This window comes from Pseudoalteromonas rubra, assembly GCF_000238295.3.
Lineage (GTDB): Bacteria > Pseudomonadota > Gammaproteobacteria > Enterobacterales > Alteromonadaceae > Pseudoalteromonas > Pseudoalteromonas rubra.
Genome location: NZ_AHCD03000020.1, coordinates 57,672 through 115,342 on the forward strand (window position 1 = coordinate 57,672; position 57,671 = coordinate 115,342).

Annotated in this window: 53 protein-coding genes, 1 other RNA gene and 1 pseudogene (2 of these 55 cut by a window edge); 30 read left to right on the top strand and 25 right to left on the bottom strand. The window is 48.1% G+C overall.

Annotated elements, in window-relative coordinates:
* A protein-coding gene (gene tldD, locus PRUB_RS00380; RefSeq protein ID WP_010386647.1) for a metalloprotease TldD crosses the window boundary here: on the top strand, positions 1-896 show its 3' portion. It extends 559 nt beyond the left edge of the window; 896 of the gene's 1,455 nt are visible here — the last part of the coding sequence; the start codon falls outside the window, past its left edge; it ends in the stop codon at positions 894-896.
* A 59-nt stretch (positions 897-955) separates the two neighbouring features.
* Here tldD and yjgA read toward each other — a convergent pair whose 3' ends face one another.
* Positions 956-1,477, bottom strand: a complete 522-nt coding sequence (gene yjgA, locus PRUB_RS00385; protein ID WP_010386646.1) for a ribosome biogenesis factor YjgA — start codon at positions 1,475-1,477, stop codon at positions 956-958.
* Between the two features lie 180 nt (positions 1,478-1,657).
* Here yjgA and pmbA point away from each other — a divergent pair, with 180 nt between their 5' ends.
* A complete protein-coding gene (pmbA, locus tag PRUB_RS00390; RefSeq protein ID WP_010386638.1) occupies positions 1,658-3,004 on the top strand; it encodes a metalloprotease PmbA in 1,347 nt (448 codons plus the stop codon).
* A 25-nt stretch (positions 3,005-3,029) separates the two neighbouring features.
* On the opposite strand, the gene mgtE is transcribed toward pmbA, so the two are convergent.
* The 12 genes from mgtE to PRUB_RS00450 all read right to left on the bottom strand — a co-directional run bounded on the left by mgtE (position 3,030) and on the right by PRUB_RS00450 (position 12,318).
* Positions 3,030-4,388: a magnesium transporter gene (gene mgtE / locus PRUB_RS00395; RefSeq protein WP_010386636.1), complete on the bottom strand. Its 1,359-nt coding sequence runs from the start codon at positions 4,386-4,388 to the stop codon at positions 3,030-3,032.
* Between the two features lie 178 nt (positions 4,389-4,566).
* Positions 4,567-4,845 (bottom strand): HPr family phosphocarrier protein, encoded by a 279-nt coding sequence (locus PRUB_RS00400; RefSeq protein ID WP_010386635.1) that lies wholly within the window; start codon positions 4,843-4,845, stop codon positions 4,567-4,569.
* Complete coding sequence (rapZ, locus tag PRUB_RS00405; protein WP_010386634.1) at positions 4,842-5,687, bottom strand: RNase adapter RapZ; 846 nt, start codon at positions 5,685-5,687, stop codon at positions 4,842-4,844. Before rapZ ends, PRUB_RS00400 begins: the two co-directional genes overlap by 4 nt.
* A 12-nt stretch (positions 5,688-5,699) precedes the next feature.
* A complete protein-coding gene (locus tag PRUB_RS00410; RefSeq protein ID WP_010386631.1) occupies positions 5,700-6,155 on the bottom strand; it encodes a PTS sugar transporter subunit IIA in 456 nt (151 codons plus the stop codon).
* Positions 6,156-6,157: 2 nt separating this feature from the next.
* Positions 6,158-6,445: a ribosome hibernation promoting factor gene (gene hpf / locus PRUB_RS00415; RefSeq protein ID WP_010386630.1), complete on the bottom strand. Its 288-nt coding sequence runs from the start codon at positions 6,443-6,445 to the stop codon at positions 6,158-6,160.
* Positions 6,446-6,470: 25 nt separating this feature from the next.
* A complete protein-coding gene (locus PRUB_RS00420) occupies positions 6,471-7,979 on the bottom strand; it encodes an RNA polymerase factor sigma-54 (RefSeq protein WP_010386629.1) in 1,509 nt (502 codons plus the stop codon).
* A gap of 44 nt (positions 7,980-8,023) precedes the next feature.
* The gene (gene lptB / locus PRUB_RS00425; RefSeq protein WP_010386628.1) at positions 8,024-8,749 is read right to left on the bottom strand and encodes an LPS export ABC transporter ATP-binding protein; all 726 of its coding nucleotides are present in this window, start codon (positions 8,747-8,749) and stop codon (positions 8,024-8,026) included.
* Positions 8,746-9,285: a lipopolysaccharide transport periplasmic protein LptA gene (gene lptA / locus PRUB_RS00430; protein ID WP_010386627.1), complete on the bottom strand. Its 540-nt coding sequence runs from the start codon at positions 9,283-9,285 to the stop codon at positions 8,746-8,748. The genes lptB and lptA overlap by 4 nt, the downstream gene beginning before the upstream one ends.
* Complete coding sequence (gene lptC / locus PRUB_RS00435; RefSeq protein WP_010386626.1) at positions 9,275-9,829, bottom strand: LPS export ABC transporter periplasmic protein LptC; 555 nt, start codon at positions 9,827-9,829, stop codon at positions 9,275-9,277. Before lptC ends, lptA begins: the two co-directional genes overlap by 11 nt.
* A complete protein-coding gene (gene kdsC / locus PRUB_RS00440; RefSeq protein ID WP_010386625.1) occupies positions 9,826-10,377 on the bottom strand; it encodes a 3-deoxy-manno-octulosonate-8-phosphatase KdsC in 552 nt (183 codons plus the stop codon). Before kdsC ends, lptC begins: the two co-directional genes overlap by 4 nt.
* Positions 10,378-11,349, bottom strand: coding sequence for a KpsF/GutQ family sugar-phosphate isomerase (locus PRUB_RS00445; protein ID WP_010386624.1), 972 nt, complete (start codon positions 11,347-11,349; stop codon positions 10,378-10,380). It abuts the gene before it with no gap.
* Positions 11,350-11,358: 9 nt separating this feature from the next.
* Complete coding sequence (locus tag PRUB_RS00450) at positions 11,359-12,318, bottom strand: calcium/sodium antiporter (RefSeq protein WP_010386623.1); 960 nt, start codon at positions 12,316-12,318, stop codon at positions 11,359-11,361.
* A 229-nt stretch (positions 12,319-12,547) separates the two neighbouring features.
* On the opposite strand from PRUB_RS00450, the gene PRUB_RS00455 reads away from it, so the two are divergent.
* Genes PRUB_RS00455 through murA form a run of 7 tightly spaced genes read left to right on the top strand, consistent with a single transcriptional unit; the run spans position 12,548 to position 17,206 of the window.
* Positions 12,548-13,354, top strand: coding sequence for an ATP-binding cassette domain-containing protein (locus PRUB_RS00455; RefSeq protein ID WP_081694300.1), 807 nt, complete (start codon positions 12,548-12,550; stop codon positions 13,352-13,354).
* Positions 13,354-14,130 (top strand): lipid asymmetry maintenance ABC transporter permease subunit MlaE, encoded by a 777-nt coding sequence (gene mlaE / locus PRUB_RS00460; protein ID WP_010386614.1) that lies wholly within the window; start codon positions 13,354-13,356, stop codon positions 14,128-14,130. The genes PRUB_RS00455 and mlaE overlap by 1 nt, the downstream gene beginning before the upstream one ends.
* Before the next feature lie 14 nt (positions 14,131-14,144).
* On the top strand, positions 14,145-14,690 hold the full coding sequence (mlaD, locus tag PRUB_RS00465) for an outer membrane lipid asymmetry maintenance protein MlaD (RefSeq protein ID WP_010386613.1): 546 nt from the start codon (positions 14,145-14,147) through the stop codon (positions 14,688-14,690).
* Positions 14,691-14,695: 5 nt separating this feature from the next.
* Entirely contained in the window at positions 14,696-15,379 is a 684-nt protein-coding gene (locus tag PRUB_RS00470) for an MlaC/ttg2D family ABC transporter substrate-binding protein (protein ID WP_010386612.1), read from the top strand.
* Positions 15,372-15,665, top strand: coding sequence for an STAS domain-containing protein (locus PRUB_RS00475; RefSeq protein WP_010386611.1), 294 nt, complete (start codon positions 15,372-15,374; stop codon positions 15,663-15,665). The genes PRUB_RS00470 and PRUB_RS00475 overlap by 8 nt, the downstream gene beginning before the upstream one ends.
* 5 nt (positions 15,666-15,670) lie before the next feature.
* Positions 15,671-15,928 carry a BolA family protein gene (locus PRUB_RS00480; RefSeq protein ID WP_010386610.1) on the top strand — a complete coding sequence of 86 codons (258 nt, stop codon included), beginning with the start codon at positions 15,671-15,673 and terminating at the stop codon, positions 15,926-15,928.
* Positions 15,929-15,940: 12 nt separating this feature from the next.
* A complete protein-coding gene (murA, locus tag PRUB_RS00485; protein ID WP_010386609.1) occupies positions 15,941-17,206 on the top strand; it encodes a UDP-N-acetylglucosamine 1-carboxyvinyltransferase in 1,266 nt (421 codons plus the stop codon).
* Positions 17,207-17,274: 68 nt separating this feature from the next.
* On the opposite strand, the gene PRUB_RS00490 is transcribed toward murA, so the two are convergent.
* The 3 genes from PRUB_RS00490 to PRUB_RS00500 all read right to left on the bottom strand — a co-directional run bounded on the left by PRUB_RS00490 (position 17,275) and on the right by PRUB_RS00500 (position 20,545).
* A complete protein-coding gene (locus PRUB_RS00490; RefSeq protein ID WP_021032766.1) occupies positions 17,275-18,357 on the bottom strand; it encodes a trypsin-like peptidase domain-containing protein in 1,083 nt (360 codons plus the stop codon).
* A gap of 271 nt (positions 18,358-18,628) precedes the next feature.
* Complete coding sequence (locus PRUB_RS00495) at positions 18,629-19,981, bottom strand: DegQ family serine endoprotease (RefSeq protein WP_010386607.1); 1,353 nt, start codon at positions 19,979-19,981, stop codon at positions 18,629-18,631.
* Between the two features lie 111 nt (positions 19,982-20,092).
* Positions 20,093-20,545, bottom strand: a complete 453-nt coding sequence (locus PRUB_RS00500; protein ID WP_010386606.1) for a Z-ring associated ZapG family protein — start codon at positions 20,543-20,545, stop codon at positions 20,093-20,095.
* Between the two features lie 143 nt (positions 20,546-20,688).
* Here PRUB_RS00500 and zapE point away from each other — a divergent pair, with 143 nt between their 5' ends.
* From zapE to PRUB_RS00540, 8 genes are all read left to right on the top strand, one after another.
* Positions 20,689-21,783: a cell division protein ZapE gene (gene zapE, locus PRUB_RS00505; RefSeq protein WP_010386605.1), complete on the top strand. Its 1,095-nt coding sequence runs from the start codon at positions 20,689-20,691 to the stop codon at positions 21,781-21,783.
* A 261-nt stretch (positions 21,784-22,044) separates the two neighbouring features.
* Positions 22,045-22,473 carry a 50S ribosomal protein L13 gene (rplM, locus tag PRUB_RS00510; RefSeq protein WP_010386604.1) on the top strand — a complete coding sequence of 143 codons (429 nt, stop codon included), beginning with the start codon at positions 22,045-22,047 and terminating at the stop codon, positions 22,471-22,473.
* A 12-nt stretch (positions 22,474-22,485) separates the two neighbouring features.
* Complete coding sequence (rpsI, locus tag PRUB_RS00515) at positions 22,486-22,875, top strand: 30S ribosomal protein S9 (protein ID WP_010386602.1); 390 nt, start codon at positions 22,486-22,488, stop codon at positions 22,873-22,875.
* Positions 22,876-23,379: 504 nt separating this feature from the next.
* The gene (gene petA / locus PRUB_RS00520) at positions 23,380-23,970 is read left to right on the top strand and encodes a ubiquinol-cytochrome c reductase iron-sulfur subunit (protein ID WP_010386601.1); all 591 of its coding nucleotides are present in this window, start codon (positions 23,380-23,382) and stop codon (positions 23,968-23,970) included.
* Complete coding sequence (locus tag PRUB_RS00525; RefSeq protein WP_010386600.1) at positions 23,970-25,262, top strand: cytochrome b; 1,293 nt, start codon at positions 23,970-23,972, stop codon at positions 25,260-25,262. Before petA ends, PRUB_RS00525 begins: the two co-directional genes overlap by 1 nt.
* A complete protein-coding gene (locus tag PRUB_RS00530; RefSeq protein ID WP_040644677.1) occupies positions 25,259-25,996 on the top strand; it encodes a cytochrome c1 in 738 nt (245 codons plus the stop codon). The genes PRUB_RS00525 and PRUB_RS00530 overlap by 4 nt, the downstream gene beginning before the upstream one ends.
* A gap of 127 nt (positions 25,997-26,123) precedes the next feature.
* A complete protein-coding gene (gene sspA, locus PRUB_RS00535) occupies positions 26,124-26,750 on the top strand; it encodes a stringent starvation protein SspA (RefSeq protein WP_010386598.1) in 627 nt (208 codons plus the stop codon).
* The gene (locus tag PRUB_RS00540) at positions 26,750-27,199 is read left to right on the top strand and encodes a ClpXP protease specificity-enhancing factor (RefSeq protein ID WP_010386596.1); all 450 of its coding nucleotides are present in this window, start codon (positions 26,750-26,752) and stop codon (positions 27,197-27,199) included. The genes sspA and PRUB_RS00540 overlap by 1 nt, the downstream gene beginning before the upstream one ends.
* Before the next feature lie 54 nt (positions 27,200-27,253).
* On the opposite strand, the gene dolP is transcribed toward PRUB_RS00540, so the two are convergent.
* Genes dolP through PRUB_RS00560 form a run of 4 tightly spaced genes read right to left on the bottom strand, consistent with a single transcriptional unit; the run spans position 27,254 to position 30,671 of the window.
* Positions 27,254-27,820 (bottom strand): division/outer membrane stress-associated lipid-binding lipoprotein, encoded by a 567-nt coding sequence (gene dolP, locus PRUB_RS00545; RefSeq protein ID WP_010386594.1) that lies wholly within the window; start codon positions 27,818-27,820, stop codon positions 27,254-27,256.
* Between the two features lie 3 nt (positions 27,821-27,823).
* Complete coding sequence (locus PRUB_RS00550; RefSeq protein WP_010386593.1) at positions 27,824-28,408, bottom strand: SIS domain-containing protein; 585 nt, start codon at positions 28,406-28,408, stop codon at positions 27,824-27,826.
* Between the two features lies 1 nt (position 28,409).
* Positions 28,410-28,775: a YraN family protein gene (locus PRUB_RS00555; RefSeq protein ID WP_010386592.1), complete on the bottom strand. Its 366-nt coding sequence runs from the start codon at positions 28,773-28,775 to the stop codon at positions 28,410-28,412.
* Between the two features lie 3 nt (positions 28,776-28,778).
* On the bottom strand, positions 28,779-30,671 hold the full coding sequence (locus tag PRUB_RS00560; RefSeq protein WP_010386591.1) for a penicillin-binding protein activator: 1,893 nt from the start codon (positions 30,669-30,671) through the stop codon (positions 28,779-28,781).
* A gap of 63 nt (positions 30,672-30,734) precedes the next feature.
* Between PRUB_RS00560 and rsmI the strand changes: the two genes are divergently transcribed.
* From rsmI to secF, 6 genes and pseudogenes are all read left to right on the top strand, one after another.
* The gene (rsmI, locus tag PRUB_RS00565; RefSeq protein WP_010386590.1) at positions 30,735-31,598 is read left to right on the top strand and encodes a 16S rRNA (cytidine(1402)-2'-O)-methyltransferase; all 864 of its coding nucleotides are present in this window, start codon (positions 30,735-30,737) and stop codon (positions 31,596-31,598) included.
* A gap of 59 nt (positions 31,599-31,657) precedes the next feature.
* Positions 31,658-32,028: RNase P RNA component class A (rnpB, locus tag PRUB_RS00570), an RNA gene on the top strand.
* 277 nt (positions 32,029-32,305) lie between these two features.
* A complete protein-coding gene (locus PRUB_RS00575; RefSeq protein ID WP_021032765.1) occupies positions 32,306-39,481 on the top strand; it encodes a LamG-like jellyroll fold domain-containing protein in 7,176 nt (2,391 codons plus the stop codon).
* A gap of 264 nt (positions 39,482-39,745) precedes the next feature.
* Entirely contained in the window at positions 39,746-40,306 is a 561-nt protein-coding gene (locus PRUB_RS00580) for a hypothetical protein (RefSeq protein WP_155946255.1), read from the top strand.
* 112 nt (positions 40,307-40,418) lie between these two features.
* Positions 40,419-42,231: pseudogene (gene secD, locus PRUB_RS00585) on the top strand (protein translocase subunit SecD).
* 1 nt (position 42,232) lies between these two features.
* Positions 42,233-43,135 carry a protein translocase subunit SecF gene (gene secF / locus PRUB_RS00590; RefSeq protein ID WP_010383407.1) on the top strand — a complete coding sequence of 301 codons (903 nt, stop codon included), beginning with the start codon at positions 42,233-42,235 and terminating at the stop codon, positions 43,133-43,135.
* Between the two features lie 56 nt (positions 43,136-43,191).
* Here the strand turns inward: secF and PRUB_RS00595 are convergent, their stop codons facing one another.
* Positions 43,192-45,300: a winged helix-turn-helix domain-containing protein gene (locus PRUB_RS00595; protein WP_010383406.1), complete on the bottom strand. Its 2,109-nt coding sequence runs from the start codon at positions 45,298-45,300 to the stop codon at positions 43,192-43,194.
* A 204-nt stretch (positions 45,301-45,504) separates the two neighbouring features.
* Complete coding sequence (locus PRUB_RS00600) at positions 45,505-46,527, bottom strand: dTDP-glucose 4,6-dehydratase (protein ID WP_010383405.1); 1,023 nt, start codon at positions 46,525-46,527, stop codon at positions 45,505-45,507.
* A gap of 184 nt (positions 46,528-46,711) precedes the next feature.
* On the opposite strand from PRUB_RS00600, the gene PRUB_RS00605 reads away from it, so the two are divergent.
* Positions 46,712-47,149 (top strand): hypothetical protein, encoded by a 438-nt coding sequence (locus PRUB_RS00605; RefSeq protein ID WP_040644676.1) that lies wholly within the window; start codon positions 46,712-46,714, stop codon positions 47,147-47,149.
* A gap of 44 nt (positions 47,150-47,193) precedes the next feature.
* Here the strand turns inward: PRUB_RS00605 and PRUB_RS00610 are convergent, their stop codons facing one another.
* Positions 47,194-49,992 carry a PqqD family peptide modification chaperone gene (locus PRUB_RS00610; protein WP_010383404.1) on the bottom strand — a complete coding sequence of 933 codons (2,799 nt, stop codon included), beginning with the start codon at positions 49,990-49,992 and terminating at the stop codon, positions 47,194-47,196.
* A gap of 9 nt (positions 49,993-50,001) precedes the next feature.
* Positions 50,002-50,940 (bottom strand): GlcNAc-transferase family protein, encoded by a 939-nt coding sequence (locus PRUB_RS00615; RefSeq protein WP_010383401.1) that lies wholly within the window; start codon positions 50,938-50,940, stop codon positions 50,002-50,004.
* A 293-nt stretch (positions 50,941-51,233) separates the two neighbouring features.
* On the opposite strand from PRUB_RS00615, the gene PRUB_RS00620 reads away from it, so the two are divergent.
* The 4 genes from PRUB_RS00620 (at position 51,234) to PRUB_RS00635 (ending at position 53,624) form a co-directional block, all read left to right on the top strand.
* Complete coding sequence (locus tag PRUB_RS00620; RefSeq protein ID WP_010383400.1) at positions 51,234-52,124, top strand: TolB-like translocation protein; 891 nt, start codon at positions 51,234-51,236, stop codon at positions 52,122-52,124.
* A gap of 160 nt (positions 52,125-52,284) precedes the next feature.
* Complete coding sequence (locus tag PRUB_RS00625; RefSeq protein ID WP_010383399.1) at positions 52,285-52,794, top strand: hypothetical protein; 510 nt, start codon at positions 52,285-52,287, stop codon at positions 52,792-52,794.
* Complete coding sequence (locus PRUB_RS00630) at positions 52,787-53,011, top strand: helix-turn-helix transcriptional regulator (protein WP_010383398.1); 225 nt, start codon at positions 52,787-52,789, stop codon at positions 53,009-53,011. Before PRUB_RS00625 ends, PRUB_RS00630 begins: the two co-directional genes overlap by 8 nt.
* A 151-nt stretch (positions 53,012-53,162) precedes the next feature.
* Positions 53,163-53,624, top strand: coding sequence for a hypothetical protein (locus tag PRUB_RS00635; RefSeq protein ID WP_010383397.1), 462 nt, complete (start codon positions 53,163-53,165; stop codon positions 53,622-53,624).
* Between the two features lie 44 nt (positions 53,625-53,668).
* On the opposite strand, the gene PRUB_RS00640 is transcribed toward PRUB_RS00635, so the two are convergent.
* Positions 53,669-54,238, bottom strand: a complete 570-nt coding sequence (locus tag PRUB_RS00640; RefSeq protein WP_010383396.1) for a DUF4879 domain-containing protein — start codon at positions 54,236-54,238, stop codon at positions 53,669-53,671.
* Positions 54,239-54,512: 274 nt separating this feature from the next.
* Between PRUB_RS00640 and PRUB_RS00645 the strand changes: the two genes are divergently transcribed.
* Both PRUB_RS00645 and PRUB_RS00650 read left to right on the top strand, forming a co-directional pair.
* Positions 54,513-57,383, top strand: coding sequence for a WD40/YVTN/BNR-like repeat-containing protein (locus PRUB_RS00645; RefSeq protein ID WP_010383395.1), 2,871 nt, complete (start codon positions 54,513-54,515; stop codon positions 57,381-57,383).
* Positions 57,384-57,598: 215 nt separating this feature from the next.
* Positions 57,599-57,671, top strand: partial view of a TolB-like translocation protein gene (locus PRUB_RS00650; protein WP_010383394.1) — the 5' portion only. Its footprint extends 788 nt past the window's final position; the window shows 73 of its 861 coding nt (coding positions 1-73); the start codon lies at positions 57,599-57,601; the stop codon falls past the right edge of the window.

Here is a 57,671-nt window from a genome sequence, read left to right on the forward strand (position 1 = left end):
GCTTAAATTGCTCGGTATTGCTGGCAAAAAATGGTCGCCGTGAGCGTGGCAGTGCCGGTGGGGGAGCCCGTCTTGATTACAATTACTTCAGAGAGCTAGTCGACGGCAAGCCGCGTTGGCAGCATTATGTCACCAAAGCGGTTCACCAGGCCCGCGTAAATCTGGAAGCGGTTGATGCACCGGCTGGGGCGATGCCTGTTGTACTGGGGGCTGGCTGGCCAGGCGTATTACTCCACGAAGCGGTGGGACATGGTCTTGAAGGGGACTTTAACCGCAAAGGCGCATCTGCATTTAGCGGGCGAGTCGGCGAACAAGTGGCTTCCAGCCTGTGTACTGTGGTGGATGACGGCACCATGGATAACCGTCGTGGTTCACTGAATATTGACGATGAAGGCACCCCGGCAGGCTACAACGTGCTAATCGAAAAAGGGGTGCTAAAAGGCTATATGCAGGACAAGCTCAATGCCCGATTGATGGGCGTTGCACCCACTGGCAATGCCAGACGTGAATCTTATGCACATCTGCCGATGCCAAGAATGACCAATACATATATGCTGCCGGGTGAGCATAGTCAGAGTGAGATCATTGCCTCGGTAAAGAAAGGGATCTTTGCGCCTAACTTTGGCGGCGGTCAGGTTGATATTACGTCGGGTAAATTTGTATTTTCAGCTTCAGAAGCTTACCTGATAGAAGATGGTAAAGTAACGCAGCCTATCAAAGGTGCCACCTTGATCGGTAATGGCCCAGACGTTATGCAGAAAGTGTCTATGGTTGGTAATGACCTGGAGCTGGATACCGGTGTCGGGGTATGTGGTAAAAATGGCCAGAGTGTGCCTGTTGGTGTTGGTCAGCCCAGTCTTAAAATCGATGAACTCACCGTAGGCGGTACCGCCTAATACATCATCCCGCAGTATCACAGCCAAATTGCGTGATACTGTGGGGCGCTTCACGCTGCTTATGGCAGGATCAGCTCTTTGAGTAATTGAAATAGCTCTTTAGAACCTTTTCCGGGCTTTTCTGCCTGATGCTCTTTTTTCGCCTGACGAACCAGTTGTCTGAGCTTCTGGCGTTCCAGCGTCGGGTGTGCTTCAAGCAGGGTATTGATCTTTTCATCCCCCTTGGCTATCAGTTCATCTCTGAGCTGTTCTACCTGATTAAGCAGGACATCTGCCTGGTTGTTTCTGTTAAGTAACAGATCCAGACCTTGCTGTAAGTCTTCTACATTGCTTGTGGTACGCAGTTGTTTGGCAATAAAGTTCAGATGACGGCGGTAGGCGTCGTGCTTGCCGCGTAGCTTGTCTGCCAGCTCCATCGCTGCGACCAGCTCTGGAGAGAGTGGCAGTTTCTCTCTTTGTTTTTTACCTAATTGCGCGATATCAACGCCAAGTTGATGGTATTGCTGTGCATCACGCTTTAATTCGCTCTTTGAGACGTAAATGATCTCTTCTTCTGGCTCTTGGGTAGGTTTTTTGGCCATTTTACCGCACTTACTTCAGTTATTGATGATCAGATTATATCAGAAGTCAGAAAAAGCAGTAATGCATACATGAATGCGCAACTTGCCCTGGGTGTCATACAGAATCTTTGCGTGAGTCACAGCGCATCGGCGCAGGCTGTGTTAGGATTATAGCAGTACTATGATTTGTGGAATAAAAACATGAGCCAGCAACACGATCCCATTTGGACGCAAATTGATGAAGTAAAACAAGCCGTGTCAGATGTTTTGGACTATGCAAAGCAACTGGGGGCGACGTCTGCTGAGGCATCGATGAGTCGTACCTCAGGTTTGTCAGTCAGCACCCGTATGGGAGAAGTTGAAACGATTGAATTTAATCAGGATGGTGGCCTGGGGCTGAGTGTGTACGTTGGTCAGCACAAAGGTTCTGCATCGACGGCCGATCTTGGTCCGGAAGCGTTACGTTCGGTGGTGGAAAAAGCGGTCGAAATTGCCAAATTTACATCTGATGATCCCTGTAATGGTGTGGCTGATGCTGAATTAATGCCTGAGGTGGTGCCCGATTTAGATCTCTTCCATCCCTGGTCACTGACGCCTGAGGAAGGTGTGAAACGCTGTCTTGAAGCAGAGCAGGCGGCGTTGAATTACGACGAGCGCATTGTTAACTCCGATGGGGCGAGCGTCGCCAGCCATCAGGGCTTGCGCGTTTACGGCAACAGCCATGGTTTTCTGGCCGGGTTTCCGCGTACCCGACACACCTTAAGTACTATGGTGATTGGCGAAGAAAATGGGGTGATGCAACGAGATAATGCTTACTCTATCACACGCGTGCATTCGCAGTTGAGAGATGCCAAAGCGGTGGGCATAGAGGCAGCAGAATCGACGCTGGCTAAATTAAACAGTCGTAAGCTGGAAACCATGCGGGTACCGGTCGTATTCCGTGCTGACATTGCCAATAGCCTGTTTGGGCACCTGGTATCCGCCATTGGTGGCGGTGCTTTGTATCGCAAGTCGAGTTTCTTGCTGGATAGCTTAGGCACTGATGTTTTTTCGTCTTGCGTATCAATCAAAGAACAGCCACATTTGTTGCAGGCACTGGCATCGAGCCCGTTTGACGCTGAAGGCGTGCAGACCACTGAGCGCGATATCATCAAAGGAGGCGTACTTGAGACCTATCTGTTGCCAAGCTACGCAGCCAGACGCCTGGGGATGCGCAGTACGGGCCATGCCGGTGGGATCCACAACTGGCTGGTACAGGCTACCGAGCCGGACCTGGCCGCGTTGCTGCGGACCATGGGGCGTGGTTTATTAGTGACTGAGCTCATGGGGCAGGGGGTTAATACGGTAACCGGTGACTACTCACGCGGCGCCGCTGGTTTCTGGGTAGAAAATGGAGAGATCCAATATCCGGTCAGTGAGATTACCATTGCAGGTAATCTTAAGGATATGTTTAAGTCAATTCAGGCGATTGGGGGAGACATTGAAACCCGCGGTGCTGTTCAAACTGGCTCGGTACTGATAGAGAATATGCAAATTGCAGGTCAGTAACACATAGTTGTATGCATTTGGCTGCTTAGACAAGCAGCCACGTTGCCGTGCCGAGGAAGGCAAAAATGCCTACGATGTCGGTGACTGTGGTTAGTACAACACTGCCCGCCAGTGCTGGGTCGATATTCATTCTCTTGAGTATGAGAGGGATACTGGCGCCAGCAATACCCGCAGCAACCAGGTTCATAAACATCGCAAAGGCAATCACGCCCCCGAGCACAAAGTCCCATTGCCACAGGGCAATTACACCCGCAATTAATAACGACCAGAGCAACCCATTCAAGGCGCCAATGGCCAGTTCTTTACCCAGTAAGAAGCGTTGGTTAGTTGCGTTCACGTGTCCCAGAGCAATACCACGGATCACCAAAGTCAGGGTTTGACTGCCGGCCACCCCACCCATGCTGGGAACTATGCCATTTAGTACAGCAAGGATAGGTAAAATATCTAAGGTGCCTTCGAAAAAGCTGGCAACGAAAGCGGCCATCAGCGCTGTAAGCAGGTTGATCCCCAACCAGATTGAACGGCGACGACTACTTTTCCAGACCGGCGCAAAAGTATCTTCTTCATCATCGAGACCGGCCATGCTCATGAGACTGTGTTCGGCATCCTCACGAATAACGTCAACGATGTCATCGATGGTGATACGCCCCAGCAAATGTGCGTTGTCATCTACGACCGGTGCCGAGATCCAATTATGACGCTCAAACAACTGAGCGACATCGCTTTCGTCCATTGAGATGGGAATGGTTTCACGTTCTTCATTCATCAACTCGTTAACCAGTTTGTCTGGCTGACTGGTTAAGAGCACACTGATCGGCAGGGAGCCTAAAAAGCAATTGTCTTTGTCCACCACGTACAGGTCATCGGTCCCGTCCGGCAGCTCCCCTTTGAGGCGCAGATAACGTAATACGACATCCAGTGACACATCCGGGCGGATCGTCACTGTATCTGTGTTCATCAATGCGCCCGCGGAATGCTCGACATAGGAAAGCGCCTGGGTTGCACGGGCTCTGTCTTGCGAGTCCATGGCACCGATAACGTCCTGATAGACGGGGTCTGGCAAGCTTCTCAGGACTTCACCGAGATCATCATCATCCATGTCTTCCGTTGCTGCAGCGATCAGCTCAGGCTCCATTTTGGCGATGATGCTGAGTCTCACATCTTCAGATAGTTCTTCGAGTACGTCACCCTGTATATCCGGGTCGACTAATTGCCACAGCAGGGTTCTGATTTTATGTGGGGAAGACTCCAGCAATAAAGCGGTGTCGCAGGGCGGAATTTCGGCTAAGGTGCGCCTGACTTGAACAAACTGACCACTGTTAAGGGCATTCGTAACTTGCTGCAATAGCTCCAGTGTGTAGTCTTGTTCAAAAGCTTCAGGCATAGGCATCCCAGGTTGGATAGTCGACAAGCAGGCTTGTCATGAGTATATGGCGCATTGATTATAGGCTTATGATAATTATAGCTGTTTTAATATCAATTGGTATATCTAAAAAAAGCGCAGACAGCCGTCATGAAGCGGCGGTGTTGTGTCTCGAAAATAGGGGAAAAGTGAAGGGGTTTTACTCTGACTCGTTAAACTTATCTGCAATAAGGTTGCCAATGGCATGCAACGCGCGCTCTGCATCTGGCCCTTCGCAGACGACTTTGACCTCTTTACCCTGGCTGCTTTCTAGCAGTAATAAAGCCAGTACACTGTCACCCTCTGCCTCTTTATTGCCCTGAAACAGGGTAATGTTGGCATCGAACTGTGCGGAGAGTTCTGCCAGCACACTGGCTGCACGAGCATGGAGACCCAGTTTATTCTGGATCAGAAAGGTATCTTCAAAGCGTTGTGTCATTTTTCTTGTTCGCGGTGATGGATCTTCACATTGCTGTGGGTACGGGCAAAACGCTCACCTAACGTTTGAGCAAGATACACGGAGCGGTGTTGTCCACCAGTACAGCCAATCGAAATGGTCAGGTAGCTGCGGTTATTGCGCTCCAGGTGTGGCAACCAGGTTTGCACAAAGGTCTGGATCTGCCAGGTAAACTTTTGCACTAAGCTGTGACTAGACAGGTAATCAATAACAGGTTTATCTAAACCGGTTAACGGCTTAAGCTCTGGTTCCCAGTGTGGGTTTGGCAAAAAGCGCGCATCAAACACGTAATCCGCTTCTTTTGGAATACCATGTTTAAAACCAAAGGACTCAAAGGTGATGATTAATTGTTTGTCTTTTTTACCGAGGATCTTTTCCCGGATCCGCTCTGCCAGCTGGTGGATACTCATGTCCGTGGTATCAATGGTGATATTAGCGCGGCGGATAAGCGGGTCAAGTAGCTCTTTTTCTTTTTTAATTGCTTTGTCTAATGACAGATCGGCCAGTGACAGCGGGTGTAGGCGGCGTGTTTCTGAAAAACGACGGATCAGGATCTGATCTTCACTGTCCAGATAAAATATATTAGGTTCTGCAAATCCGGGTAGGTATTCTAAAATATCGTCGAGTTCTTGCTGATCTTTTGGCAGGTTACGTACGTCAACGCTCACAGCAATTTTATCATAGCTGTCTGACACACTGCGCACTAATGCGGGCAGCAAGTTGACCGGAATATTATCGGCGCAGTAATAACCCAAGTCTTCCAGCACGCGCAGAGCGACCGATTTTCCTGAGCCAGAACGACCACTGACAATAATTAACTGCACAGAAACTCTCCGTTAGTTGTCAAACTCTTCAATTATCGAGAATAACTCCTGATCATTGTGAGCTTGTCTGATACGTTTACAAAACACCTTGTTTTTAAGTTTATCAGCGATCGTTGCCAAGGTCTGCAAATGTTGTTGATTTTCTCCCTCGGGTACGATGAGTGCCACAAAAATGTCGACGGGTTGATTGTCAATGGCATCAAAGGCAATGCCTTGCTGATTGACAAGTAGCATTGCAACCACTTTATCTATGCCTGGCATGCGGCCATGGGGCAGTGCAATGCCTTTTCCGATCCCTGTACTCCCGAGTTTTTCGCGGCTCAATAGCGCATCAAGGATATCATGGGCATTACTGTCTGGAAGCTGGCTTTGAGCCAACTCACTGATGTACTCTAAAATACGTTTCTTACTATTAAAAAGGACCGCAGCTTTGCTGCAGTCCTGTGAAATCAATGAGCTTAGTTTCATGATTAGTGTCGAGTTAGCTTCTCTTTGTGCTTGATCACCTGGCGGTCAAGCTTATCGATAAGTCCGTCTATTGCGGCATACATATCCCGGTGTTCGGTTGAGGCAAAAATCTCTCCCCCGTTCACATGTAATGTGGCTTCTGCTTTTTGGATGAGCTTTTCGACATCTAGGATAACATGCACATTATTGATGTGATCAAAGTGCCTTTCTAGCTTCGCAAACTTGTTTGTTACATAGTCTCTTAACGAATCGGTGATTTCTACATGTCGACCAGTTAAATTTAGTTGCATAAGCATTTTCCTTCTGTAGTTACGTCTAAATCAGGCTTTTGCGCTGATTGGACGGTGGGATAGCCAAAGACTCTCGGTATTTGGCAATTGTACGTCTAGCCACTTTGATCCCTTGATCTGCCAATACATCCGCAATCTTGCTGTCACTCAATGGTTTAGCTGTGTTTTCTGCGGCAATTAGCTTTTTGATCAATGCTCTGATTGCAGTCGAAGAGCATTCTCCTCCGTTTTCAGTGCTGACATGGCTTGAGAAGAAATACTTCAACTCATAGATACCGCGTGGCGTGTGCATATACTTTTGTGTTGTTACACGTGAAATCGTGGACTCATGCATGTCGACCATTTCGGCCACATCATTCAGTACCATCGGCTTCATTGCCTCGGGGCCATGTTCAAAGAATGCCTGTTGTTGCTGCACAATGCAATTAGTAACTTTTAATAAAGTTTCATTGCGGCTTTCCAGGCTCTTGATGAACCATTTAGCCTCTTGCAGGTGTGAACGAATAAACTGGCTATCTGTGCTCGACTTGACTGAACGGGACATAGCAGCGTAGTGGTCATTCACTCTAATTTTTGGCATTGAGTCGGGATTGAGTTCAACAACCCAGCGGCCTTTCACTTTTTTAACCGACACATCCGGGATCACATAGTCTGCTTCTTCTTGTACTATGCTGGCGGCGGGTTTCGGGTTTAGGCCGTGGATCAGGGTCATTACTTCTTTCAGATCCGCTTCTTTGAGTTTGGTTTTTTTCATCAAAGTGCGGTAATCCCGGCTGGCTAACAGATCGATGTGCTCAGTGAGGATTTCTTTGGTCTGTGCAAGCCAGGGGGTATTTGGGTCAAACTGGTTGAGCTGAATGCACAGGCATTCTTGCAGGCTGCGTGCGGCAATCCCGACAGGATCAAATAGCTGGATCCGTTTCAGTACGGCCTCTACTTCATCCTGCTCAATCGGCTCTTCATCGTTGTCCTGATTCATGCTTTCGACGATGTCTTCGCAGCTAATGGTCAACAGGCCTGCATCGTCAACCGCTTCAACAATCGCCAGGGCGATGGCTCTGTCTGTTGGACTAAAAGGCGTCAGTTCCAGCTGCCACATCAGGTATTCTTGCAATGTTTCAGTCGTTTTACCCTGGTAAATGGTTTCGTCTTCCGGCATTGGGCCTGAACTGCTTGCCGGTGCGGCACTGATGTACTCGTCCCAGGTTACATCCATTGCCAAATCGTCGCTGACGGTGTCTTTGTTTAGTGCAGCATCGCTGTCTTGTTCGTAGTCGCTGACAGCAGCCTCTTCATAGCTGTCGTTGTCACTCGTTGTAGGTTGTTCCAAATCGGAATCCGACTTGGACTGAGTTTCATTATCTTGTGATTCAGACTCACCTTCTTCCACTTCCAACAAAGGGTTGCTATCAAGCGCTTCTTGGATTTCTTGTTGGAGATCTAGCGTACTCAACTGTAACAGACGAATAGCCTGTTGCAGTTGTGGTGTCATTGTCAGTTGCTGCCCCATGCGCAGCTGTAGCGATTGCCTCATGTATCTCTAACAATCCTTTTTGTTATTTACTTCTAATTTTATAACTATAGCCTGAATTGCTCACCTAGGTAGACATCCCGCACGGTTTGATCGGCCAGAACATGCTCCGGGGTGCCTGCTGCTATCAGTTCACCATGTGACACTATATAAGCTTTCTCACAGACGTCCAGCGTTTCACGCACGTTATGGTCAGTGATTAGTACGCCTATCCCACGGTTTTTCAGGTGTTCTATAATTTTCTTTATATCTAACACTGAAATGGGATCAACGCCAGCGAAAGGCTCATCTAATAAGATAAATTTTGGATCTGCCGCAAGGGCACGGGCAATTTCTACCCGGCGTCGTTCACCGCCTGATAGCGCCATACCCTGGCTGTCGCGAATATGCTGGATATTAAACTCATCTAACAGCTCATTGAGGATGACTTCTCGTTGTTCTTTATTGAGCTCTTTCCGGGTTTCTAAAATGGCCATCAGGTTCTGATAGACGGTCAGCTTGCGAAAAATAGAGGACTCTTGTGGCAGGTAACCAATCCCAAGTCTTGCCCGGCTATGCATAGGTAATAAGGTAATGTCTTGCTCATCAATGTGTATGCTGCCCTTATCACTGGGCACCAAGCCAACAATCATATAAAAAGTGGTGGTTTTACCTGCGCCATTCGGGCCAAGGAGGCCAACAATACTGCCGGCTTCAACGCTTAATTCAACGTTTTTAACAACCTGTCTGCCCTTATAACTTTTGGCCAGTGCGGTGGCGGTTAATTTACTCACGGATTACCCTTCTCTTGTGGTTGTTGGGGGTTCTCTTTCTCAGGTAACAGAATGGTTCTTACGCGATTTTGTTCTTGTTCCCCGCGCTGTGCGCTGATCAGCTTCTTTTCCATATCATACACGATGGTTTGCGCGCTGATTTTCTGTCCTGCCTGACTGATCTCTGCACCGCCTTTGATGGTGAGCATGCGGTTTGCGACGTCATAGCGCACTTCTTTGGCTGTGGCTTTCAGTAATGTGCCATCCGTCTGACGCTCCTGAAATACGGCTGGACTGCCTGTTGCAACTAGCAGTTGTTTATTTTTACCCAGCTCTTCGCGGCGGTGTACTTCGAGGCGATCGGCCAGAATTTTTCGGTCACCGTGAATGATTTCGACGTTTTCTTCGAACACGCCAATATTAGTTTGCAACTGGGCCAGCTGTGTGCCCGAACTGATAATGACCTGATCAGCTGCTGTATTTTCTGCATAAGCTGCAGGATGAAATGCACTTAAAGTGCACAGTAAGATCAGGGAATAGGTTAATTTATTGCTCATAATAAATTGTTTCAGTGTGGTTGATGAGTTCAATGATTTCGGTGTTGAGATCGGCCACTAAGCCTTTACCGGAAATCGTTAAGTTTGGTCCGGTAATTTCTACCGGGTGTTCAGAGCGCATGTGCTTTTCTTTAATATCGACTTGCACGTGATCGGCGTTGATGTGCTTTATCATGGCATCGGCCGTCAGGTTTGTTGCTTGTACTTGACCCTCCAGGATCAGGGTATTGTTACCATACAAGGTGGCTTCATTGGCTTTGAGTTGCCAGTTTTGCTGGTCGTTGTGCAGTGTAAAGATAGGCGCGGTAAAGTGGCTAAACCCCAACTCCTGATAGAGCTCCATTCTGTCTGCGGTAATCTGATAACTGAGCTGCCCATTTTCGGCGTAATTGGTTTGCTTCAGATCGATGGCGACATAATCTGGTTTGGCCAGCACTTCTTCTGAGCGCGGCGCAACCTGGCCCGATTGCGTTAAATAAGGGTACCACAGCCATAACATGGTGAGGCTGAATACAACGAGCAATAAAGCGCGAAGTACGGTCATACGCTACTGCCTTCATAGCCCAATGACTTGCCCTGGCAGAGTAGCAGTAAGTCAGTCAGTTCTCGGACAGCACCAAACCCGCCGGGTAACAACGTTCTATAATCGGCTGCGCGGACCACCATAGGGTGAGCGTCTTGCACGGCCACAGACAGACCGACTTTGAGCATCACAGGTAAGTCAGGTGCATCATCGCCGATATAAGCAACCTCGTGATCCGCCAGCTGTAATTTGTCTTTCAACTCGGCGTAGCCTTGCAACTTGTCTTCCATACCCTGATAGATGTGCTTAACATTGAGGCTAGTCATACGCTGCTGAACAATGTGTGAATGACGCCCTGTTATCACAGCCACTTCAACGCCGCCATTGATCAGGGCTTTAATGCCGAAACCATCTTTGGTATTAAATGCTTTTAGCTCCTCTCCCTGATTGCCCAAATAGATGCGGCCATCAGAAAATACCCCATCGATGTCGCAGATCAGCAGTTTAATCGCCTGCGCTTTTTGTACAACGGTATCGTCGATGGGCTGATATAGATCGGAAAACAGCATTTATAATACTCCTGCTCGCAGCAAATCCTGCATATTTAACGCGCCGATTGGGCAATTTTGTTCATCAATGACAATCAGGCCATTGATGCGTTTCTTCTCCATGATATGCAGCGCTTCAGCAGCCAACATATCTTGTGTCACTGTGGTACAGTGTTTTGTCATGACCGAATCTATCGGGGTGCTGTGCAAATCAAGTCTCTGCTCGATAATACGGCGTAAATCGCCATCTGTGAACAAGCCCTGTAGCTGTCCCTTTGTATCGATGATGGTGGTCATGCCCAGGCCTTTGCCTGACATCTCGAATAAGGCATCGGTCACCGTGCAGCCTTGTGATACAACGGGCACCGCTTTGCCCGTATGCATAACATCTGCCAGTGTTAACAGCAGGCGCTTACCCAAGCTGCCCCCCGGGTGGGATAAGGCAAAATCATCTGCCGTGAAACCGCGGGCTTCGAGCAGTGCCACAGCTAAGGCGTCTCCCATGACCAGAGTGGCTGTGGTGCTGGCCGTTGGTGCAAGCCCTAATGGACAGGCTTCTTTGGAGACTTTAATGCACAAATGAATATCCGCCAGCTTGGCCATATTCGACTCAGGGTTACCCGTCATGCTGATGATTTGTGCGCCAATGCGCTTGATTACCGGCACGATAGCCAGTACTTCGTGCGTCTCACCTGAATTAGAGATCAGTAATACCACATCATCAGCCGTGATCATGCCTAAGTCACCGTGGCTGGCCTCACCAGGGTGAACAAAAAATGCTGGCGTGCCCGTACTGGCCAGTGTTGCCGCGATTTTATTGCCAATATGACCTGACTTACCCATGCCGATCACTATGATTCGACCACGGCATTGCAACATGAGTTCACAGGCCGCAGAAAATCGTGCATCAACATACTGGGCGATTTCGACAATCGCTTGTTGTTCGATTTCTAGTACCTGTTTGGCAGAATCAATAAAATTGTGCGTGCTCATGCTGAATCCTTAAATAATAAAGTACATATAACCACAGAATGCACCAAGGAGTAGCCCGCCTTCAACACGGTTAATTTGTCGGCGTCCTTTGAGGCTAACACTCATCAGCACCAGCGCGGCTGTTGCGCCGAGCATGACATAGATATCCCGGTTTGCAATATTGCTGTCCAGTGTTGCCGGATTCAGGATCCCCGCAATGGACAACACCGCCAGAATATTGAAGATGTTTGAGCCGATGATATTACCCAGTACCAGGTCGTCTTCATTCTTGAGCACGCCGGCCACACAGGCGGCCAGCTCAGGCAAACTGGTTCCGATGGCGATAATCGTCAGGCCGATCAACAGGTCGCTCATGCCAAAGTATTTTGCAATATCGACGGCTGCGTCGACCAGGTAGTCGGCACTTACTGGCAATAAAATCATCCCCACAACCAGCCAGAATATGGCTTTGCTCATGGGTACATCACTTGGGACTTCATCACATGCTTCTGAAATAAGCGGATCGTCCTGGTCGGTTTTGCCGGTTTTTGAGATATAGATTAGGCCACCGATAAACACGAAAAAGCCAATTAACAGCAGCCAACCTTCCAGCGCGCTAAACTGGTTATCACTGATGATCAACCACGCGGCCAGTGACACGACCACCAACAGCGGCATTTCACGCTTTAAAATGCCAGAACCAACTGCCAGTGGGCGCAATAATGCGGTGATACCAAGTACCATGAGGATATTGGCGATGTTGGAGCCAACAGCATTACCAACAGCGGTGTCAGTTTTGTCAACCAGCGCAGCTTGCGCAGCGACCATCATTTCAGGTGCTGAGGAGCCCATTGCAACGATAGTCAAACCCACAATTAACGTTGGTACCCCGAGGTTTTTGGCCAGCGCCGCAGCGCCATATACGAAGCGATCGGCACTCCATACCAGGGCAATGAATCCAAGAATGAGTATGACAAACGATAAAACCATGAAGTCTAAGCCAAGTTACTAAATTCAATGGCGCAGATAGTATCAAATCGCTCATCAAATGTATAAATAAAGTCATCGCTTTTGCGAGCGGACAAAACCCCGAGAGGCGCCTATTTCGCACAACAAATATGGCGAATCAATTACAAAATTTTACCATTAAGGGTTTTCCATCTCACAGCAAAACAACGTATTATTCCACAATTGAAAAAAGTATGATGTGGAGAGCGACTTGACGCAGTCAATAGTTGAAGTCAGGGATTTGACCTTTTCTCGTGGTGAAAGGACAATCTACAAAAATATGAGTTTCTCCGTCCCCAAAGGGAAAATTACGGCTATTATGGGGCCCAGTGGTATAGGTAAAACCACTATGCTAAGACTGATCGGTGGTCAGCTTAAGCCCGATAGCGGGGAAATCCTCTTCTCTGGTGACAGTATTCCATCTATGTCCCGCCAGGCACTGTATCAGGCGCGTAAGCGAATGAGCATGTTGTTTCAAAGTGGTGCCTTGTTCACGGACATGTCTGTATTTGACAACATTGCTTTTCCGCTCCGAGAGCACACTAAGCTCAGTGAAGAACTAATTCGTCTGGTGGTGCTGATGAAGTTACAGGCGGTTGGTTTGCGTGGTGCGCGCGATCTTATGCCATCTGAGTTATCGGGTGGCATGGCACGGCGTGCCGCTTTGGCCAGAGCCATTGCACTTGACCCTGAGTTGATCATGTATGACGAGCCGTTTGCAGGGCAAGATCCGATATCGATGGGCGTGCTGGTGCGTCTGATTAAATCACTCAATGAAGTGCTGGGCTTGTCGTCATTAATCGTCACCCACGATGTAACTGAAGTACTCAGTATTGCCGATCATGTTGTGATCATCGCTGAACAGGGCGTGATTGGTAGCGGTACTCCCGAGCAAATGTTGGCGCATGACTCGCCGCTGGTACAGCAGTTCCTGCAAGGCCACTCCGACGGGCCGGTGCCGTTCCATTTTGATGCCGCACCGTATGAGGATGAGTTACTGGCAGGAGGAAGCCATTAATGGATTTTTTGCAGAAGTTAGGTCACAAAACACTGAGCCGCTTTGCGTCGTTAGGCCGGGCAACTCGCATGTTATTGGGGGCTTTGTGCAGCATGCCCAATTTCAGAAAAGGTGGCCCTTTACTGATCCGTCAACTGTATATGGTTGGCCATCAGTCATTGCTTATTATTATGGTATCAGGCCTGTTTATCGGCATGGTACTGGCGCTACAGGGCTACACTGTATTGGTCGACTATGGGGCAGAAGACAGTCTGGGGCCGCTGGTGGCACTGAGTTTGTTACGTGAACTGGGACCTGTGGTCACTGCATTATTGTTTGCCGGTCGGGCAGGCAGTGCATTGACAGCTGAGATTGGCTTGATGAAGGCCACTGAGCAACTTTCCAGTCTGGAGATGATGGCCATTGATCCACTGAAACGCGTGATTTCTCCCCGTTTTTGGGCAGGCTTTATCAGTATGCCGCTGTTAGCGTTAATTTTCTCAGCTATTGCGATTCTCGGTGCACACCTGGTTGGTGTTGACTGGCTAGGAGTCGATTCAGGTAGTTTCTGGTCCATTATGCAATCTCAGGTGTCTTTTGAGCAGGATATTGTTAATGGTCTGATTAAAAGTTTTGTATTTGCGCTCATCGTGACCTGGATTGCGCTATACAAAGGGTATGACTGTATCCCAACTTCAGAGGGGATCAGTAAAGCCACCACAGAAACGGTGGTTCATTCTTCTCTCGCTGTTCTGGGCTTCGATTTTGTTCTGACAGCAGTGATGTTTTCAAGTTAAGGGTTTGTAGAAACATGAATACACGGAAAATAGAAATACTGGTCGGCCTGTTCGTGGCTTTGGGTGTGGCCGCCTTCGTAATGCTGGCACTAAAAGTGGCCAATGCAGGGATCAGCGGTAATGGTGAAACCTATACTTTACAGGCTAAATTTGACAACATCGGCTCGCTTAAAACGCGTGCGCCAATCAAAGTTGGCGGCGTGGTGATAGGCCGCGTTGAGGGGATCAGCATCCACCCGCAAGAATTTGTACCGGTCGTAAACATGAGCATTGATAGCCATTATGAATGTCAGTTTTCGGATACCACATCCGTGTCGATCCTGACGTCGGGCATTTTGGGTGAACAGTATCTGGGTATTTCTCCGGTGATTGCGTCTCAATCTGCCAAACAGACTTGCCTGGGCGAAGAAGTGGTAAGCAATGATGAGCTCGACCTGGGCGATTTGTTTGGCGTCGAAAGTGCCGCACTGAAAGATGGTGACATGATCACGGACACCAAATCGGCATTGGTTCTGGAAGAACTGATTGGCCAATTCCTGTTTAATCAAAGTAGTGAGTAATAACCATGATGGCGAAAGTTTTGGGTTTCTTCGCAAGTGTTTTTCTAATTGGACTTGCCAGCACAGTATCTGCCAGTGAGGTAGATATGACCAACCCTTATACTATGGTGCAACAAGTTGCAGACAATACCTTTAAACGCGTGACCAAAGATCAGAATAAGATTGAGCAGGACAAAGAACACCTGCGCGTGATTGTGGAAGAAGAGCTACTGCCTTATATCGACTACAAATATGCCGCTTATCGCGTACTGGGCAGCCACATCCAGAAAGTCCGTAACATTGAGGACAAAGAAGAGAAACGTCAGGCAATCGAGCACATCCGTACGTTTATCGACGTGTTTAAGTCTTATCTGGTTGCGACTTATGCAGGGGTGTTTACTCAGTACACAGATCAGAAGGTTGAGTTTGAACCGGCTCGTGATGCTGATGGTGATAAAATCGCCATAGTTAAAACCAAGATAATTGAAGCGGGTAAACCGGACATTAAAATTGATTTCAAAGTGCGTCGCGACAGTAATGGCGAGTGGCGTGCCTTTGACATGATGGCAGAAGGGATCAGCCTGCTTGACGCAAAGCAATCTGAACTGCATGGCATTTTGCGCCAGCAGGGCATTGAGCGTGTGATTGAGTTACTGGACAAGAAAAGCAAACTGCCTGTGCAGTTTCGAGGTGACGACGGCAATGCCTAATTTGCAATTTAATAAACCCGCGGCTGACACAGTCGCGGTGGTCGGTGAACTCACGCGAGATAGCCTGACAAATGAATCGCTTCTTAACCAGTTGTTAGAAAATGCGCAGTCAGTCCTGTATTTTGACCTTTCTGAGGTATCCAGGGTTGACACCGCGGGCTTAGCTTGGTTAATTCACTCTTTAGGCAAATTAAAACAGCAAGACGTACGTCTTGAGTTAAAAAACGTGCCTGACCAGCTACAAAATCTGATGGCGCTGGGACAGGTCAGCAACCTATTTGAGTGAGTCCAATGGAAACAAACCAAGTCGAAGCTTTACTACAAGAAGCGCTGGAACTTGACGAAGTCAAAGTTAAATCAGAAGGCAGTCATTATGAAGTGATCGCGGTTGGCGGCTGCTTTGAAGATTTGCGCCGGGTTAAGCGTGAACAAATGGTCTACGCCCCTCTGATGGAAGTGATCAAAGATGGCACTATTCATGCCGTCAGCATCAAAGCCTTTACGCCAACTGAGTGGCAACGCGAGCGCAAATTTATCTTACCTCAATAATCTGGAGCCACAATGGATCAGTTTGTTATCCAAGGTGGCACCACTTTAAACGGTGAAGTCACTATTTCCGGGGCTAAAAATGCAGCCCTGCCAATTCTGTTTGCGGCGATTCTAGCCGATGGAAAAAGCACATTCAGTAATGTACCCAGACTTAGGGATATAGGGACTACAGAAGCCTTACTGCGCACTTTAGGGGCTGAGGTGAACTGGCGCGGTCAGTTGTTGGAAATTGATGGTGCTCAGGTCGATAAAGTACTGGCACCTTATGAACTCGTTAAGCAGATGCGGGCATCCGTGCTGGCGCTAGGGCCACTTCTTGCACGATTTGGTAAAGCGCAGGTGTCATTGCCGGGCGGTTGTGCCATTGGGGCACGACCTGTGGATTTGCACATTGCCGGGCTGGAAAAAATGGGCGCGACCATTCGTGTTGAGAATGGTTATATCAATGCGCACATCGCACAAGGTGAGCGTTTGCATGGTGCTGAAGTCTTCATGGAAACTGTGTCAGTTGGTGCGACTGAAAACCTCTTAATGGCGGCAACACTGGCCGAGGGCAAAACGGTGCTGGAAAACGCCGCGCGCGAGCCTGAAATTGTCAATTTGGCTGAATGCCTGGTTGCTATGGGGGCCAAGATATCCGGGGCCGGTACGAGTCGTATCGAAGTCGAAGGGGTAGAAGCCCTGCAAGGGTGTGAACACAAAATCCTCCCGGACAGGATCGAGACTGGCACCTTTTTGGTAGCAGCAGCGATGAGTCAGGGTGAAGTGCTGTGCAAAAACACCGACTACCACAGCCTGGAACCTGTGCTGGATAAACTGCGTGATGCGAATGCTCTGGTTGAAGTATCGCAAGACAGCATTTTTGTCAGCATGCGTGGCCGCGAATTGCAGGGGGTGAATATCAAAACGATGCCACACCCGGGTTTTCCAACCGATATGCAGGCGCAGTTTACCGCGCTGAATGTGGTCGCAAATGGCAGTGCAACCATCACTGAAACCATCTTTGAAAATCGCTTTATGCATGTCCCTGAACTGCAACGTATGGGGGCAAATATTCGCCTTGAAGGTAATACTGCGTATTGTGGTGAGACCGCGTTTCTGTCTGGTGCACAGGTGATGGCGACTGATCTGCGGGCGTCGGCCAGTTTGATCTTAACCGGGATCGTGGCCGAAGGTGAAACAGTGGTTGACCGTATTTATCATGTTGACCGCGGTTATCAACGCATTGAGGATAAACTCAGTCAACTGGGTGCTAAGATAAAGCGACGCCATAATTAGGCTGAACAGGTATGCTAAAAAAAGCGAGCAATGCTCGCTTTTTTGTTGCCTTAAAATTGGTTTAAGGACTAATAAATTGGGGTTTCCAGTTCAGCTACTTCCACCATGAAGGTGAGGTGACGATTGCCCCGATACACTTCAAATTCCAGTTGTGTGCCCGGTGCTGTGTTGCCTATCTTACGCAAAGTCTGCTGCGGGTTTTTAACGGGCTCACCTGCCACTTTTGTGACTATGTCATTTTCTTTCATACCGGCTTGCCAGGCTGGGCCCAGCGGGTCCAAGTCGCTGATCCGTAAACCCACAATAGTGGTGTAGACATTCGTTACCTCCTGACCTGTATTGTCGACTGGTGTGCCTCTGAAGCCGAGGTAGCCACGGATCACCCGGCCATCTTTGATCAGTTTAGCCATCACATCCTTGGCCAGTGAGTAAGGTACGGCAAACGAAATGCCCTGGATATCGATATTGTATCGGGCTCTGAATTGTGCAGATGTGATCCCGACCAGATCGCCATTGGAATTGACCAGCGCGCCACCTGAGTTACCCATGTTTACCGCTGCATCCATTTGCAGCAGGCTGTTGTACTGGCTGTCTGTGAGGGTTTGCTTGCCGGTGGCACTGATGATCCCCTGAGTGATGGTTTGTCCCAGGTTTAACGGATTACCTATGGCCAGCACGACATCTCCGACTTGCGGGGTGAAAGCATCGTCAACCGGGATAACGGGCAAGTGCTCTGCCTTGATTTTTAACAGCGCGAGATCCGTAATGGTGTCATACCCCACCAGTTGCACCTCGTTGAATAAGCGGCCATCCGGCAGCAGCACTATGATCTGATCGGCGTTATTAACAACGTGATAGTTAGTCAGGATATAGCCTTCACGGCTCATGATCACACCAGAGCCGAGTTCCTGGACGGTATTTTGTCGTTTGAATCTCGGTTGGTTACTGAAGCTCTCAGAAAAAATCGATACCACGGCCGGGGCTGCGCGATTCACACCGGATGCAAAGCTCATGTGCTGCGCTGTGTAATGGCCGTTGAGGTCAAGGCGCAGGGCATTTTGGCGCAAGTCGGGCGTGAACCAGATGATAATCAATGCCAGACCTAATCCGACAAAGACTGGAGGCAGAATAAGCTTGAGTAATTTGAACACGGTTATTTTTTATCTAGTTATCTGTGTAGAGGGTAATAATGGCATAATTAACAGCAATCTGCATTAACACATAGCTGATTGGAGCGCTAAGCCGATCATCCAATCTATAAAAAATTACTTATCAGAACAAAAGAGTAGAAAATTTCACAGGGCGCTCGTTGTGCTTCTTGCTCGTTTAATGTGACTTGTTTAGAGCGGTGAACAAATAAAAACACAGCGACAAGTGTCGCTGTGTTTTCGTAACTATGGTGAATGGGTTGGCGTCAGCACATTACTGAATAAGGTAAAATACTGAATCGCGCCCACGTTTAATGCCCAGTACAATATTGCCCTGAATGTCGTCTATCAGGCGTTTCATGTCCCGCACTGAGGCTACACGTTGACGGTTGACCTGCATAATGACATCGCCTTCTTGCAGTCCCACTCTGGCGGCAGGTGAGCGCTCTTCAACCGAAACAACGACGATGCCCTGATTGCCGTTGCGCTCACCGCTTTCCAGCACGGCGCCTTGTAGGCTCGGGTGAATACGGTCGGCTTCGGCGCGTTGTTCACTCTGACCTTTTAATTCAACCTTAAGCGTCCGGGTATCACCATCACGATAGACGTCAATCTTGACTTTTTTACCTTCGCCGAGGGTCGCAATCTTACCGCGCAGCTCTTCAAAGCTCTCAATCTTGTCGCCATTAAGGGCGATGATCACGTCATTGGCTTTAATACCGGCTTCATCTGCGGCAGAGTCTTTAACAACCTCCTGAACAAAGGCACCTTGTTTGACATCAAAGCCCTGTGCTTTGGCCAGGCCTGCGTCCAGTGTACGGCCTCGGATCCCAAGCGAGCCGCGACGTACCTGACCATATTCAATAATTTGGTCGACCAGGTTTTTCATCATATTTGAGGGGATGGCAAAGCCGATGCCGACATTCCCGCCTGAGGCACCCAGGATCGCGGTATTAATACCGATAAGTTCACCTCGTAAATTAACCAGTGCACCACCTGAGTTACCCTGGTTAATGGCGGCATCGGTCTGAATAAAGTCTTCGTACCCTTCGATGTTCAGTCCACTGCGTCCCAGGGCACTGACGATGCCTGAGGTCACAGTGTGGCTGAGGCCAAACGGGTTACCGATAGCCACTGAGAAGTCACCGACTCTGAGTTTGTCGGAGTCTGCCAGCTTCACTTCGGTGAGATCTTCACCTTCAATTTGTAATAGTGCAATATCTGATTCTTTGTCTGTACCGACCAGCTCAGCTTTAAACTCCCGGCCATCTTTGAGGGTGACCACGATATTGTCTGCTTCGTCGATAACGTGGTTATTGGTAACCACATACCCTTCATCTGCATCTATGATGACGCCGGAGCCCAGACCACTGAAGGGGCGTTTTTGAGAGCGCGGGGCAGGGTTACCAAAAAAGAAATCAAATGGATCAACGCGTCGGCGTACTTCTTTGGCACCAGAGACCTGGATGCTGACCACCCCAGGGGTGACCTTTTCCAGCATCGGAGCCAGCGTTGGCAGCTGTTGGCCATCAACAGCGACCGGCAGGCGCGCATGACCGGTTTCTGGTAATAAAAATAAGCTTGAAGAAAGTAGCGCTGCGGTAAGTAATGATAATTTCAGTTTCATAGTCGTGGAATTCTCCTGGAAACAGCGTTAGTCCGTTGGGCGACGCGCATTTGCGCATCTCCCATTATTCAATTGCTATTTCTACTGACTATGGGGTCAAAAAAAAGTTCATCAAGAGGCTTTTAATTGCTCATTTTGTGACCCTTCTCCTTTGAACAGGCCGCTTTCTCCTTCGACATAATCACTGGGTGGGGCATCGTGTGTTTGCTCATTGGCACGACGTTTCTCACCTCGCATGTGTAATGATGCGTGTAATTGCTCAGTGGTCTCTTTTGAGAAGAAAGGCTCGCTTGGTGTTGATTTTTCCTGGCTAAGGAGCTGTTTGCCGTCTTCAAAGTGACGGTTCAAAAGGGTGTAGTTTTCCTCCAGTTTGGCCATCAGCTTTTTGCTGTCTGCAAGATGATCGCTGACATCCTGGCGATACTGTTCCAGTGCATGCTGCGCTTCTTGCGCTTTTTGCTCCAGCTCATCATGCTTAAAGCGTTTTTTAGTCAATTGCGTACCGGCAATAAATGCGGCCACTGCAACGAGTACAAGGATCCCGAACCAGGCGATTGTCGTCATAAAATACTCCTGTTGATGATGCGACTAAGTGGCGCACCGAATGCAAAAAAATAATCGACTTAGATAGCTTAAATATACGCTGAGTTTCGATGCGTGTTAATATAGCGGGCAAATAAAACTGCTCTTCGACAATAAAAAAGATGATGACGCCCTGGGAAAAGTACCAACAAGACTTACTGCGTGATGATTTTCACCACGACAGCGCGCAGGAAAATGCCGTCCGACACCTGCAAAGACTTTATGATGATCTGGTCAATCAGGTGCCGGTCAAAAAAAGCCTGCTGGGCAGCCTGTTTGGACTGAAAAAGACACAACAGCCCAAAGTCAAAGGGTTGTATTTCTGGGGCGGCGTAGGGCGTGGAAAAACCTATCTGGTTGATACGTTTTATGAGGCTTTACCGACTGAGCGCAAAATGCGGGTCCACTTTCACCGCTTTATGCATCGCGTTCATGATGAGCTCAAAAAACTGAAAGAAGTGAAAAACCCACTGGAAGTAGTGGCAGACATTTTTAAAGCCGAAACGGATATCATCTGTTTCGATGAGTTCTTTGTTCAGGATATCACCGATGCCATGTTGCTCGGTGGCTTAATGGAAGCGCTGTTTGAACGTGGTATTGTGCTGGTTGCGACGTCCAATATCATTCCTGATGAGCTGTACCGTAATGGCTTGCAACGCGCACGCTTTTTACCTGCAATTGCGCTGGTGAATGAAAATACGGAAGTGGTCAATGTGGATTCGGGGATCGATTACCGCTTACGGACCCTAGAGCAAGCCGAGATATTTCATAGTCCGCTGGGCAAAGAAGCCGACGATAACCTGTTTGAGTACTTCGATAAACTGTCGCCTGAACCAGGCAAACTGGACGAGCCGATTGAGATTGAAGGGCGTCTGATCCAGACCCGTAAAGTGTCTGATTGCATTGTGATGTTCGATTTTAGTGCGCTGTGCGAAACGGCGCGCTCTCAGGTGGATTATATGGAGATCAGTCGCCTGTATAACACCGTTATCTTGTCTGATGTTAAACAGATGGGGCAGAACAACGATGATGCGGCAAGACGTTTTATTGCGCTGGTGGATGAATTCTATGAGCGCAACGTGACGCTGATTATTTCTGCTGAGGCGCCCATCACGGAACTTTACACCGAGGGTACACTGAACTTTGAGTTTAAGCGTTGCATCAGTCGTTTACAGGAAATGCAATCACTGGAGTATCTCGCCCGCGAGCACCTTGCTTAAGTCCCTAATACTGTGAGGTTCACACTCATTTCAGAGAATGGCATGTTTTTTGTGGAAAAAACAGCCATCCCCTAGCATCGTGGCAAAACCCTTGCTATAATCCGCGGCCTGCCACGTTGCGTTACTATTGCCCTCGTCGGCTTAGCCACTGACTTGAGCGGCAAAAAAGTCTTAAACTCGAAGGGGTTAAAGCACCAAAAAGTAGAGCGGTAGTCATTCGGACTACCTGTGGTTTTAACTGAAAACTTTGGATTTTTAATAATGAAAACGTTTGTTGCTAAGCCAGAAACTGTAAAACGTGACTGGTACGTAGTTGACGCTGAAGGTAAAACTTTAGGTCGCATTGCTACTGAAATCGCTTCTCGCCTACGCGGTAAGCATAAAGCTGAGTACACTCCACATGTTGACACTGGTGATTACATCATCGTTATCAACGCTGAGAAAGTTACTGTAACTGGTAACAAAGCTCAGGACAAAATGTACTATGCACACTCTGGTTACCCAGGTGGCCTTAAATCTGTAAACTTCGAAAAGCTTCAAGCTAAAAAGCCTGAAATGATCATCGAAAAAGCAGTTAAAGGCATGTTACCTCGCGGTCCTCTGGGTCGTGAAATGTTCCGTAAACTGAAAGTTTACGCTGGTAACGAGCATAACCACGCGGCTCAACAGCCTCAGGTTCTAGACATTTAAGGAGCACTACTCATGGCAAATCAATACTACGGTACAGGTCGTCGTAAAAGTTCAAGTGCTCGCGTATTCCTACGCCCAGGCACTGGCAACATCGTAATTAATCAGCGTTCTATCGAAGAGTACTTCGGTCGTGAAACTTCTCGCATGGTTGTTCGTCAGCCTCTAGAGCTAGTTGAAATGACAGAAAAGTTTGATCTATACATCACTGTTGCAGGTGGTGGTTCAACTGGTCAAGCTGGTGCTATCCGTCACGGTATCACTCGTGCACTAATGGAGTTTGACGAGTCACTACGTCCTTCTCTACGTAAAGCTGGCTTTGTTACTCGCGATGCTCGTCAAGTTGAGCGTAAGAAAGTTGGTCTTAAGAAAGCACGTAAGAAGACTCAGTTCTCAAAACGTTAATTTATTACGTTTCAGAATTGCAAAAACCCAGCCTCGTGCTGGGTTTTTTGTTTTTTGCAGTCATAAATCTGCGCAATTTTTGCTGTCCATTTTCCTTCTCAATGCCACGTTTAATCCTTCGGCCAAATTTATGGTCAAAAAAGTTCAATAATTATAATAATTAGTCGAGTTCGGACGATATCTCAGCGCATTTTTTTGCTACAATTGCGGGGCAAGTAATGAGTCGCGAAAACACTGGTTAAATTTTGATAGCTCGCCTGCTGAGCTTGATCTTAGTCAGTGAAAGGTCGCGTATGACGTTTTACCATAGTAAATCGGCTTCATGCTCGAAGTAACCAATCCCCTAATATTCGTGGGTTTATTCGGGCATGGTGCTGGAATAACCTTGTTTTAATCAAGGGATTTATTTATGATCGCGTCTATTTTGTAGTTTCTTAAAATTAACCTGCTGTAACTGATGTTCTCAATATAGCAAGTGTTGAGATTCATAGTGGAGATAAGTGGATGAGCAATGCGCCTGTAGACAACAGCCGACGTCGCTTCTTAACTATCGCTACCTCTGTCGTAGGTGGCGTTGGTGCGGTTGGAGCTGCTGTTCCTTTTATTGCGTCTTGGAATCCGAGTGAGCGAGCTAAATCTGCAGGTGCGCCTGTAGAAGTAGATATCAGCAAGCTTGAGCCTGGACAATTGATTCGTGTTGAGTGGCGAGGCAAACCTGTATGGGTTGTGTATCGTACGCCTACGATGTTGGATGAAATGAAAAAACACGAAGGAAACCTTCGTGATCCTAACTCAGAAGAGCCACAACAGCTCGACTCTGCCAAAAACCCTCATCGTTCTAAGCGCCCTGAGATTTTTGTCGCAGTCGGTATTTGTACTCACTTAGGTTGTTCTCCGTCGTTCCTCAATGGTGGTTTTGGTGAGAAGGTTGAAGGAACGGAGCACGGCTTCTTCTGTCCTTGTCACGGTTCTAAGTTTGATATGGCCGGCCGGGTATTCCAGGCTGTACCAGCTCCTCTGAACCTGGAGATCCCACCTTATACCTTTATTGACGACACTACCATTTTGGTAGGTGAAGAAGAAGGGGTTGCATAATGACTGCGAAGGTTGATAAGCCAGGCGCAATCGGCGCTGTGATGAACTGGATTGACGATCGTATTCCAATGACCCGTGTCTGGAATATGCATATCGCGCAATACCCAGCACCTAAGAACTTTAACTTCTGGTATTTGTTTGGCTCACTGGCTATCCTGGTACTGGTAAACCAGATCCTGACGGGTATCTGGTTGACTATGAACTATGTTCCTTCAGGCGAAGGCGCGTTTGCTTCAATTGAATACATCATGCGTGATGTAGAGTACGGTTGGTTACTTCGTTACTTGCACTCGACAGGGGCGTCGGCATTCTTCGTCGTTGTCTATTTGCACATGTTCCGTGGTATGATCTACGGCTCTTATCAGAAGCCGCGTGAGTTGCTGTGGGTCTTCGGTATGCTTATCTTCCTGGCGTTGATGGCTGAAGCATTCATGGGTTACCTGTTACCTTGGGGCCAGATGTCATTCTGGGGTGCTCAGGTAATTATTTCACTGTTTGGTGCAATCCCGGTTATTGGTGATGACCTGACGTTGTGGATCCGTGGTGACTACGTAATCTCAGGTGCTACCCTGAACCGTTTCTTTGCATTGCACGTGATTGCACTGCCTCTGGTACTGGTTATCCTGGTATTCCTGCACATTGTTGCGCTACACGAAGTGGGTTCAAATAACCCTGACGGTATCGACATCAAGCGTAAAAAAGGCACGGTTGCTGAAGAAGACAAGCCTAAATTCAAGTTCCACGAGTACTATACAAGTAAGAAAGACATCGTTGATGCGATCCCTTTCCACCCGTATTACACCGTTAAAGATATTCTGGGTGTGGCTGGTTTCTTAATTCTGTTCTGCTGGGTGGTATTCTTCATGCCAGAAATGAACGGTTTCTTCTTAGAAGCGCCTAACTTTGAAGCGGCTAACCCGCTGAAAACACCAGAGCATATTTTCCCAGTTTGGTACTTCACGCCTTTCTACGCCATCCTGCGTGCAATCCCTGATAAGCTGCTGGGTGTTATTGCGATGGGTGTATCTATCGTGATGCTGGCATTACTGCCTTGGTTAGACCGTGGTAAGGTTCGTTCAATCCGCTACCGTAGTGGTATCCACAAGCTGAACATTGCTCAGTTCGTTGTTACCTTCTTCATCCTGGGTTGGGCTGGTGCAACACCGCAGACAGTGACTTCAACGATTCTGTCGCAAATTTGTACCGTAACTTACTTCATGTTCTTCGTACTGCTGTTTGTGTACTCGAAGAATGAAACTACTAAGCCATTGCCTACGAGGTTGACGAAATGATGAAAAAGCTACTAATTGGTTTATTCGCATTGCTGCCTACCTTTGCAATGGCAGCCGGTCCGTCGGTTCCTTTACTGGAGTCGAACCATGACCTGACTGATAATGCGTCTTTGCAACGCGGTGCTAAGTTGTTCATGAACTACTGCCTGGGTTGTCACCAGATGCAGTATCAGCGTTATGAGCGTACTTTCCGTGACATCGGTATCCCGGTTGATATTGGTAAAGAGACCCTAATTTTTGATGGTTCGAAAGTGGGTGGTCACATTCTGAATGCCATGGATACAGATGACGCGGCAAAATGGTTTGGTGCTGCGCCACCAGATCTAACTTTGGTTGCTCGTGTACGTGGTGCTGACTGGATCTATACTTATCTGAAGTCATTCTACGTTGACGAAAGCCGTCCGTTTGGTGTGAACAACTCAGTGTTCCCACTGGTTGGTATGCCACACGTACTGCAAGAGTTACAAGGTGTGCCTACTGCGGAATTTGAAGAAGTAGAAGAGAACGGCGTAGTCGTTCAGAAAGTGAAAAGCATCTCAACAGATGGTTCAGGTGAGCTAAGCTCAGATGAATATGATCAGGCCGTTCGTGACCTGACTAACTTCATGGCCTATGTTGGTGAGCCTTCACGCCTTCAATCAGAAGCAATGGGTATTAAAGTACTTGGCTTCCTGGTTATCTTCTTCATTCTGGCATTCCTGCTGAAGAAAGAATACTGGAGAGATGTCCATTAATCTGGACATTTACCAGCAATTGATGCAATAGGGGCTTAAGCCCCTATTGCTGTTTTTATCGATTTTATTACATAAAATTGGTATTAAAGTGATTTTATTACTTTGTCATTAATTTATGGAGGTAGGCATGGCCGTTGCTGCCAATAAGCGCCCTGTTATGACTCTTTTCTCCGGTGCAAACTGTATGTACAGCCATCAGGTTCGTATCGTATTGGCCGAGAAAGGGGTAAGTGTCGATATTCATCTGGCCGAAAAGGACAACTTGCCAGAGGCACTACATGAGATTAACCCTTATGGTACAGTTCCCACTCTGATCGACAGAGAATTAGGCCTGTATCAGGCAAATATCATAATGGAATACCTAGATGAGCGTTTCCCTCATCCTCCATTAATGCCTGTCTACCCTGTTATGCGTGGTCGTAGCCGTCTAATGATGCACCGTATCGAAACAGACTGGTATAGCCTTGCAGAAAAGATTGCGCAAGGTGGCGCAGATGCTGAACAGGCGCGCAAAGAGCTGACAGAGGCGTTACTTGCGATCGCACCTATCTTCAGTGAAGCACCTTACTTCATGAGTGAAGAGTTCAGCCTGGTTGATTGTTACCTGGCACCTCTATTATGGCGTTTGCCACAGCTTGGCATTGACCTGTCGGGTGCTGGTGCAAAAGAGCTGAAAGAGTACATGCTGCGTTTATTTGAGCGCGATTCATTCCAGGCTTCATTAACTGAAGCTGAGCGTGAGATCCGCAGCTAATGACTTCAAATCGCCCCTACCTATTACGTGCTTTCTACGACTGGATTGTCGATAACCAGTGTACACCCCATATTGTGGTTGATGCTGAGTTTCCGGCGGTTGAGGTACCACGTCAGTTTGTTCAGCAGGGGCAGATAGTGCTGAATGTTAGCCCTTCAGCAGCTGCTAACTTTTTAATGGACAATGACGCACTGAGCTTCAACGCGCGTTTCTCTGGTCAGCCCATGCAGGTTTATGTACCAATTGGTGCTGTGCTGGCAATTTATGCGCGTGAGAATGGCGAAGGTACGATATTCTCTGAGCCGGAGCATCCACAGGATGACATGCTCTCTGAAGATGATGATCAGACTCAAGCAGAAGAGCGTGAGGAGTCAGTTGAAGCCACTTCAACCGATAAAGAAACGCCTGAAAAGGCGAAGAAAACCTCGCATCTGAGAGTGATAAAGTAGCACGTCAAAACATAAAAAAACCTGCCATAGGGCAGGTTTTTTATTATTTATTTCCTATAAGATTTCAAAAGCCTTCACGACTTTCTGTACCCCGTGCACATTGCGTGCAATATCAACGGCCCGTTCGGCTTCTGTTTGATTGACCAGGCCCATCAGAAAGACTTCGCTGTTTTCAGTAACTACCTTAATATTGCTGCCATCTATGTGATCGTCGGCAATCAACTTAGTTTTTACCTTAGTGGTTAACCAGCTGTCATTTGTCTGAGTGGTGATACCAATGTTGCTGCCGATCCGCAGCTGATTGTAAATCTGCTTAATGCCCTGAACACCTTGCAGGGTGCTGTGAGCTTGCTGTTTCATTTCTGTGGTGCTCACCTGGCCCACCATCAGTACGTGGCCGTTGACACTCACCAGGCTAATATTAGCGTGGTTAGCCAGTGCCGGAATGCGCTTAAGTGCCAGGGTTCCTTTGATCTCGATATTGTTATCATCAATTTGTGAGCCCAGTGTTCGTCTGTCATTGGCTGACGTGACAGCGCCAGCGGTACCGGCCACAACCGCGGCTGCGCAGCCCTGGATCAGTAACACGGAGCAAAGTATCAGTGCAGGTCGTTTTAACATCTTTTATGCGTCCTGTGGGAAGAGAATATTGTCGATTAACTGGCTCAGGCAGTGTACGGTAAATAAATGGGTCTCGAGAATGCGGCTGGCACGTTTACTGGGTACGCGTATTTCTACGTCATTGGGTCCCAGCAGCCCCGTTAGCTCGCCACCATCATCGCCGATCAGCGCAATGACATTGAGATCATTGGTCAGCGCTGCCTCTACCGCACTGATCACACTCTTTTCATGTCCGTCGATGGCCACAACAAACAATAGATCATTTTCATTTGAGATAGCGCGAACCTGGCGGGCAAAATAATCTGATCCCTGGTTCTCGTCGTTATTGCTGAGGTTGATCTGAGTCTGGCTCAGGGTCAGTGCAGGCAGACACGGGCGCTCAGTCTCAAAGTAATTCACCAACAGATTGCTGAAGTGTTCCGCCATCATGTGGCAGCTTGGTACGCCACAACAGATCAGTTTATTGCCGTTGATGAGGCACTGTGCAATTGCATAAGCCGTTGATTCAAGTACCTCAGGGAGCGCTTCACCTGCGGCAATTTGTGCTTGAATACTTTCGGTAAAGATCTCTTTAATTGATTCTTGCATACTAAGTTATATTTCTAATCCATCGGATATCTGGGTTTTTATCGCCTTGAATTGCTACAAAGTCGATTCGGACAGGGACATTGTGCAAAGCAGATTGTTGCAGGTAATTATATATACTGCGACGCAATTTTTGTAACTTACTTTGACTCAGCGCCTGTATTGCGCCACCAAAGCCTCCGCCACGGCGGAATTTTACTTCGACGAACACCCAGGTATCGCCTTCTTTCATGATCAGGTCTATTTCACCATAGCGGCATAAATAATTACGTGTTATGGCTTTAAGACCCTGCTTTTTAAGATAAGTTTCAGCAACCTTTTCATAGTGTTGGCCTTTTTCTCGGCTATGACTGAACAGGTTGCCAAACATCGTTTACTGCTGTGCCTGGTAATTGTCATACAGCTGTTTCATAAACAGCGGCGTAGGTGGGCGCTGGTCCAGGCTCACCAGTCGGATCTGCTTTTTGTGATATTGTGCCCAGCTCAGCTGACGATCAATCCGGTTCGCTTCTTTGATGGTGAGTGCGCCAGTCAGGCCGTCAAATTCTTTGCCTGGTATTTTACTCAGCTGCTTAATTTCAGGGAGCAGGTTTAGGGCATCATAGGCCATGGCAAACAGGCGTTGCTCAATGTCTGATTGTTCCGGCCACAAGACAGAGTGTTGTTCGCGCAAGTTTTGCAACTTTACCGCACCGGGTAGCATCCAGGGTACTTCGGTGAAAAATAGCCCTTCTAGATCCCCTTTGTCTGTTTTGTCTATCTGCTTGCTGTAACTCCGCGAGCTGGCATAGAGCGGAATACGATCGGCAAAGGTACTGACATTGACGTCCAGATAAGGCTTGAGTAAACGAGTTTCAATGGCATCCCCTAAGATATAGATGGCATCTATATCACGACGTGAACGGGTCTCGCTTTCCAGCTCTTTGCGAAACATACGCTTAATGGTGTTGATCCGCTGTTTTGAGCTGTCTACTTCAAGCAATTGGCCAACCACTTCGGCCATGTTTTCACTGTCTGAGTAAAAGCCGACTTCCGGGCGGGTTTCGCTATAACGCTGCCACTGGGTTTCAAAGTGGCTGATCAGGCGTTTACCGGATGCGGTATCGGGAGCCAGTAACATCGGCTTTTGATAGCCTTTGGCGAGAAAGTGCACCATGGCCTGCTCAACCTCATGCTCGGGGTCCAGCGCAAAGTAATAATGGTCTGGATTTCCGGCCTGTGAAGCGGTATCCAGGGTATTTAAAAACAGGGCAGGTGTGGTTGTTAAATATGTACTGGCGGTGAGCTTTTCTACATTGCTTTTGAGTAACGGACCAATGACAAATTCAGCCTGACTTTGTTGTAGCTCTTTATCAATTTGTGCAACATCCAGCGTTTCATCAATAAAGAAAATCTCTTCAACCCGGTTGTTGTCCATTGCGGCCAGGAAGCCATTTTTGAGGGCTCTGCCCAGGCGTTCACTGTTGCCAGAGGTTGGTAATAAAACCGCGATGCGGGTTACGTTATAGGGTGCGAGATCCAGCGTGGTTTTTACCTCAGTGGGGATAATCTCACTGCCCGGGTGGCTGGTATATCGACGTTGCCAGTTATTTAACGCCTGATGAAGTTGCACCGTCGACCCGAGGTAGATCTGATGATACTTGGCCAGTTTAACCCAGCCTTGCTGGATAACCGTGCCGCGATCGAAGCGTTCCAGCGCATAGGAGGACAACTGCTGCAATGCCTGCCAGATGTCCCGATTCAGACCGGCAATCGACAATTGGTGTTTGTTGGCCAGGTCGGCACTTTTAAAATAATGGACCAGTGCTTTTTTGGGCAACTGCTGGGCGGCATATACGCTGCCCATTAAATACTGATGCCAGGCCTGATGTTCGGGCAGTTTTAATTTGCTCTCCAACGTTTGCAGTAAGGCCAGCGCGCTGCTGAATTTCTGCTGTTGTTGTCGGGCCAACGCGGTATACAGTTTGTTTTGTACATGATCGACACTGGCTTTGCTTTCAAGCTCGCTACAGGCCAGTTCCAGAATGGGCCAGTTTTGTTCGTCAATGGCGGCTTGCCTTGCCAGATAGAGCAACTGGATTTTACTAGCGCCTTGTTTGCTGCTGGCCTTATCGAACAGACCTTGCGCATCCAGTTGTTCAGCTGGTGCGGTAGAGGCTGTGGCCAATGTCTGTTTGTCTTGCGTTGATGCCGTTTTAGGGGTTGTGCCACAGGCAGATAACCCTGACAATACCGCAATCACTAGACTTATATTTTTCAGTCTCACTCGCAAACCTATACTCATACCTTTTGTTTGTGGATATCTTACTGACTGACCCTGGAGAGCTCAATGACAAATGCCGAAATCTCAGACAAAATTGGCACCCTGTATATCGTTGCCACACCCATAGGCAATTTAGAAGACATCAGTGAACGTGCGCTGAAAGTGCTGGCAGACGTCGACTTAGTGGCTGCCGAGGACACGCGCCACACAGGTAAATTATTGAGTCATTTCAGCATAAAAGCAAAAACCTTTGCTTTGCACGACCACAACGAGAAACAAAAGGCGCAGCAGGTTTTGGACTGGCTGGAGCAGGGTATGGACATCGCGCTGGTATCCGACGCTGGCACGCCGCTGATCAGCGACCCTGGCTATGCGGTGGTGAACTTATGTCGTGAAGCCGGCGCTCAGGTTACTCCTGTGCCTGGCGCCTGTGCTGCAATTGCGGCAGTGAGTTGCTCTGGTTTGCCAACGGATCGCTTCCAGTTTATTGGTTTTACGCCTGCTAAGAGCCAGGCTCGCCAGAGCTTCTTTAAAGAGGCACATGAGTCCGGCATCACCAGCATTATGTATGAAAGTACTCACCGTATCATGGCCAGTCTGGCTGACTTGCAAACAGCACTGGGTGAACAGCAGCAGGTAGTGTTCGCCAAAGAGCTGACTAAAACGTATGAAACCTTTTTCAGTGGGCCAGTGTGTGAGCTGATTGCGTTTCTCGAAAACGAACCTGAGCGCCAACGGGGCGAGCTGGTACTGATGCTGCCGGGTAAAACCCAGGTGAGCAGCGAAATGTCGCCGGAAGCCAAACAGCTGATCGGTTTGCTGGAAGGGGAAATGCCGCTGAAAAAAGCCTGTGGCATTGCCGCTGAGTACTTCGGATTGAAGAAAAACGCCCTGTATAAAGCCATCATCGCCGAGCGCGAAGGGGAATAATGGCAAGTAACGCAAATTAATGCTGCGTTTTATGGTAAAGGTGCGTATAATCGCCCGCCTGAGTCAGCCGGATAATCGCTGCCTGTGACGAAAATGATCAGGGGGAGGAAAGTCCGGGCTCCATTGGGCAGGGTGCCAGCTAACGGCTGGGGGGCGTGAGCCTACGACAAGTGCAGCAGAGAGAAGACCGCCTAAGTTCTTCGGAACCGGTAAGGGTGAAAGGGTGCGGTAAGAGCGCACCGGGCCACTGGTAACAGTTGGTTGCAAGGTAAACTCCACCCGGAGCAAGACCAAATAGGGTTCCTTATGGTGTGGCCCGCATCGGAACCGGGTAGGTTGCTCGAGCTTGGGAGCGATCCCAAGCCTAGACGAATGATTATCGATCTCCCTCGGGAGAGAACAGAACCCGGCTTACAGGCTGACTCACCCTTTTACATTAGCAAACGCTTGTGCATGCAAGCGTTTGCTAACCTACTTTTAAAGCCTATCTCGTATTTTCACGCCTTAGCTACGCAAAATGTTACATGACAAATGTGCTTGTATATATCTCATTGTTTTAGTCCAGTTAGTTTGGGTTTTTAGGCATGCTCAAGGCCCAGAAAATTAATGAGAAATGTCTAAACTTCCTTATTGTATACATATTTAAATCTCATTTTTGTGAGATAAATTCATATCTTAAGCTGTATTTACCGACCAGGTAGAGGGGTATGAATACTATAATGCGGAACAAACTGTACTTGGCACTACTGACTGTGGGGACTAGTTTTCCCAACTTTGTTCAGGCAACGCCGGCCCCATTGACAATAAATGTTGATGAAAATACTAAAGCGAACACGATCATTGGTACTGTTAGCTTCCTTGATGGCGAATCAGACAAAAAGGTACGTTTAGAAGTTGGTAAAACTGAGATAAAAAACTGGGTAACAAATGGTGAAGCGTTTGAACCCATTTCATTTACTTCAACCTTTACACAAGCACCAATCGTGTTTGGGCAAATCCAGTCAAACAGTGACTATCAGGTAGAGTACGAAGTAAGTACTTATTCTTATTCTGGCGTAACAAGCAAGAACAATAATCGCTTGTTAATGCGTCATCGCCTAGACAATGTAACAGCCCTTGGTTTTGAAGCGGTATTAGAGTCAGAGTTAGACAAAAAAGGCACTAGCGTTATCCAAAGCTTCCTTGACACTGGCGAAGGTGAAACGCTAGGTTGGATTGCATTTGCTGAGCCTATTTCAGCTTTTTGGAATGACAAGCCTATCGACGTGTCAAGCACAGGCACTTCGGTAACACACAATACTCACGGTCACGCGTTTAGTGTGCCGATGACAGACACTCCGAATATTTTAACTTCTTTATCGACGTACAACGGCACTTCGCAAAGTGGCGTGGCAGTTGATGAATTGTCTGCAAATAAAGTAAAAGTTCATATTGATAATCTTGATGATGCTTCACACGCTGCGGAAAACGTAAACGTATTTGCATTACAAGGTACAGGTTTATTGTTTACTGAGACGATGGCTATTGTTGGTGAAACAGGTGTGATCACGGTTGATGACACTGACATCGAAAATCCATTCTCAATTACTTTCTCAAAATCGTATAACAATCCGGTTGTTTTTGTACAAGCCGTTGGCAAAGACAAAGAGATTTTCGATGCAGCCGTACGCTTAAACTTCGTTGCCCCTATGATGCTAGAAGGTTATCTGCATGCAGATAATGAAAACCTTGTACCAAATCGTTTTGGTGAGTTCGAGCTTCATTACCAAATCTTCGAAGCAGGTCGTTGGGATATCCCCCTTGAGCACTACACTTACTCTATTGTATCTGGCAATGATGCCGGGGTATTTTCAGTTGATCCGGTGAAAGGTGAAATTAAAGTTGCTGACCAAACGCAATTAGATTTTGAACTTGGCAACAACCAATATTCATTAACAGTTCGCGTTACAGATGGTGCGGGAAACCAATACGACACCCCTGTGACAATTAATGTGAACGACATCAATGATTCATTAAATAACAACGCGCAATCCATTGATGGTCTTGCCGCGGATGACTGGGCCGGTTGGTCAGTAGCCCCTGCTGGTGACGTAAACGGTGACGGTTTCGACGATATCATTGTAGGCTCTCCACAAGCAGATGTTTATAGAAATGACGGCACCTTTATGTACGAAGATAATGGTGCTGCTTACGTTCTTTTCAGTGATGCAACGGGCACATTCCCATCATTAACAGAAGTGATCGGTGGTACTCGTGGTTTTGGTATCATGGGAGCTGAGTCTGGCGACAACGCAGGTTTTGCGGTTGCTGGCGGTGTTGATATTAACGGCGACGGATTATCAGACGTTGTAGTTGGTGCTCCTTATGCGGGAACCAATGGCGATTACTCTGGTTCAGTATATGTTGTATTTGGTAAAACAGGTACTAACTATGTGCCATTGTCTGATATGAATGCTGGCGGGAGCGATTATGGTTTTGCTATACACGGTGCATACACAGAAGATTATGCAGGTGGTACGTTAGTCGTTGGTGACGTTAACGGTGACGGTCTGGGTGATATTGTTATTGGTGAAACGGTTACTCGTTTCTTAGCGGGCACAGGCTCTTTTGCATTAAGAGATTTACTTGAAGATGGGACAGCTGATCCTAACCTAGCGTATGTTGTTTACGGTAAAAAAGACAACAATGTTGTTCAGTTAGCTAACGTTGCGACTGACTACAACGAGCAAGGTTTTGCGATTACGCGTCCAAGCAGAAAGTTATTTAGCGACTGGTATTATGGCGCACAAGTTTTACCAACGGGTGACTTTAATAGCGATGGCTTAACAGACTTTATTGTTAGCCACGGTTTATTTGTTGATACCTCTGGTACAAGTTACGTTGTTCATGGCCGCATCGGCGGAGAGGCTGTGAAATATAACAGCATTAAATCCGCAGGCAATGGCATCAAGATCACGCCACAGGGCAGCGGCAATTATGGTTTCGATTTTGGTGATGCAACTCTTGATGCACTTCCTTCTTTTACCACCTCTCACGTAGGCGATGTAAATGCTGATGGTGTTGACGATATCGCGTTATTGTTGACAGACATAGGGTGCTGTTCTGGTATTGAACACCCTCGTGCATACATCTTATTTGGCGGTGTTGACGTTGCTGATGAAATCAATCTAGCGGATATTGCCAATGGCAATGGCGGTTTTGTAATTCACAATGACGCGTCAAATATCGACCACAATGACTTACAAGTTATTTTAGGTTCAATCGGTGGTGCAGGTGACTTAAATGGCGACGGCTTTGACGACATCATCATCGGTGATCCGTTTGCAGAGGACAACAAAGGTCGCGTTTACGCTGTTTATGGCCGCGCAGGTACAGAGCCTGTTTATCTTAGTGAGATCATTGAAACCCAACAAGGTTTTTACTCCGAAGGTAATGGTGGCGAGCAGCTCGGGCAATTCATTGCAAGTGCTGGTGATATTAATGGCGATGGTATCAAAGACATTCAATTTGGTACGCCTTCTGCGAACAAAAACAATTTAAACAACACAGGTGCTGTGTATGTTCTAAATGGTGACGGCAAGTTAGTAACGCTTTGGGGGACTGAGGGTAACGACACAGTCACAGGTACTGCGTCTGCAGATAATATTGCCACTGGTACAGGTGACGACGTTATTCGAACTAACGGTGGCACTGATGCCGTTTACGCAGGTCCAGGTGAAGATACCATTTATATTTCTGACAACACCTTCACGCGTATTGATGCAGGCGGTAACACAGATACATTAGTATTTGACGGTTCAGGCATTAATCTAGACCTTGCAACTCAAGCCTCACGTGTACGTAACGTTGAAGTATTTGATATCCGTGGTTCAGGTGCTAACTCAATTACGCTTAATAAGAGCGTGAGCAGTAATTCAAACTTACGTATTTTAGGTGACAACGACGACTATGTTGGTGCTGCAAATAACCAGTGGGTTGACTCTGAAACAACACAGGTTATCGATAATGTGACTTATAAAGTGTTCACATCTGGCTCAGCGACTATGTTAGTGCAAGATGGTTTAACAGTTACAGTTAATAACGCCCCAACGATTGAAGACCAAACGTTTGCTGTCAGTGAAATTGCTGCCAGTGGCACAGGAATTGGCATACTTGCAGCCGATGCAAATGATGTTGGTGACTTCGTTACGTTCCAAATTTTAAGTGGTAATGAAGATGGTGATCTCGTATTGGATGCACAAACAGGTGTATTAAGCATAAGCCCGGCCATCTCTCGCTTAGATTTTGAAAATACCGCAACTTACACATTACAAGTGATTGTGTATGACCAATACAATACGACTGACACCGCACAGATTACTGTTGACGTATTAGATATGGATTCAATGGAAATTACGTTAGAAGGTGATGTAAGTGGTGAAGGTAGTTATTGGGGCGATAACACTGTACTTGAACTATTAGGTATGAGCTCTCCGCAGTGGGCGTCAACTGAAACGAAGCATACTTGGAATGTGCCAGAAGAAAATCTGCCTGATGATCCTGCGATTATTCGAATTGAATCACACGGGAAAATCCATTATGTCGGCGGTATGGACTTATTCGGTGGATGGGTTGAAGCTGACATTCCGCTTGAGCTGGATTTACGCTTCCCGGATGAAATTGCAGCAGGTCAGCCGGTTAATTTAGCAACCAAGTTTACCGTTGGCGAAAACGCAAACTTCATTGCGTCGTCTCCCGGTGTGCAAATCTCAGCTGAGTTAATTTTTGAAGACTATTTAATTAAATATGAATCAGCATTGTTTGAAAAACTAAATGGTCAAACCAAAATTGATTACGCGTCTTATGAGAAAACGGTCGGTTCAGAATCGTTTGGTGTATACGGTGGCAACTGTGCCAATGCACTCAATCGTTCTAAATGTTACAAGTTAGATGATGGTGTTGAAGTTTACGATTTAACGCGTGAGTTGACCGATGAGAAACTTACTTCATTAATTGAAAATAACTTCTACGAGTTATCAGTTGTTACCGCTGAAGACCACGCAAGAGATGTGAGTGATAACATTACTCACGGCACCAGCATGGTTAATGGTGTTTATATTATTGACGTTGTATACGCTCATAAAGGTGCAGTTGATGGTATTGAAATTATCAGTACTGATGTCTCAGACCCAACAGCCACAACAATCTCTTTCATTCCTGCAAACATGACGAATGAACAGATCATCTATTTCATTAAGAATCTAACACGTGACTCTTTAGCTGAGGTGCCTTCAAACGCAAGAAAGGCGATTGAAAAAGCGATTGGTTTAGAAGTAGATAAACTGCGTTTCTTAGCTGGTCACGATCTAACTGACTGGGTATCAGAAGAAATTTACTGGGGCTCTAACTGGACTAAGTGGCATGCACAAGCTGGCATGGAGTCAATGGAAGGCACGTCTGAACAATGTATTGATAACTATTTTGCACCTGCTGGTGAAGATTTATATCGCAGATACAAATTCAGTACACTTGATACTTTTGTGAGTGCAGCGCTAGATTTACACCAAGACTTTGAGTTGAACATTGAATCTACGGCTATTTTAGTTCTTGAAGATGGCACTGAGGTTTACTTTGACCCAGAAGAAGACATTACCTTTACGCCAGAGCTTACGCATGACGTTAATAACGACGGTATGATTGACGCGACATTAACCGTCAATGCTGCATCAAAATTTGTTAACAACACGAAAATGAATGCATTTTTTAGAATGCCATTTAAATTGCTTGAGTTTGAATACAATGTCCAAGAGGCCGTTTGTACCGCAGATAACATCTACACTATGGGTAACCAAGGTTTGATGTTTGAAAAAGGTTCTTATGGGCCATTATTAGACAGCGAAAAAGAGATCCAATATGACACCACAGACTTTGGTGGGCCAACGGAAATCACTATCGCGCAAAACTCATTCACAACAGCGTTATCATTTGATTTATGTAGTAACAGTGCTGCATGTGGTGAACCGGTGCTGTCATATGGTAACAATGCTCCAGTGGCTTCTGAGGTAACATTAGCTGGCGATTTTATCGGTAAATCTACAGTATCAGCGTCATACACTTATACTGATCATGAAAGTGATATTGAAGAGCGCTCACGTTATCAGTGGTATCGTTCTGCGACAGGCAGTAATGATGATGCGCAAGTTATTGATGGTGAATTCTATCAATCATACACCTTGTCATTGGAAGACATTGATAGCTTTGTGGCTTTCTGTGTAACCCCGCATGATGGTACTGATTTTGGTAACCCTGAGTGTAGTGAGTGGAGCCCTGTTGAAAGCCCATATCATCAAGACTTATCTATCATGAGCGGTTTTGGCCAATCTATTGTAATCAACGGTACTGATCAGAGCATGGTTCAAACTATGGACTCTGGTTTTAATCCAAACAGTTCATACACGATTGAAGCGTGGGTAAAAGTGAACTCGTTGAATCCAGAAGAAAACTCTAATTTATTCACTTTTTCAGAAGACGCAAACTCTTCAAAGGCTGCGGTGAGAATATTCTCTGATGGTCGTTTACGTGTGAAAGCCACAAACACCACGTTTAAGTCGACTGAGACAATCACTGTTGGTCAGTGGCAGCACTATGCTGTGAGTTATGATCAGCCGACTCAGCAGTTGTCAGTATACTTAGACGGTGAACTAATCATTTCTGAAGTAGATGCTGCAAAAGATAGTAACGTTTACTTTGTGTGGGGTTCTGGCAACGATGGTATTAGCAAGAAGTTAGATGCGAATATTGACGAAGTTCGTATTTGGGATTACGCAAAATCACAAGAGTCTATCGCGGCAAATCGTTACTTAGGCGCTTCGTTAAGTAACTCAAACCTAGTTTCTTACTATCACTTTGACAGTATGGTTAACGGTGAATTAGAAGATCTAACAGGCGAGAGTACGATGACGTTAATGAACGGGCCTGAGCTTGAAAAGCATAATACATATTTAACGTTTGACGGCAATGGTGACTACGTTGACTTTGGTGACCCGACCGATGGTTCACTTGACTTCGGTGGTGACAACTTCACAGCACAAGCTTGGATCTATTTAGAACCAGGTTCTGGCAATCAAACTCGCATTATTCTCAATAAAAAAATTGGTGGTGCCAATGGTTATAAAGGCTGGACGTGGAGTGTTAACACAAGAAATCGTTTAACGTGGAATCATGATGCGTACAGCAATGGTAAAAAAGGATATGAAGCGACTGGTCAAAAACTTACTACCGGACGTTGGTACCATGCTGCAGTTGTTGTTGATTGGGAAAATGCCGCTAAAGTGACAATGTATCTAGACGGCAAGAACGTTGGTAGCAGTGCTTTAGGTACAAAACGTAACTTGAACAACCACGTACCACTTCGTATTGGCGCTTACAGTTCGACAGATACAACAACAAACACCTTTAAAGGTCACATTGATGATGTTGCGATATGGACTCGTGCACTATCTGAAGATGAGATAAATGCTTGTAAAGAGGAAATGGAGCTAGGCTGTCAACAAGATTTACTGTTGTATCACGACTTCGAACAAGATGTCCGAAAAAATAAAGCGATTGATAGATACAACGGTACTATTTTTGGCGCGGTTGAAGTAGATAATAGCCTTGATGTTAAGTTTACTACGACTGAGTATGCTGCTTTTGCTGGCAAGCTACCAGGTGGCAATGGGGTGACATTTGGGTTGGCAGATGCGCCAGCTTTCGGCGACGTAGCCATCGGTGAATACTCTGGTGAATTTATTTATACACCAAATGGCAGTGCAAATGGCGCAAGCGACTCATTTAGTTATTACATTTACACTAGTAGCAATGGTCAAAGCCAGAAGCAGATTGTCACCATTGAGTTTGAATAAGCTCAATAGCGTATAAAAAGTTTGAAGCCGCGATACCAAAAAGTGTCGCGGCTTTTTTGTTTCGATAATATTTATGAGATCGTTACGCTAAAGGCTGTGATTTATTAGGGCCGTTGGTAGGGCATATTTTTGTACTAAATGCGTGCGATAGAACAGGGGGCTATTGAATTGTGCATGGTGGTTTTGACTAAGATTAAGCGCAACATAATTTCTCGTCAATTTTACGCTGCTATGCTCCCCCCGGTATCACGGTCATTTTTTGTGATGGCTATTGAAAAACCGTTTTGCCGTCTATATCTTCACCCCATGAGTTATGAGACATTTGCCAAAATATTGCGGTGTTTAGTGCCGCTTTTGCTGCTATGTACGCTACTGAATATGGGTAGTCGCGATGCTGTGGCCGCAGATTGGCAAACCCAGCATGTTTCAATGGCAGTGTTATCACAGGCTGTGAGTGTTGATACCGAACCTGACACCAATGACCTCTGGCATAAAGCCACCGACACAGCACTGATAAAGCACTTGTCTGCGCCAGGTAGCGAGGTGTCGCATTCACAACCGGCAAGCTATCCCGCGCAACTGCCGTCACAGAGCCGATTAACGCATCCCAGTTACTTTCTGCATCCGGACCAACAGCCAGATTATGATCTGCTCTATGTCTTTGCTGATCCCGACTTGTACCGGGTGAGCCAGCAATATATTCACCAACCGTTGAAACGACCCTGGCATCAGTGTGCCTCGCGTATGCGCACAGGTCTTATTAATGACTGCCAGCCTGCTAATTTAACTTACCGTGCAAGACTGACTTATCAGCTGAGCGCCTGATCTCACGATACGTAGCGACCAGAACCCTGGTTGGGCTGCGACATGTTTTATCAGGTAAATAGCAAAGTGTGAGCTGCTCAGCGATGCAGCTCATCGATAAGTGAGTCAAATTATGAATAGAAAAACGAACGCTGCGAGTACGGTCTGGCCGGCGCGGCTCAAACGGCTGTTGGTGGTTGCGGTGATCCTTGTATTGGGTTTGTGTGCCATGCCCAATTTATATCAAAACAAAACCCAACTCAGTATCAGTGCGCTGCCACAAGCGCAGACCTTGCCCAGTCCCGACACGCTCGTGCAACTGCTACAAAGCCACGGCTTTAGCGTTGCACAGATAGGTTCGGGCGAGCCAACGTTGGTGACGTTAACGTCACAGACTGCCTCAGCCTCAGCACAAGCGGTGTTGGCCGAGGCGTTGCGGGATCAGGCGACCGTAAAAGTGGTTGAACAAGCCACTGCGCCATATTGGTTGCAACGGCTGGGGTTATCACCCATTAAGCTGGGCCTGGATTTAAATGGTGGGGTGCTGTTCGTGTTGAAAGTCGATACCGACAAAGCACTGGAAAAGCGCATGGAAAATATCGCGCTGGAGGCAAAGTCTCAGCGCATCCGCGATAAATTAAAAGGCGTGCGTATTGAACGCAGTTCGGTTGCAGGTCTTGAGTTGGTGGCGCTCCCCCAGGGAGCGGCGGCATTGCAGCAGTTACAGACGGCATTGCTGGCCCAGTTTCAGCACCTGAGCGTCCAGACACATAAACACGGTAATTTATTGCGGGCAACACTCAGCTACGATGAGGCTGGCAAAGCAGCCTTTGAAAAACAAACCATGACCCAGGCGCTGACCACACTCAGATCGCGGATCGAAGAGCTGGGCATTACAGAAGCTGTGACCCAGCGTCAGGGGGCCAATTACATTCGTATTGAACTACCCGGGGTTCAGGAGCCGGCGGCAGCAAAACGGATCATCGGTGCGACAGCACAACTGTCTTTCCATGCGTTGCAGGAGTTTGGTGGCAAGCGCGTCAAAGCTGAGTATGGCATGGTGGGGTTAGACCCGCTGGCTATTTTTACCGGGGCTGATATTGACTCGGCGCAGGCTGGCCGGGACGAGTATGGCAAACCTCTGGTGCAGTTATTTTTATCATCCCGGGGCGGCGATAAAATGTTGCGTTTTTCCCGTGCCAATGTGGGTCAGCCTATGGCGACTATGTACAGTGAGTATATCGCCGATAGCCGGGGTGAGATCCACCAAAGTAGTCAGGTGATTTCAGTCGCCACCATTCAACAGGTGTTGGGACAACGCTTCAGCATAACGAACCTGGGGTCGTGGCAAAAGGCACAGGATCTGGCGCTGTTATTGCGGGCAGGATCTTTAGATGCGCCCTTAACCATAGTAACCGAACGCACCATAGGGCCTAACCTGGGTGCGCAAAACATCGCGAGTGGTTTTGGTGCACTGGCACTGGGCCTGTCGCTGACATTGGGGTTCATGTTGTTGTGGTATCGCAAGCTGGGTGTCATTGCCTGCATGGCGCTGGTGGCGAATCTGGTGTGTTTAGTGGGCCTGATGTCGTTACTACCGGGCGTTGTGCTGACCTTACCCGGCATTGCCGGCCTGGTCCTGACGATAGGTATGGCGGTCGATACCAATGTGATTATCTTTGAGCGGATCAAAGAAGAAAGACGACAAGGAAGCAGCATGCGCGGCGCTAAAACGTGGTTATCAGCAAGCGCAAAGCAGCATTATAGATGCCAATTTGACGACCATGATCACCGCGCTGGTGTTGATGTCCATTGGCTATGGCCCGGTTAAGGGGTTTGCCATTACTCTGGCGCTGGGGATCATCACCAGTATGTTTTGCGGCGTGGTGGTCTCCGGCCAATTGTCGCAGTGGTTCTATCGCACCAAATCGGAAAAAGGAGCCTGATATGCATAAACTCTGGCAAACACTTCGTACCTCGGGATTACTATTGAGTCTGATAGCGGTCATACTTAGCGGGGTGCTTATCAACCAGCATGGACTGGTGTTTGGACAGGACTTTACGGGTGGCTATGTCAGTGAGTTCCAGCTCGCTCAGGATATCTCCAGCAGTGAGTTACGCGACCAGCTGACGCCCTATGTTTCCGGGGAGTTTCGATTATCTGAGCAAGGGGCGCTGCACTGGCAATTATTTCAGCCACCGCACAATAACAGCCCGACACCGCTCGACTGGCACACTCAGTTGCCCGACGATCTGGGGGTGGAGATCCTCGACAGCCGCTATGTGGGTGCGCAGATAGGCGCTGAGCTCATCGAGCAGGGCGGGCTGGCATTGCTCGTGAGCCTGTTGGCAGTGGGCCTGTATCTGATCGTGCGATTTGAATGGCGACTGGCTGTATCAGCAAGTCTGGCCTTGCTGCATGACGTGCTTATCACATTGGGCTTTTTTGCAGCGACCGGAATGGAATTTGACCTGACGGTACTGGCCGCCTTGCTGGCCATCATTGGCTACTCATTGAATGATTCGATTGTGATTGGCGACAAAGTCAGAGAGCTGGTTCGCGCCCGTCCGGATAGCACTGTGAGCAACACCATTAATGCGGCGTTGGGCAGCACCCTGGGCAGAACCGCCATTACCTCGCTGACGACACTGACCACCATAGCCGCACTTTGGTGGCTCGGTGGGGCCAGTTTGCAGGGATTTGCGAGTGCTTTATTCATTGGGGTGGCAGTAGGGACCTGGTCTTCCGTTTTTGTCAGTGCAACCCTACCGCAGTGGCTGGGCCTGAGCTACAGTAATTATCAGCGCACGCTTAGCGAGCAGGAAAAGCAACAGCTTGCCGAGCCTTAACCCGTGCATTGTGTTGCTCAAGGGGCTGATCGTAGCCTGCCCCTTGAGTAATGCTGTTAATCAGCCAGTAGTAACTCCACCACTTCTTTACGCGATGTAAGTTGTTTGATGAGGAGGATTTGCGCATCGTTGACGGCGGAAATGCGGATAATATCATTTTCCACCGTAGTTATGATCTCAAAATCACCGCTGTGCAGATCGTAAGACCACAATTGGGCATCCTCGTTGATCCCATATAAGGTATTGCCAAAGGCAGTAAACAGGCGATCGCTGCCTTGCGTCAATAGCGGCTCAATCAGCTGATCTTCAACCGGGCCGGATCGCCAGAAACGATCCATGTGATCGGTATAAACCAGGCTCCCGTCGGCGGTTTTGAGTGCCCAGGTTACGTCGCGGTCTTTGAGAATACGCACATCAGCGGTGTTCAGATCCAGCTCTGCAAAGGTGAGTATGCCATTGACCCGGATCAGAGATAAGGCTGTCTGGTTGCGACTGTCCCAATGAAACAGCTGCACCACCGGGTAGTCCAGTGGCACAGTGTGTTGGCTGCCATCGAGGTTGAAACGCACCAGTGTTTTGTCGGTATTGGCTAACAGCTGTGTCCCATCGGCGGACCAGTGGGTTTCATATAAAGAGGTGTCCATAGGGAAATTGCTAAGCTGACGGGGGACTTGTCCGTCACTGAGCCAGATCTGCATTTGTCCGGAGCGCGCAGAATTAAAGGCGAGCAGCTCGCCCCCTGGCTGAAATAGGGCGTTGCTTTCTTCCCGGTTCGAGCGTTCTAAAATTTGATGTGTTTGTGCCTGTGTTGCCTGGTGTAAAGGCATGGCATAAATATCGCTGTCGTATTGTCCCTTGATCACCAGCATACGGCTGCCACTGGGATGAAACACCGGTGAGCCCATAGGTTCATCCACAGGCAGCGTCACCGGGTTAACCTGCCCCTGATAGGTTAGGGTGTATAACTGGCGGCCGGTGCTGAAGGCGAGTTGATTCTCATAGGGCGAAAAGTTGGGGTAGATAGACTTAAAGGGGGCAATGGTATTGGGGTAGTGAATGCGATGGCTGGATACCTGCTCGCCATTGGGTTTGAGCATATCTATATAATGATGTGACCCTTCGCCGAGGCGCACGACCGCCAGCAGGCCGTCTTTACGCGAGTAATCATAACTGATGATATCGCCATCGCTGACCTCATAAAGAGGGGTGCTGGTGTTATCTTTCAGTGAGTAGCGAATTAATTTCCAGCGCTCATGGTTTTTTTGCAGCAGCGCAATGTGGTCGCTGTCCAGCCATTGCGGCTCTCTGATCTGTGAGTTTTTGCATTCCAGCACGCGAGTCGGCGTTTGTGGTGTTTGCAGTGCTTTATCGAAATCCAGCATCATCAGGTGATAGCAGAGCTTTTGTGTCACGGGCTGAATACAGTTAGAGGTTTGTACAAAGGCCAGCGTTTTGCCATCGGGCGAAAACTGATGTTGTCCGTTGATATCCAGGTTGTCCGTGAGACGAAACTCCTGCTGGGTATCGATGCGTTTTGCCCAGATATTATTACGACACACTTCTGTGGAGTAACGGTGAAACACAATATATTCACCATCAGGGGAGTATATTCCGGCAACTTCGCGGTTATCTGTGGCAGTCAGTGGCCGGAATTCGCTGATCGTGAGCTGTGCGCTTGAGTTTGGTTCGAATAAGACAGAGGCTGCGAGGCCAACAATAAAAAATGCCGCTGCAAACAGGGCAAAACCAAATTGGGAGCGGGAGCGTACCTGAGCGGGCGCTGGTGTGGGGTTTGGTTCGGGTTGAGTGTTCTCTGTGTGCTGTTCAGGTGTCGTACTTTGCGATTGTGCTTGCCAGCGTACTTCGCATTCCAGGCTGTAGCCCTTCTTGGCATGGGTCTTGATGATATGCTGCTCTTTGCCATCATCACCTAATGCTTTTCTCAACTGCGCAATGCAACGCTGCAGGGTGTTCGGCGAGACCACTGTATCTTGCCACACGTGATCCAGCAGCATGTCCTGACTGAGCACTTGCCCCTGATGTTGTGCCAGCACCGTGAGTACAGACAGTGCCTTGGGCGCTAAGGTTTTTATCTCTTCTTCGACGGTGATTTGATTACGTGATAAGTCTACAAAAAACTCACCTATCCAGTATTGCTGTGTCATAACATCCCTAATGCGCCTGGCGCTTTTACTACTCACCCACCGACGTTTGGTCAATGCGGATTTTCTTATGTTTATTCTTATTGTGTGTTTGGCTCACCCATTATCCTAACTCGGTTATTTGTTCAGGTTGTGAATAAGCGCACCACAGCAGAATATAACATCGGCGTTGAATTACCAGTGTTACCCTGTCTCATTTTTCATAAGCTAACACCATCTGGGATTAAGTAAGGTCCAATGTACAACTTGTTCTAAGCGGCTGAGTAAGTCTACTTTTGGTGTCCAGCCTAATTGCTTCATTTTTTCACCGCATAAGGCGTACCTCAGATCGTGTCCGGGCCGCGAAGAGTGAAAGTCGACGAGTTCGTAACGCAGCGGTTTGTTTTGCACCTGTGCAATGATTTGGGCCAGCTCCAGGTTATTTAGCTCCTTTGCGCCAACGATATTGAATTTAGGGCAAAGGGTTTGTTCATTGTCTGTCTTCTCAGACCAGTTGCTATCAACCAGAAAGAGCAGGGCATCGGCAACATCCTGCGCATGAATATAAAAGCGAGAGCCTGGGATGGTACAGGTTTTGTCACTGTGGATCGTGACGGTTTCTCCTTGTTGTATTTTTCTGATGCTTTGCGGAATAAATTTCTCCGGGTGTTGCCGCTGACCAAAAACATTCATGGTATGGGTGATCACGACAGGTACTTTATATGTGTTGTGGTAGGCAACCGCGAGTTCCTCGCCCCCTGCTTTGGTTGCAGAGTAAGGGTTGGTACTGTTATAGCGGTCATTCTCTTTATAGCACACATCGGCGGGGGCCGGACCAAACACTTCGTCTGTACTGAAGTAAAAAAACCGCCTGAGGTTATCCTGGCTACGGGCAAAGTCCAAAATGTTACAGGTGCCCACGACGTTATCCAGCACAAAGCTCATTGGATAGGCAATGCTTCTGTCTACATGAGATCCTGCAGCCAGATGAAAGACATAATCTACCCGGCCAATTTCCTGAATAATTTGTGGGTTTAATGCCGCTTTTAAGTCGTGAAACACAATTTTTACCCGGCGTGTTACGGCCGGAGGGAGGTCGCTTAATGCATCCTGCAGGCGGTTTAGGTTACCGCTGTAGTCGAGTCTATCCAGTGTTGTAATGTGCCAGTCTGTTCGCCGCAGGATCTCCAGCACCAGGTGGTGGGCAATAAATCCGGCACCCCCAGTGATTAATACACGTGTTTCAGCCATTAACATCGCTCGGTGGATAAGTGATATGTCTAACTATAGCTGCTCATTACGGGGGCACAGATCAAACTGCAATTGGGAAGTCACAAAGTAAATAGACCATGAAAAAGATTATTCAGCTTTTTGCATTGAACTTGGCGAGTTATTGACCATACTCTATGAGTACCCAATTACCTTGGAGGTACTCATGACTTTGAACTTAACACGTGTTGCAGTGGCTGTGCTGATGGCAACATCGATGCAAGTCGCCGCCAAAGGCGAAAAAATCGATGTGTGTCACCACAGTCGCTATGATGTACACGTGATCACGGTATCGATTAAAGCGGCAAATAAGCTGATACGTCGCGGGGATTTTTTACCCTACACACTCTATCAGGATAGTGATTATGATGGTTTTGGCAATGCGGATGTCAGTATTCAAAGCTGCGTAGATTACGTAGATGGGTATGTTGATAACGATACCGATCTGGATGATACAGACCCTAATGTGACTGACCAGCCTGTGGTGACCCCCCCTCCACCACCTGCGCCTACAGCCATGCCGCCGCCACCGCCAACCACCTTTGGCATACCACCACCTCCGCCGCCCACAACCTTTGGCGGGGCACCACCTCCACCGGTATAACTTAGCAAAGCATCATTCGTTGTAATGGTGCTTTCTTATTATTGCTATTTATTAAATGGTTTTTCTCTAAACCAGGCGCTAATGATGTACTTGAATCCCGACTCAACCGGCTGGCCGCAGTGGTAGGTGTATTCGTTGGGCTTACCCAGCGGTGACAAGTTGTTCCAGCACAAGGCCATGCCGGTGCGGGGCGTGACCGTGATATCCAGCTGGGTAAAGTGTGTGTTTCCGCCGCTAAAATCATCGTTTAAATAGACAACGCATGTCCAGGTACGCTGGCCGACACTGTCGATGCATTTTTGGTAGCTGGGGGACGACTCGTGAAAGAAATCGCAGTGCACTTTGTACTCTTGCCCGGTGCCATAGCGCTGGATCTGTAAAGACTCCAGATACGCGCTATCAATACCCATCAGGGCACTGATTTTATTTTTTATTTTGATATTTTCCTGGTGACTGATCTGTTCCAGGCAGGCGGTGCAGGAGGTACGGTAACCCTGATTGCTGTCGCCCTGCTGGTCAACGACGGTCGAGGGCTGAAAGTGGCCCTCCAGGCGGGTAATCAACGACTGGCATTCCTGCTCAGATAAAGCTCCCTCAAAACGGAAAATTTGTGCGCGTACATCTGCAATGCGGATGCTTTTTGGGTTTTGCGTGATGGCGATGTTGGCAAAAGCAAAATAGAGACTCGGTTTGGTGTGTGTGCTTTCACGCAGGCTGGCATCTTCTATTTGCTCGGTCTTTATTTTCGGTTTGAATCCATACATGGCTTTTTCGGCCATTTCCATGGCGTAGCCAGATTCAATCAGATCTCTGTATACCTGCGCCTTGCTTTCACCGGCCTCAAGCTTTTGGCTAACCCATTCAATTAAGTCAACAGAGGGGTGAATGTTCACCTGAGCATATCGCTGTCCGTTGTCTGCTCTGTCTTGATTTGTTGGCAAAACGCCGGGCAAAGTCAGCTGAGTGCGTTGTTTATCAAAACGTTTAAACTGGGGGATCTGCAAAGGAGACAGCGCAGAGCTATCGGTGTGGGCTGTATCCTGACGTAGTGGCAGCGTGCTGAGCGTCAGAGCATCGGGCGTAACGGCGACGGTGTGGGTTGAGGCTAACCAGCTGAGCAGGTGCGCTATCTGAGTCTGACTCAAATAAGGGGTTCGGATCAGCCCTTCGTTTAAAAGTATTGATAACGCCTGCGCGGCAGAGCGCGGACCTGAAGGCAGTTGTTCAGTGGCCATAATACAGTGATCAACCTGATAGCGCGTTTGCTCGTCGCAGGGCAGGGGTTCACAGATATGATGCAACTGGCCATTAAAATAGGCGCTGGTAACGGGCTGAGTGTGCAATGCTTTACGCTGTTGCGCAGGAATTATGTGTGGGGCGCGAACAGCCTGAACATCGCCATTACTGGTTAACTGAAAGCGGCCGTAGCTGAGGACCTCGACTTGCTGTGCATCCGGGGTCTCAAGGCTGACAGCGTTGTGGCTGAGATCTGAACTGCAAACCGCAATCACCTGATTGCTCACCCTAAGTAGCAGGCCGTTGAGGTAAGTGGCATGCTGCGTGGTTGAAGCCTGGAGCGTTTGCAGCAATTCAATTAAACGATAGAGGGCCTGATCTGCGTAGAGTAACTCCGCATCCTGTTGAGCATTCAGATACACACTATAAAATTCCCGCTCTTCGCGCAGCTCTAGATGGTGATCCCAGTTGACTGGCCAGTCACTCCGGAGCTGGGTAAAGAGACGCTTAAAGTCATTGCGTAGCCTATCCTGCTGGATGACCACGACGACGGCTTGCTCTGCCACATCGAGCCAGAGCGGTTCGCACCAATCGCGCAGCAAGCCTTCCTGGCTAAAGTTTGCTGTGATAGCTTGGATATCGGCGTTGGCATGGGCCACATCGGTCCCATACTGACGATGTAGCGTGAGCGCGATGTCGGATACTGACTGATTCGATTGCAGCCCCTGCCAGATGGTACTTGCCAAGGGGTCGAGTAAAAACCAGGTGTCGTGGAGTGGGCTGTTAATAAACACCTGTTCGTCAATCTGAAAACCCCGGGTGACAGGGCATGAGTTTGGATTTTTATTGGGTACGTGTGGCGACGATGGTGAGCGGGTTGGAATTCTGGCACACCGACTGAGTGCAACATAATCTCTTTGCCAGCGAGGCTTAAGCTGTACGTCTCCCAATGGCAGTTTCCCCGAGATGGCCAGCTGATTAACAATATAGCCGGCATGATCGCTGATACTGGCGCAATTTCCGCCGACCTCGGATGCATGAAAAGCGCCTGATGACTGCCAGCGATAGACATAAAAAATATCTTCCCATGGCAATATTTGCGTGTGTTTATCGCTTCCCAGCGCACGAAACAGCGCTAAATCAATCGCACTGACATCATGCTCTAAATAGCCGCCAATTTGCTGCCACACAGTGCGTTCAATCGCCAGGTTGCACTGATAGAGATTTTCAGAATATTCAAGCTCATGGTTGCTGTTTTCCAGCCAGGCCTGGCGGGTATGGAAAACGCCATCACGGATCTGCGCGGCGCTTACGCTGAGTCGCCAGGGCAGATAAATGTCATCGTCCTCCCAGGGCATTAAGATGTCACCCGTGCAGTAACTGGCAGCCAGATTGAATTTTTTACCCAGGGGAACAACGCGGGTCGACAGATTGATAACGGTCACTTGCGGGTGTTCGAACAGTAAACGATGCCCGCTGAAGTCATTGAGAACAATTAGCTCTTTCTCACCGGCATAATCCTGGCGCAGAAACGATTCAATGGCCTCTTCTAACAAATGCGGGCGGCCAAAGGTGCAGCAAAAGCAGGAAATCTTAGGTAATGACATAGTGCTCCTCTAACGCGTGGCCTTAGTTTCTGAGTTTTGAGGGTAAAGTTCGCCATCCCGGTATTCGAGTGCCAGCAATGACAAGTATTGCGAGGTTGTCCGGGCCTTTCCCAGCGGGAAGTGTTCGACAGGAAAACTGTCATGGGCTGGGTCAAATGTGTGTTCAATCAGTGCACGCAGGCGGATCTGCGCGCGGGTATTGAGCGCCACCCATTTAGCGTCGTCATTCCAGTGTACATGCTGCTCGAATACGGGTTTTTCTTTACCGTACTGGTGTAATACAAGGTGCTGAGACGGGATAAAGCAATCATATCCTAAGGTCCAGAGCTTCAGAGAATGGGTAAACTCTTCCTGGTTAAAGTACATGATGGGGTCGATAGGTAAGTCGTGATTGAGTTGACCCTGTGCAAAGTAGAAACCACAGGCACATAAGTGACTGGCAATGGGCGCTGTGTGCAGGGTTGTGTCAGCATCAAAAAATGGCTCGAAACGGACACTGCCGTCCATGACTGGCCCTACTTTTAATCGCGCAATGGGCGTATCTGCGAGGGATGTTTGTGCCCGAAAAGGGGCTGGGTAGGTGGTTAGTACGGGTTTGTCACTCGGGCAGCGTGTCAACTCCTCTATCATGCGCTTGTCCCAGTTGACGACGAATCGAGTATGGCTGTCGACGGAGAGCACATAATCTTCGTCACGATATAAATTTTGTGCTACGTGGCGCGCCCAGCAAACGCCTTGCGCCTGTTCAACAGGCACCGCAACCAGTCTGACATCGGCATCTAGCTCAGAGGGAAACAACAGGTATTCATCCAGCCCCGGGATATACTGCCAACATACACCGAAAACAAGCCGCTGTGGGTCGCTCGCATTGTCTACTGCGCTCCTTATGGTGGCTAGTAATTCAGGATCCCGATAGGCCGCAATTTGAACGAAAATAGACGCATTCATAACGGAGTTACCCTATCTACTGTATATAAAGCGTAGATTAAAAAACCACTGACATCACGGTGCGTGTTTGCTTTCAGTTGTTTACCCCCCACCCAATTTTTTTGCTATCAGCATCTGCATATCTCAACTCATACCTGTAGAAGCATCACACTGAAATTTAATAAGGTATTGATAAGTAATATTTTAATTACGTGAAGGACAAAATCAGAGAGAAGTCATCGTCAGGTCCGGTGTTTGGCTCAGCCATGGGTAATGTAAGGGGGATATTTATCCATTTACCAGGAGAACACAGAATGAAGCCTCAACGACTTACGTTAATTTTGTCTGCTGTGAGCTTGTTGTTATGCAGTAACAGCGATGCACAACATGTCTTTTCTGACTTGAGCGGCCCTTACCTGGGCCAGGAGCCACCTGGGTTAACCCCAAAAGTGTTTGCTCCGGGACTCGTGTCTACACCCGACTGGGGCGATGCGGTGCATTTCGCGCCTGATAAAGACGTGCTCTATGTGACTCGCTGGCGGATGAACAATGGGCAGCGTGAAACGGCATCTGTGACCTTTACCCGGGAGGCTGGTGGTTGGCAGAAGGTCATCAATACGCAAACGGGAAGAGCGCCTTATTATGCGCCGGATGGACAAAGGGTGTTTTACGGCAAGCAATATAAAACGCGTACCCCGGACGGGTGGTCTGAGATGAAAAAGCTGGGTCCGGCCTTTGATGATATTCCGATGATGGGCCTGAAAATGTCGCTAAAGGGCACAATTGTGTTTGACGAGTTTACCCGGGATGGTAAAGGGGTACTGAGGTACTCTAAATGGGAAAATGGTGAGTGGCAGAAACCAAAGGCCCTCAGTAAAGCAATCAATACCGGTAAATGGAATGCGCACCCCTTTATCGCTCCAGATGAATCTTATGTGATGTGGGATGGTCATCGGGAAGCTGGATTTGGCAGTGCTGATCTGTATATCAGTTTTCGCCAGCCTGATGGGTCGTGGGGCGCGGCGATTAACCTCGGGGAGCAGGTCAACACGGCCGCCGAGGAAGGTGGGCCACAGGTAACTCCTGATGGTAAGTACCTGCTTTTCAATAGAATGGTTAAGGCTGTCGGGAAACAGGGTAAAGCGCAGTCCGACTTATTCTGGGTTGATGCAAGCATCATCGAAACGCTCAGGTCCACTCAATAAGTTAATGAGGGTTGCAACGGCCGGACGTGTGCAGTCAATACGCTTTCGGCACTTGATGTAGTTATGTATTTTTAACTATGAGTAAAAGATATTTGACATTGGGTGGTATTTTGACCAGTATAAGTCAAAGATTTTTTACTTTGGGTTAAGGGTGATATTCATGACAAGCAATGAAAAACTGAAAGTGCTGAAAGCATTACTCGACTCTCTGAGTTTTCGGGACCTGACGCTGACGTTAGATCTGCTGGTGACCGGTGCTGTGGTGTATTTCTATGCCACCAGCCTGATGGCGGCCAGCGCTGAGCAACTAGCCAGCGGTACCTGGATATCTCAGTTGTTGATTAAGGTGGTGGGGATCTCTATTGTCTTGTCAATTATCAGTCAGTTGTTACTGGAGCTGGTTAGCGACGGGGATGTCGAAAAACCCCTGGATGAGCGCGAAAAACACGTGTCGTTGGTAGGCAATAAGTATGCGCTTTGGATCCTCCAGGCTGGGGTGTGTTTTGCGATTGGCCAATATGCATTTGAACAAAACGGCCTGGGCGCTGCGCAGCGAACGGAGCTGCCGTTTCTGACTTTGCATATCATGGTCGGCGCTTTTTTACTGGCGGAATTGGTGAACTATGCCACTCAACTGATCCAAAATCGGATGGGAACCTTCTATGGCTGAGTGTACAATCACTAACCAGATCAGAATGTTGCGATTTATGGCCGGTGAGATGACCCAGAAAGAACTCGCTGAGCGTGTTGGGGTAACCCGCCAAACCATCATGGCGATTGAGGCAGCTAAATACTCACCATCACTGGAAGTGGCATTTAAAATTGCCGAGGTTTTCGATCAGCCACTGGAGTCTGTCTTTCAGTATAAACACCGCGCCGAGCCGTGAAAAAGGTTTGTATCAGGAGGGACGCTGATCAGTAGAAGGTATGATATTTCTGGCACCCTAATTGCATTAACAGAATGTAAATAGCGGGCCTGCTTAGTTTGCCGTAGAGAGATGACCCGCCTTAATCTCCCCCAAAGGAAGGATATCATCTATGAATGCAATCAATGCAAGCGCTGGTGCCAGTGCAGCCAGTCAGGTCTACGCAACACGTAATACTTATAATGCCGAGGAATCATCTGACAATCAGCATAAAGCCGGGGCAACAAGCGATACGGTCACACTCAGTGACAAAGCCCGGCAAGCGGAAAATAAGTGGCAAGAACTTGCAGCCAAGTATGACGTGCATAACATGTCGGCAGGTGAAATGCGCAGCTTGTCCAGAGAATTATTTGATGGTGGATTTATCGGGACGGGTGAAATGATGGCCATAGGCGCGCCCACTTCGATGAATGAAGATCCGTTCAAGAAACATGATTTGCTGAATGATATGAAACATACCTATCAGCTGTCATCAGCTATGGGTGGCCATAGCAAAGAATCGAGCGAGTTGTATCTGAAGTCCATTGAGATAATTCAAAGGCTGGGTCAGACTAGAAATGGCTCAGTAGCCTAATCAAATGGGTGCATAACTGCACTATGCACCCGTGCTACTCTGTATTAGTTGATATACAAAGAGTCGCTCCAGTAACCAAACGGAGAGGCAACCGAGTTGGCAGAGGCTTTCACCTGACCTGCAGACTGGCCGGTGAAGTCCCAACCGTATAACCAGCCTGTGACTGTTTCACCAGCCTGGCAACGGTGCAGGTCTGAGCCACATCGTGCTTCTCTGAGCGCCGCAGACTTTGACACACCATTCATGGTTGCGTTGTTTGGATTGCCGTAGCCGACCTGCCAGGCATATACATATAAGTAGCTGCCACCGTGATTGGTGCCCGTAGAAAAATCTCCGGCAAGAATCGTTTGATCGCCACCAAACTGCGAGCGAACCAGGCCAAATTCAAAGTAGGAGATACCGGTGGCAGGTGCCATGGGTTGAACATCAAAGCGCGGATATTGCTGGGGTGCTGCTCTGTACTCAGGTGCCTGTTTAGCAATATCAGCAACCTGGTGCGCGACGCCGTAGTAATTCTCTGCATTTTTCATAATGCCATTTTCAATATCACCTGCCAGTGCTGAGCCTGACATGACGGCAACTAACCCTAATACTGTATTTCGTAGATTGTTCATTAAATTATCCTTTTACAAAGTGTGTTTCACTGCGAGGCAGAACACCCCGCAGAGTTGTATTGTTTACTTTTTGTGAATCTTTTAAAACTTTTATTTTACATTTTTTGTGCGGGATTGTTTTGGATCAACAAAGCTGTGGTGTCTGAACCTGAGCGCAGAGGCGGTAACGCGTTGCTTGATTGGTATACAGAAATGTTAAGTATCTGATAAGGTGACAAGAGGCCTGTCTGTCAGGTAGTCATAACAGGATAACAACACATAAAAAGGAGTGGATATGAGTGATAAAACAAAAGTAGGTTTGTTCGGTGGTATTGCCTTGTCGGCGATTGCTGTTGCCGTACTTTATGCCAGTAACAAGCCATCTATCAACGATATAACCCCAAAAATCAAAGTACACGAGAAAAATATTCGTGAACCGGATAAGTCGATGCAGGGCCTTATTCGAGTGAATCCGGCACATCAGTTAGATATTCAGGCTAAATATGATGAAGCATTCAGACAGGTTCAGGCATATCGTGCGCGTGAGTCATCAGAGTATCAGTGGGAGAGCCTGGGTCCTGAACGTGTGGGTGGGCGTACGCGTACTTTGGTATTTCATCCGCAAAACCCCGACATTTTGTTTACGGCAGGTATTTCCGGGGGAATATGGAAGTCTGTGAACGCAGGTGAAAGCTGGCAGCCTGTTGCCAGTGAGTTGCCCAGTATGGCGATTGGTACCCTGGTCTTTGATCCCGATGACAGTGAACGCTTGTTTGCAGGCAGTGGTGAAGGTGTCTATGTGGGGCGTGGTTTTACTAACAGCATCGGATTTGCCGGTGATGGCATTATGACATCTGAAGATGGTGGTGAGACCTGGTATCAGCTCGAGAGCACCAATAACAATGTCAATTTTCAATATGTGAACAAGCTACGCTTTGGTGCGCAAGGTCGTTTGTATGCAGTCACAAATACGGGGATCTGGTTGTCTGATGACAAAGGAAAGCGCTGGCAGCTGGCACTCGATCAAAGTGATGTACTGGGCGGATGTCTGGAGTTGGCTGTGAGTCCTTTGAGTGATGAGCAGGATCGGGTCCTGGCCAGCTGTGGCAACTTTGGTGAGGGGGGGGCAGTCTATCTGAGCCAGGATTCCGGTCAAAGCTGGCAGCCTGTGATTGCCGAGCCTAATCAGGGCCGCACAACGCTGGCTTTTGCTCCATCAGATCCCACCATTGTGTATGCGCTGGCAGCTTTTAATGCCCAAGGGGATATACCGCATGCGTTGCAGGGTCTCTACAAATCAGTGGATGGTGGTGAAAACTGGGCACTGGTGACCGGGCCACAACACCCGGACATATTTGGACGCTATGTGCTCTCAAACCCCAACGGATTGTATTGCCCCGACCCGGAACAAAGTTTCATTTATGGTCAGGGGTGGTTTGATAACACACTCACCATTGATCCTACTGATGCCAGCGTGATCTGGGTGGGGGCTGTTGAAGTGATGCGCTCAGAAGACAGTGGTCAAAACTGGCAACAGATGTCCTTCTATTACCGGGATGCTGACGCACCGCATGTCGATCACCATGGCTTATATTTCCATCCAGAGTATGACGGCGTGAATGAAACGCGCTTATATAATGTCAATGATGGTGGTATCGCATTGACCAGCAATCCTTTTGCTATGGGTGTGAGTGCCTGCAGTGAGGAGCCTGCAGAGATTGCCTGGCGTTCTTTGAATTCAGGCTACAATGTGACCCAGTTTTATCATGGAGATGTCTCTCACGACGGCAGCCAGTTAGCCGGTGGCGCTCAGGACAACGGTAGCTGGCTATATTCACCAGATGCGGGTTGGCAAGATGTAGGACCAGGTGATGGTGGTTATGCCTTTTTTATCGATGAGGCGAGAATGTTGGTATCAAGTCAAAATGGCAGCTTGTTCCTACGGGAAAATGGTGAAAACCGTTTCCTGGAAAAGGCCGAATACGAAAGTGGTCTTTTTATCGCGCCTTATGCCGTGGATCCAAATTACCCCGACCGTATCTGGCTGGGTGGGCAAAGTTTATGGCGGCTGGATGAGTTGTCAGACGGCATGTTCGAGCGTGCTTCAGAGCGCTTTACCGAGGAATATCGTCGCGGGATCACGGCGTTAGTGGTGAAACCAGGCGACAGTAATACCGTGGTTTATGCACAGACGGATGGCGCGCTGAAACGTCTTAACAATGCGCTGAGCTCCGACAGCACAACCACACCACAAGATATCAGTTTTTCTGATAACGCCTACGTGCGCGAATTACACTACAGTATCCACGATAGCTCGGACATGTATGCGGTTGTGTCAACGTTTGGCGAAAAGCACATCTGGAAAAGTGAGGACGAAGGTACCAGCTGGCGTGCACTCGATGATGAAGGCGAGGGCGCGTTTCCAGATTTACCGGCGCATACCCTGGTAGAGCTAAGAGAAGATCCTGACACCTTATTTGTGGGCACTGATTATGGTGTATATCACACAGATGATGGAGGAGACAGCTGGCAGCCTTTCATTCATGGTCTGCCCAATGTGGCGGTATACCGTATGGTGTTAAGACGGATTGAGCACGTTAACTACCTATATGCCTTTACCTATGGCCGTGGCGTGTATCGTATCGCACTGGATATCGCTAATCAGGCACCGCAGTGGCGTCAACAGCCTGATGCACTCAGTGTTAAGCCTGGTGAAGCCATATCCATGGAACTGATTGAGCTTGTGGTTGACCGCAATGGCGATAACTACTTCTTCAGTGCGCCCGAGCTACCTGAGGGCTTTGAGCTGACGGACTGGGGTAAACTGACCGGGCAGTTCGCGAGTGCGGGAGAATACCCGGTACATATAGAGGTTAGTGATGGCCAACTGAGCCAGCAACTGACATTGCTATTTGAAGTGGAAACATCGAGTGATGATTCAGGTGGTGACTCAGGTGGTGACTCAGGCGGTGACTCAGGCGGTGATTCAGGCGGTGACTCAGGTAGTGACTCAGGCGATGATTCAGCAGATAACCCGGATACGTCGAGACCGGACGGAAGCAGCGGCATGTTAGCGTATCTGTTTGGATTGCTCAGTGTCGTATGCTGGCAGCGCAGAAGAAGCATGCGGCGTGCTGCGAATACGAAATCACCATCGCTTCAGTAGACATCGCTGAACTCGGTATAGATGGGCTAAGCCACCTGATAGCTGGGTGGCTGGCCTATGATATAAGTGTATTTTCAAATAACTATATAATTCTATTGCTTTTTAAATTTTCAGCGAAACATCAGTAAAACTTCAAGTAACCCCCGGGGCTATCGCTAAGCTAGGTCTGTGTTTGCAACAGATCATGAGATTACCTTAGCCAAAGGAGTTTTATTATGAAGTTAACCAGATTACTGGTGATGCTGTTTTCAGCGTCACTGACGAGTACCATCAGCCTGGCTGAGCAGG

Excerpts from the sequence above, each read along its gene's own strand:
- PRUB_RS00400 (WP_010386635.1), bottom strand. The coding sequence starts at position 4,845 with ATGACACAACGCTTTGAAGATACCTTTCTGATCCAGAATAAACTGGGT.
- PRUB_RS00615 (WP_010383401.1), bottom strand. The coding sequence starts at position 50,940 with ATGAATGCGTCTATTTTCGTTCAAATTGCGGCCTATCGGGATCCTGAA.
- PRUB_RS00635 (WP_010383397.1), top strand. The coding sequence starts at position 53,163 with ATGAATGCAATCAATGCAAGCGCTGGTGCCAGTGCAGCCAGTCAGGTC.
- PRUB_RS00450 (WP_010386623.1), bottom strand. The coding sequence starts at position 12,318 with ATGGTTTTATCGTTTGTCATACTCATTCTTGGATTCATTGCCCTGGTA.
- lptA (WP_010386627.1), bottom strand. The coding sequence starts at position 9,285 with ATGAGCAATAAATTAACCTATTCCCTGATCTTACTGTGCACTTTAAGT.
- PRUB_RS00595 (WP_010383406.1), bottom strand. The coding sequence starts at position 45,300 with ATGACACAGCAATACTGGATAGGTGAGTTTTTTGTAGACTTATCACGT.
- PRUB_RS00525 (WP_010386600.1), top strand. The coding sequence starts at position 23,970 with ATGACTGCGAAGGTTGATAAGCCAGGCGCAATCGGCGCTGTGATGAAC.
- PRUB_RS00575 (WP_021032765.1), top strand. The coding sequence starts at position 32,306 with ATGAATACTATAATGCGGAACAAACTGTACTTGGCACTACTGACTGTG.
- PRUB_RS00475 (WP_010386611.1), top strand. The coding sequence starts at position 15,372 with ATGCCTAATTTGCAATTTAATAAACCCGCGGCTGACACAGTCGCGGTG.
- PRUB_RS00600 (WP_010383405.1), bottom strand. The coding sequence starts at position 46,527 with ATGGCTGAAACACGTGTATTAATCACTGGGGGTGCCGGATTTATTGCC.
- PRUB_RS00530 (WP_040644677.1), top strand. The coding sequence starts at position 25,259 with ATGATGAAAAAGCTACTAATTGGTTTATTCGCATTGCTGCCTACCTTT.
- PRUB_RS00605 (WP_040644676.1), top strand. The coding sequence starts at position 46,712 with ATGACTTTGAACTTAACACGTGTTGCAGTGGCTGTGCTGATGGCAACA.
- mlaE (WP_010386614.1), top strand. The coding sequence starts at position 13,354 with ATGGATTTTTTGCAGAAGTTAGGTCACAAAACACTGAGCCGCTTTGCG.
- dolP (WP_010386594.1), bottom strand. The coding sequence starts at position 27,820 with ATGTTAAAACGACCTGCACTGATACTTTGCTCCGTGTTACTGATCCAG.
- PRUB_RS00480 (WP_010386610.1), top strand. The coding sequence starts at position 15,671 with ATGGAAACAAACCAAGTCGAAGCTTTACTACAAGAAGCGCTGGAACTT.
- kdsC (WP_010386625.1), bottom strand. The coding sequence starts at position 10,377 with ATGCTGTTTTCCGATCTATATCAGCCCATCGACGATACCGTTGTACAA.
- PRUB_RS00495 (WP_010386607.1), bottom strand. The coding sequence starts at position 19,981 with ATGAAACTGAAATTATCATTACTTACCGCAGCGCTACTTTCTTCAAGC.
- PRUB_RS00410 (WP_010386631.1), bottom strand. The coding sequence starts at position 6,155 with ATGAAACTAAGCTCATTGATTTCACAGGACTGCAGCAAAGCTGCGGTC.
- lptC (WP_010386626.1), bottom strand. The coding sequence starts at position 9,829 with ATGACCGTACTTCGCGCTTTATTGCTCGTTGTATTCAGCCTCACCATG.
- PRUB_RS00610 (WP_010383404.1), bottom strand. The coding sequence starts at position 49,992 with ATGTCATTACCTAAGATTTCCTGCTTTTGCTGCACCTTTGGCCGCCCG.
- secF (WP_010383407.1), top strand. The coding sequence starts at position 42,233 with ATGCATAAACTCTGGCAAACACTTCGTACCTCGGGATTACTATTGAGT.
- rplM (WP_010386604.1), top strand. The coding sequence starts at position 22,045 with ATGAAAACGTTTGTTGCTAAGCCAGAAACTGTAAAACGTGACTGGTAC.
- PRUB_RS00445 (WP_010386624.1), bottom strand. The coding sequence starts at position 11,349 with ATGAGCACGCACAATTTTATTGATTCTGCCAAACAGGTACTAGAAATC.
- PRUB_RS00620 (WP_010383400.1), top strand. The coding sequence starts at position 51,234 with ATGAAGCCTCAACGACTTACGTTAATTTTGTCTGCTGTGAGCTTGTTG.
- rpsI (WP_010386602.1), top strand. The coding sequence starts at position 22,486 with ATGGCAAATCAATACTACGGTACAGGTCGTCGTAAAAGTTCAAGTGCT.
- PRUB_RS00555 (WP_010386592.1), bottom strand. The coding sequence starts at position 28,775 with ATGTTTGGCAACCTGTTCAGTCATAGCCGAGAAAAAGGCCAACACTAT.
- zapE (WP_010386605.1), top strand. The coding sequence starts at position 20,689 with ATGACGCCCTGGGAAAAGTACCAACAAGACTTACTGCGTGATGATTTT.
- PRUB_RS00645 (WP_010383395.1), top strand. The coding sequence starts at position 54,513 with ATGAGTGATAAAACAAAAGTAGGTTTGTTCGGTGGTATTGCCTTGTCG.
- sspA (WP_010386598.1), top strand. The coding sequence starts at position 26,124 with ATGGCCGTTGCTGCCAATAAGCGCCCTGTTATGACTCTTTTCTCCGGT.
- petA (WP_010386601.1), top strand. The coding sequence starts at position 23,380 with ATGAGCAATGCGCCTGTAGACAACAGCCGACGTCGCTTCTTAACTATC.
- mlaD (WP_010386613.1), top strand. The coding sequence starts at position 14,145 with ATGAATACACGGAAAATAGAAATACTGGTCGGCCTGTTCGTGGCTTTG.
- yjgA (WP_010386646.1), bottom strand. The coding sequence starts at position 1,477 with ATGGCCAAAAAACCTACCCAAGAGCCAGAAGAAGAGATCATTTACGTC.
- PRUB_RS00500 (WP_010386606.1), bottom strand. The coding sequence starts at position 20,545 with ATGACGACAATCGCCTGGTTCGGGATCCTTGTACTCGTTGCAGTGGCC.
- PRUB_RS00540 (WP_010386596.1), top strand. The coding sequence starts at position 26,750 with ATGACTTCAAATCGCCCCTACCTATTACGTGCTTTCTACGACTGGATT.
- PRUB_RS00640 (WP_010383396.1), bottom strand. The coding sequence starts at position 54,238 with ATGAACAATCTACGAAATACAGTATTAGGGTTAGTTGCCGTCATGTCA.
- PRUB_RS00420 (WP_010386629.1), bottom strand. The coding sequence starts at position 7,979 with ATGAGGCAATCGCTACAGCTGCGCATGGGGCAGCAACTGACAATGACA.
- PRUB_RS00550 (WP_010386593.1), bottom strand. The coding sequence starts at position 28,408 with ATGCAAGAATCAATTAAAGAGATCTTTACCGAAAGTATTCAAGCACAA.
- mgtE (WP_010386636.1), bottom strand. The coding sequence starts at position 4,388 with ATGCCTGAAGCTTTTGAACAAGACTACACACTGGAGCTATTGCAGCAA.
- PRUB_RS00625 (WP_010383399.1), top strand. The coding sequence starts at position 52,285 with ATGACAAGCAATGAAAAACTGAAAGTGCTGAAAGCATTACTCGACTCT.
- PRUB_RS00630 (WP_010383398.1), top strand. The coding sequence starts at position 52,787 with ATGGCTGAGTGTACAATCACTAACCAGATCAGAATGTTGCGATTTATG.
- murA (WP_010386609.1), top strand. The coding sequence starts at position 15,941 with ATGGATCAGTTTGTTATCCAAGGTGGCACCACTTTAAACGGTGAAGTC.
- rsmI (WP_010386590.1), top strand. The coding sequence starts at position 30,735 with ATGACAAATGCCGAAATCTCAGACAAAATTGGCACCCTGTATATCGTT.
- pmbA (WP_010386638.1), top strand. The coding sequence starts at position 1,658 with ATGAGCCAGCAACACGATCCCATTTGGACGCAAATTGATGAAGTAAAA.
- PRUB_RS00470 (WP_010386612.1), top strand. The coding sequence starts at position 14,696 with ATGATGGCGAAAGTTTTGGGTTTCTTCGCAAGTGTTTTTCTAATTGGA.
- PRUB_RS00580 (WP_155946255.1), top strand. The coding sequence starts at position 39,746 with ATGGCTATTGAAAAACCGTTTTGCCGTCTATATCTTCACCCCATGAGT.
- hpf (WP_010386630.1), bottom strand. The coding sequence starts at position 6,445 with ATGCAACTAAATTTAACTGGTCGACATGTAGAAATCACCGATTCGTTA.